The sequence below is a fragment of the Desulfamplus magnetovallimortis genome, from assembly GCF_900170035.1.
Classification (GTDB): domain Bacteria; phylum Desulfobacterota; class Desulfobacteria; order Desulfobacterales; family Desulfobacteraceae; genus Desulfamplus; species Desulfamplus magnetovallimortis.
Genome location: NZ_LT828548.1, coordinates 1 through 54,126, shown reverse-complemented (window position 1 = coordinate 54,126; position 54,126 = coordinate 1). Strand labels below are relative to the sequence as shown.

Below are 54,126 nucleotides of genomic sequence, written 5' to 3'. Positions count from 1 at the left end.
TAAGTAGCATTGATTCCGTAAGATAGCCTCTATAGCAAAAGGTAATATCATTTGTCTGTAAATATTTATTCAGTTTATACAAGTCCCCTGCTGGCATAGGATTCTCCCTTCTGTTTAGCTCATCGGTCACAAGTTTTTCAGTGACCGACACCCATAGTATTTATTTATTTGAAAGTCTCCATAAAGTATTGTTATATAAAGACTTTCATGCATCGTTGTGATATCCTCTCAATCATGAGGGTTTATTAGAATAACTCTGTAATGGACTGTTTTTAAAACGACTTTCATTCTTTAAAGTGTGGCTGTAATACGCTATTTACGTTTTAAGGAAACAGAAAACGTAATATATGGTGGCTGGTTTAAAAAAATTACGACTTTAGAGTTGATTAAAAAATTAATTTGATTAGCGATTTCGTCCCTCCGATTGTGACAGATAAACCAATGGCCAGAACAGCACAAAAAAGTGCTGATTTTATCCCCAAAATCGTATAAGTAATTTAATATATAAAATATTATAACTGATCAACAGAATATTGTTGATTTTTTTTGATTGACTTTGATTGTGTTCGCTTGTTATCTGCATCAGCAAGATAGAAAACGAAGCACCAAAGATGATAAACCTGTAAAAAGACTGAGTTCCAAGTTTTCTTACTAATAAATCAGTGAAAGTATTAACAGCTATGTTGGTGTTGTGGACTTTTGCAAGACCATCAAAGGTCAGATTTTTTGTAATTGATTGTATTCCGTAATTAACTGTGCTCTATACCACCTCTAAAATAATGGGGCAAGGTTTGATTGTCCTGTAGAAAAGGCATTCCTTGTCTCTACGTTGCAGATAACTCTAAAATAAAGTGCTGACAGTTCACTATAAAACTTTTCAATAATCCGCAAGATGGTCAAAAAATGAACAAATTTGAAAAATGAAAGTGGGGTGATTTTTAAAATGAAAAACAGTGATGACAAATACAAAAAATTGTTTGCAAGTGAATATGAAATTCTGGAAAAAAACAGAGCCGCACTGGACGGGGAACCCCTTGAGTACAAAACCCTTTTTGAGAACTACAAGAAGCTCCATAAAAACTATCGCAGCCTGCTTAAGAGTGCCTCAAGAATGACCAAAATGAGTGACATTTCCCAGGAAAAGCTCAACAAGGAATTTAAACGCCTTCTCAGAATAGAAAAAATCAAGGTAAGTGCAGGTCTCTACTGGGTTTCCATCCCCGAAGCTAATGTATATATTCAATGCGGGTGCCCTGCGGACAGTGTCAAACATCTAATTAAAAAAGGGTTGATTGTAAAGCGTGAAAGCCAGGGAGTATCCTTTGAAAGCGGACCGAATGTAATCCTGCTTTCCGATGTTTCCATCCAGAATGGCCATCTTGCCAATTTAGCTGAATTTCCGGTTCTTCAGATGCTCTACAGGCAGGGGATGATTTTACCGGGACATCCCAATAATCTGGGAATCCGCCCTCTGTTGATTGGCTCCGAGGATCAAATCATGGCCCAAAGCGGCTACATTTTTAGAGGCAATTACGGCTTGATTAACAGAGAAGAGATCATGGCCGCCGGTATTTCTTCCGAGATGGCTGATGAGTTAATGCGCCTTAAAATGAAATTTGCATTTGGGCAGATCAAAACAACGGATGCGTTTATTGAAACCAGAATACTCAAGGAAAAACCCGTTGAAATCCGTAATGAGGTTTTCATTGAACGAACCGGACTCAACAATTTTCTAATCACCTGGCGGGGCAAAACTGTTACCATAAATTTGAATCTTGAAGAGAACGAAGAGTATGAATGTCCATATCAGTTGGGAATTCATACCTACCAGAAAAACTATTTCAGCGTCATTCATACGGGTGAAGGCGATGGCTGGGATGTAAACCGTCCTTGCATGTCCAGTATCCTGATCCATCAAGGCAGAATATTTCTTATTGATGCTGGACCAAATATCATGGCGTCCCTTATTTCTCTTGGCATCAGTATTGACGAAATAGAGGGTATTTTTCATACTCACGGGCATGATGATCATTTCAGCGGTTTGACCACCTTGATTCGCTCCGGGCATCGTTTAAAATACTTTGCAACACAATTGGTACGTACATCTGTAATGAAAAAGATGGCCATCTTAATGTCAATTGAAGAGTCCCATTTTGAAGATTTTTTTGACATTATCGATCTGGAACCTGATCAATGGAACAATGTTGGAGGTCTTGAGATCAGACCTGTATTGTCGCCCCATCCCATTGAAACCAATATCTTTTTTTTCCGGGCCATGGGCAATTTGGGGCACAAAATTTATGGCCACTTCGCAGATACCATCTCGTTTGATGCACTGGATGGCATGGTAACCGAAAATCCTTCAAAAAACGGGCTTTCTCCATCTTTTGCCCAATCTGTCAAGGAACGTTATCTTTTGCCGGTGGATTTGAAAAAACTCGACGTTGCCGGTGGCTTGATTCACGGAAAAGCCGTAGATTTCAAAGATGACAGATCTCAAAAAATAGTATTAAGCCATATGGAAAGAGAGTTGACTGATGAAGAAAAAATTATTGGTTCCAGTGCCTATTTCGGCATGCAGAGTATTTTGATTGAGGGGCGCAAGGATTATTTCATGCAGTACCTGAATGACTACCTTAAAAGCTACTTTCCATCAGTTCCCTCCCATTCCATGGAGATGCTTGTAAACTGCCCTATGGTTGCAATAGATGCCGGTGATATTTTTATACACAACGGCACTCCGTCTGATCAGGTATATCTTATTGTGGAGGGGCTGGCTGAATACTTTGATCCCTTAAAGAAGTTAAAAAACAAGCTCGCAGCCGGCTCTTTTATCGGAATGATGGCAGGATTAGCCGGAGAGCCTTACTCCGGGACATATCGTGCAGTGAGCTGTTTAAAAACTCTCCAAATTCCGGCAGCTATCTACCTTGAATTTGTCAGACAAAACCAATTATACGAAGATCTGAAACAGATTTATGAAAAAATCAAATTTTTTCAGGGCACATCCCTTTTAGGAGAAATAGTCTCATTTCCTCTTCAGAACATTGTTGCAAGGTCAATGAGGCAAAAGCAAGTGGAAAAAGATGCTGAAATTATTCCTGAAAATGGTTGTTTAATGATGGTAGCCAAAGGCTCTGCTCACCTGTTCCTCAAAGATATAAAAATAATACGTCTGAATAACGGAGATTACTTTGGAGAAGATTCTGTACTGTTTGGACATAACAGTCGTTACACAGCACAGGCTATAGAAACGACACTGCTCTATATCATTGAGCAGCAATATCTTAAGGATATTCCAATTGTACGCTGGAAAATGCTTGAGGCCTATAACAAAAGAATCTACAAAATACCATCAATTTTTTAAAAAATATAGTCTCGCAAAAAGTCCGCAACGCTAAAATGGCTATTAATCATTTCAGTTAGTTATGGGTGAAAGAATTTCAAAGTCCGACTTTTTACAGGCTCATCAAATTTACAAAAGATTCATCAAATCCGAAAGAATAGCTTCAGCATCAGCAAACTTATATCTCTTGAGACTTTTAGAAATATTATTGATTGATGGTTCAAATTCATCAGACCATGCCATTTCATTTATACTTTCCATTATTGCCTTGCATGGTTTTGCCCTGCTTTTCTTCAAATGGGGTTGGAGTTCAATTAATTTTTCTTTAAGCAACTCCGGTGTGCCAGTTTCTATGCTTGCATTTTCCTTTTGATCTATTTTTTTTATTTTATTCACATAAGGGGAGAGCTCTGTGAGTATCTGATTGAGATTTTCTTCAACATCTTTGATCATAACCGAGAATGTGTCTTGTTTCTGGTTGGCTATTGCAGCCTCCAGCAATGCGGCTTTTTTTTGCAGCTCAACCGCTCCAATATTACCTGCAACTCCCTTGAGAGTGTGAGCCATCCTTTGGGCTGTATTATCGTCGGAATTGTCTAAATGCTCTTTTAACTCCTTGATAAAATGTTGATGGGTATCATAAAATTTTACAATGATATCCTGATAAAGCTTTTTATTCTTATTGGTACGGGATAACCCCATGTCAATGTCAATTCCTGGAAGCTCAGTAAAGGGTAATTCCCAGGCAGAAGGGAATATGTTAGAAGAAGAATTGCCATCATTTATATTTGAATCTGATGACAAAACAGCTCCCATGACATCTCTCTTCTCATTCTCTCTTTTTGCAAGATATTCCCTCGGTAGCTCCCGCTTACCTGGCTTTATCCACGACACAAGTGCCTTAAAGAGTTCAAATGGGACAACAGGTTTGGTTACATAATCGTTCATGCCTTCTTCCAGTACCTTTTCCTGGACACCGCTCATGGCATCGGCTGTCATGGCTATAATGGGGATGTTATAATTAAGGGAACGTACTATCCTGGTGGCTTCATAGCCACTCATGACAGGCATCTGGAGATCCATCAAGGTCACATCAAAGAGATCTTTGGATTCTGTAATCATTTTAACTGCTTCTTTACCATTATTGGCAATGGTAATGAAAAAACCTTCATCCTGCAATATCTCAGTGGCAACCTGCTGATTTATTTCATTATCCTCCACAAGCAAAATTTGTGCACCCCGTATGGCATCAAATCCTTCGGGCACTTTTACAATATCACCTTCTGATAGTGCCCTCTGTTCAACTTCATAACCAAACGCAGACATAATGGAATCAAACAGTAAAGATTGGGTAACAGGTTTTATTAAAAATCCATCCAGACGGATATCTTTTGACTTCTGAATGATATCTTCCCTGCCATGTGACGTAGCCATTATGATTTTGGGAGAGGCGTCCTTGAACTCATTCCGTATTTGTCTTGCAGTTGCAATGCCATCCAGCCCGGGCATCTGCCAGTCCATCAGAATAAGGTCATACATACAATTACCTTGTTTAAATGACTTTTTAATCTCTGCAAGAGCTGCGTCACCTGATGAAACAGAGTTAGTCTGAAAGCCGAATTTAACAAGATAACGCTTGAAAATCTCCCGAACCACCTGATTATCATCTACTATTAATACCCGAATATTCCTAAGTTTCTCGGGCAAAATACTATTTTCCTCAGGCGAATTATCCTGTAAACCAAACCTTGCTGTAAAATAAAAGGTGGAGCCCTGATTCAAGCGGCTTGTGACACCAATCTCTCCACCCATCATTTCCGTCAGTTTTTTACTAATAGCCAACCCAAGACCTGTACCGCCAAACTTTCGGGTAGTGGATGAGTCTGCCTGCTGAAAAGATTTAAAGAGTTTTGCTTGTTGCTCATCTGAGAGGCCAATACCACTGTCCGTAACTGAAAATTTCAATGTAATGGATTTGTTCTCTAAAGGGGCAGATTGTTGGATAGGCTGCTCTATGGTGTCAGAGTCGCTATTAACATGTTCAATTTTGCATAGATGAGGTTTTACCATCTCAATCCTGAAAATAATACTCCCCTTATCGGTGAATTTTATGGCGTTGTTGCACAGATTAAGAATGATCTGACCCAACCTCAAGGGATCACCCACAAGGTTCATGGGGATTTCCGGTGACACTGCAAATACAAATTCCAGATTTTTTTCATGGGCTTTTAAGATAACTGTGTTGGAGAGATTGGTAATGACATCATTCATATTAAAAGGAATGCTCTCAATATCCAGTTTTCCGGCCTCAATTTTTGAAAAATCAAGAATATCATTGATAATGCCCAGCAAATTTCTGGCAGAGAGCAAGATCTTTTCGATGTAATCCTTTTGCCTGGGGTCTAAATCCGTTTTCAGAACAAGGTGTGACAATCCTATGACTGCATTCATGGGGGTTCTGATCTCATGACTCATATTTGCCAGAAAATCACCTTTGGCTTTTGTGGCGGCCTCGGCTTTTTGTTTTGCCTCTTCAAGGTCATTCATGATCTCCATCATGGCACGCCTTGCTTTTCCCAACTCCTCAACCTTTTCTTGCAGGATTCTGTTTCCTTTTTCCTGCTCCAGAAACGAATTTTTCAATTGATCTGTCATCTGGTTAAAGGCATCAGAAAAATCTCCCATAAAATTAACCCGTTGGCTGAAATCACCTTTGGCAATCTGTTGGGTTGTCCAGGTTAAAGTTTTCAGGCTGGCCTGAAGGCTTTTAAGGGACTGGTGGATAAGAAGCTTTCCCCTTCTGTTTTTTTCTATGATAAGTTCACCCCGTGAAAGTGCATAGGCGATCTCCGTTGCATGGTTATACTCACTGATAAAACGGTTGATATAATCAACCGCCTGATGCATTTCATTTTCAGGGTAATCCTGGGGTAGCTCAATGGGAGAGGGGGTCTTGCCTTTTAACAGCAGATAGAAAACCTCAGTGATTTTATCAATATCTTTTTCATTTACTGATAGCATATAAGGAACTTTCGTAAGAATTAACAAACAAGCAACACTATTGCCTGAGACCTGCATTTTCTATTAGAAAGTCTCCATATCATACTGATATATAAAAACTTTCATTCATTCTATTGTAGCGAATATCCGCCAAGTGCGTTGCTTAAAACCAGATCAGCCATTCAGGCTTTGAGAAACAGAACAGAGGCAAATCCCCAATTCACTAAAGTTGCTTAACATCAAACCGGCACACTCGATCACCGGAGCACCAGCAGTCAACCTCCTTCACGTCGAAATTTCTGCCGCTGTATTCACCAAAAAGGCCACTTAAGAAACCTTCATCATAAGTACAGATATTTTCATCACATACCGGTAATCCGGAACAGTCTAAGTCTTCTGCCACAGTAAGGGTAAAATGCATCTTCTCAAGATCAGATTCCTCTATTCTTAAAATACCTATTTTCAGGTGGGATAAGAGTTCTTGCACCTGAGCAACAAATGCACCAAAGTCATTCTCTTTGTCTATCAAATTTTTACATAATTCCCGCCCTGCCACGTGACCTGCCTCAAAAAAAATTTTATCAGCAGTTTTTGTATCATAATTTTTTATAATAACATCCCGTAATGTAAACTGCATCAAACGATACACACTGACATCCATAGTACTTCCAAGATTTGGACGTCCCATATCAATATTTCCGATCATCTCCCAGTTGAATTCATTTTCTTCCCGCTCTTCTTTAAACATTCATTCTCTCCAGCATTGCATTAATAAGTTAGACATGTTTTATTTACCGATTTACAATTTCAAAATTGAATTGCCCCTACAAGTTTGGAGCATTCAATGATCAAGATCAGTTAATTTTATGGTTGCTGTTTTTCGATTTTTATAGTTTGATAAGCAACTTAGGAATGAACACGAAATAAGGTGTCCAATTATAAATCTCAAAAAAACGACTTAAAGTGGTCGCCTGTTTTGAAATGGACAAATTATTTAAGACTCATTCCTTAAAGGCTTCTCACGCCTAATTTTTAGCTATGACAACACATCACAGCCTTTAAATAAACCATAAACAGAACGGATGCAAGTTTTTCCAAATATTATAAAAATGAAACTCATTTTTTAAAGATGCCGGATTTTTAAGGAGATTGTTTCCTTTGCGTATTTTGATTGCAGAAGATGATTTGACTTCCCGTAACATGCTTGCCCTTATTTTGAGAAAAAACGGTTACGAAGTTATTGAGGCCGCAGATGGAAAAGAGGCTCTTGAAAAATTTCAGTCTTTCGATCCTCCGGAAATGGGGATTCTTGACTGGATGATGCCAAATATTGATGGTGTAGAGGTGATACGCCGTGTAAGAGCCCTTAAGTCCCCTTCTGCTCCTTACCTTATAATGCTTACAAGCAAGGACGAGAAGGAAGACATTGTTCTTGGGCTTGATGCCGGAGCCAATGATTACCTGAGCAAACCATTTAACGTCCGTGAATTAAGGGCAAGAGTTGCTGTGGGTCAGAGAATGGTTGAAATGCAATCCGCTCTAATGACAAAAATACGTGAACTTGATAGCGCACTCAAAGAGATAAAAACCCTAAGCGGAATAGTGCCAATCTGTGCCGGCTGCAAAAAAATCAGGGATGACGCAGGATACTGGCAACAGGTAGAAGCCTATATACACAAACACACAACAGCAAGATTCAGCCACGGTATCTGCCCTGATTGCATGTCACAATACTATCCGGAAGTATTCTGTGAACAAGATGAATAACTTTTGGTATTCTCCATTTTCCCCAAAAAATACTGGTATCCTTCATATGAACTCAAAATCGACATCTTATTGCTTTTTCATAAGTTATTGCAGTTGTCTGAACCAGGATAACTAGGATGGATAGGATGCTCAGGATAGATAATCCTTCCTTATCTTTGTTAATCCTGGGAATCCTGATTCAGACAGTGTTGACAAGGCTTACAAGATCATAGGTGTCGATTTTGAGTATGAACCCAAAAGTACTTTACTCTTTTTGGTAAATATTCCCGAAACTCAGAGAGTTCTCTCCGAAAAGTGTAACCTGACAAATGAAGCATGCCTAAAAAAATATTAGGCCGGAATCCTTCATCAATGATTCAAGGGCTCTGTCAAAAAGGTCAACCACCTGATGTTTATCAAACTGCTCCCTGACTGCATCATGAAATCCCTGTGCCATTGCAGATGGAGATGATTTAATCTCGACAGCCTCCCGGCATCTATCCACCTCGCTATGAAAAACGCTCAAAATTCCGGGGGCATCTGACAGAAAACTTTGCAAGCTTAACTGTTCCCACTCCTTGTGATAAAAATGGTGACGTCTGCCGGTAAAACTTATCTTGCAGTTTTCCCCTTCTGCATCCTGCATCATAAACTCAAAATAACCACATCTTCTGACAACCTGATGGTAATGCTGCTCTGGATACTTAAGAGTTACAGAAACTGCATTTGCAAAATATTGTGCAAACAGTTCAACTTTTTCAGGCGAGCTTTTCATGGCACTGCTCCCAATATTTTTTGCAAGACTCTCCTCCATACAATGGCGGCAGATGTATGTTTCATATTTAGCGCCTTTTTTGCAGTTTTCAAGAAAAAGTTTTTTTCTCTCCAACACAATTTCCTTTGTAAATGCCATGAAAAACCTTGCAGCTTCATGATCTTCTTCTATTGGAAATTCCTTTTTAAGATATAGAGGAATGGGGATAAAAATACCGCTTGGACGATGTTTAAGAACAATTTTTGTACCACCAATGCCCTCAAGGGCAGCCATGACAAGCTCAAAATATATATGGTCGAAATGGGGCATGATTCGACCTTCAAATTTTCTGCGCCTGTTATTTTCAAGGATGGAAGGGATATCAAACTCATTGAGGGGCATGTAATCATACTCTGCAAGTATAGCATTTATATCAGTTATGCTGTAATTAAGTGCCAGAAGAAGAGATGCAATCTTATCCTTGCCTGGATGATTGACTTTGCTTCTGACAAGTTTTGTTATGTAAGTATTTGATATTCCAGTTATTTTACTGATCTGATTGACATTTAGTTCACTTTTTTTAAGGATACATGTTAAGGTGTCAGGGTAAATTCGCATAATATAAAAAAATTCCTATAGATTCTGAAGCAATAAGGTAAACGTCCTTGTGGATTTAACTTGAGTGTTGCCGGTAATAATACCAAAATTTAACAGAAGTTAAAAATGAATTCATAGCATGGTTTATTTTTTTATAACACCTTTCAATGGGATTTATGAATTTATTGTGGAGATATATACTTTCAGAAAATGATTTTGGCATATCAACTTTTGAGAGGGAAGCCACACAGGGCAGCCCTACAGTGGTATTGCCAATTTATTAACCCTTAATCAGAAAAAATTTCATCAAAAACCATATCATCCTGAGTACGGCAGCGCTCTTTAAGCGTCCTGAATTTTTCGAGAAGCTCCCTTGCATCTTCTGTTAAATGGGAACCATCTTTTTTATCTGCAATGACAAGTTGCTTTCCATAGTGCGTTTCCGTGGCCTTGATTTTACTCCAAACCGCCTTGTAGGACATTTTCATTTTTTTTGCAGCCTTGTTAATTGAGCCGGTAACCTCAATATTTTCAAAAATTCTCAGCCTGCCATTTCCCATAATGGTCTTACCCTCATCATCAACAATCCACTGGGCTGATCTCAGTTTCATTTCACAATTCTCCCTTGAGTCATAAGCGTTAAAAAAATAGACATAAGTGTTTAGTTTGCTTTAACCATAAAATTTAACCATTCTCTCTTTTCTTTTCATCTGCCTTATGTTAATTTTAACATAAGACTATAGTAACACAGATCTGCTGTATCCTCAAAAACGACACATATGATCTTTTGAGCCTTGTCAATAATATCTGAATCAGAGATAAGGCAGGGCTATTTAATATGAACATCCTTTTCATCCAGGGTATTCTGATTCAGACAAATATAACAAAATGTCGATTGTGATTGTACATCCAAATAAATTAACTTTTTGAAAAGCGAGCAGAAAAAATGCAGGATTTTGAAACCCTTCTGAATGGTTCAGCAGCTCACCACGGCCATCTTTGTGCAGGCCAGGTAATCGGTGTCAGAATGGCAATGCTTGGTTGCAATCTCATAGGTCTGGATGAACCTTCCAACATGCCCCAGATCAAAAAAATAATTGTATATGTTGAAATTGACCGATGCGCAACAGATGCCATTGCCTATGTCACAGGCGTAAAACTTGGCAGGCGATCACTTAAATTTGTGGATAACGGAATCATGGCTGCAACATTTGTAAATCTTGAAACCATGCAAGCCTTCAGAATTGAATCCACAGAAGAATCACGTGAGCTTGCTGACAAATATGCACCTGAAATCAGGGAAAAAAAACTCCGACAGCTTGAAGGATACAAAAGAATGTCGGACAAAGAGCTTTTTACCATACAGAAAGTCACTGTTGATATCCCTGCATCTGATTATCCTGGTCCAACCAGATTCAAGGCACTATGTGCAAAGTGCGGAACAGTTGTGAGAGACAAACGGGAAGTTTTAAAAAAGAACCAGATTCTTTGCAGACCATGTGCCTTTGGAAGCTATTATACTATTACAGAAGGAGAAAATGTCAATGTGCGTTCATGATATGGATAAAACAACCGGAACAGAAGATCAGTGTCCCACAGATTGCTCTTCTGCAAAAAGCTCAAGCCACTTTTCAGGCTTAAAAACAATACCTGTAAGCCAGGCTGTAGGTACAAGAGTTGCCCACGACATAACAGAAATCCGCCCGGGAGAGTTCAAGGGGCCTGCCTTCAAAAGAGGGGATCTGGTCAGGCATGAAGATATATGTCACCTGATGCGTCTTGGAAAAAACAATCTCTATGTTATGGATCTTGAAAAAGATCAGATACATGAAGATGACGCTGTAATGGAACTTGCATCAGCCCTTGCAGGGCCTGGTATAACCTTCAGCGGCAATCCAAGCGAAGGCAAGCTTCAGCTTAAAGCATCATATCCTGGACTTTTAAAAATCAATGTGGATGCTCTTGTTGATTTCAACATGGTTCCGGATGTAATGGCTGCCACAATCCACAATAATACACCTGTAAAAGCCGGTCAGAATGTGGGTGCAACAAGGGCAATTCCCCTTGTAATCAATCGCAGTGAGCTTGACAGGGCAATAATGGTTGCAAAGGACTCTTCCAATTATCCACTGCTCTCGGTGAAAGTTTTCAATCCAATGAAGGTTCGCCTTGTAATAACAGGCAATGAGGTATATGAAGGCTTAATTCAGGATCGTTTTGAAGGTATTGTAAAAGCAAAACTTGTTCAGTACGGTGCATCCCTTGAAGAAAAAATCATCCTGCCCGACAACCCTGAAATGATTGCCTCAAAGGTGCAAGAGTACCTGGATAAAGATACAGAGATGATCATTACAACCGGCGGCATGTCCGTTGACCCCGACGATGTAACCAGGGTTGGAATAAAGAGAGCGGGCTTTGATGAACTCCACTATTCATCGGCAGTTCTTCCCGGGGCAATGTTTCTTCTTGGATACAAAGGCAATATACCGGTAATGGGTCTGCCTGCCTGTGGCCTGTTCCATAGAATAACCATATTTGATCTTATATTGCCTCGCCTGCTTGCAGGTGAAAAACCCGGAGCAAGGGATCTTGCTGCCCTTTCCCATGGCGGGCTTTGTCTTGACTGCTCTCCATGCAGGTTCCCCTCCTGTTCATTTGGGAAATGTTGATAAGTTTTTTTCAGGCAAGAGTGCTTCTTAAAATTTAAACTGTCGGGTGACTTTTAAGGCTTTTCAAAGGTTCAAGGCATTTTCTACCCGACAATCAAACCTTAAAAGAACAAGGGGAATTATGAATTGATACCTCAGCAGAAAAAAAGAGTTACACCAGAAGAATATCTCCTGTTTGAAAAAGATTCAGAAATAAGGCATGAATATTTTGATGGCGAAATCTTTGCAATGGTAGGGGCAAGACATAACCATACAGTTATAAGTTCCAATATTGTCAGAGAGTTGGGAAATCTTCTCAAGGAGACTTCCTGTATGGTATTTGCAGGGGACAAAAGGATAAAGATTGAAGGAATTGAAAAATATACTTATCCAGATGTTGTTGTGGCCTGTGATAAAATGGAACTACTTGAAGATGAACTTGATTCGCTTCTAAATCCAGTGGTTATTATTGAAATTCTGTCTGACTCAACAGAGGCATATGACAGAGGATTAAAATTCACTCACTACCAGCTCATTCCCTCCCTTGAGGAGTATATTCTTGTTTCTCAATACTCTTGCGATATTACAAAATTTAAAAAGATCAACAATAAAAACTGGATTTATACATCTTACACAAGCATTGAGCAGAGTATTAAAATCGAATCAATAGCTTGCGAAATTCCCCTTGCAGAAATATATTATAAAGTTAAATTCAGGTAAACACTCATGACAGTAAAGACAAAGCATGCCTTGTCTTTACCGCCACCCCCGAATATGAAAATTCGTATCCATTTTCACGGTAAAAAACGGCATCTTTCATACACCCCTCAAAGTACTTTACACTTTTCGGAAAAACACATCCGAATAAAGGGAAGCCTTCTCTTAAAAGTGTAAAGCGGCAAACGAAGGATGCCTAAAAAACTATAAAACCCAAAAACCTTGGAAACTATACTTTGCAGAAAACCGGTACAGATAAAAAAAAGCAAACCACCCAGCTTTCGCCTTTTCAGATAAAGATGGCTGAACTCAATGCAAAATTTAAAGTACATAAAGAGAACCCGATGATGGAGAAAATTCTAAAGGCGGCAAAGCAGTATATAGCTGAAAAAGAGGCCAATGAATCGTGAACATCTAAAGAAAAAACTGCTGAAAATAAGGGATCTTGCCACACTTCCGGTTGTTGCCAGCAATGTAATTCAGCTCACCCAGAACCCCACGGTGTCAGCCCTTCAGGTTGCAGACGCAATATCACAGGATCAGGCTCTCACATCAAGGGTGCTGAAGACCGCCAATTCTGCGTTCTATGGATTTCCAAGAAAAATAACCACCATCAATCAGGCAATTATTATCCTTGGCTTCACAAATATCAGAAATATTGTCCTATCCACATCCCTCAACTCTACCCTGAATTCCGGCAAAAAGGATTCACTTTTTGACCTGAAAGCGTTCTGGAAACACTCCCTTGCCTGTGGCATCACCTCTAAACTCCTTGCAAAAAAAGAAGGTATAAAGAATTCTGAAGAGGCTTTTATATGGGGGCTTCTTCACGATCTTGGCAAAATTGTAATGAACACATATATCCATGAAGAGTATAACCAGGCAATTGCCCTGGCCCTTGAAAAAGATATGCTTATCATTGATGCGGAACAGGAGCTTTTCGGATTCACACACACCGCAGTTGGAAGTCTTATTGCTGACAAATGGAATCTTCCACCTGCTCTTATCAAGGTAATCCGCTATCACCACAACCCTGCAAAGGATTATAATTCTCTCAGGATATCTTCCATTGTACACCTTGCAGATATCCTCTGTCGCACCATAAACCTTGGCAACGGAGGAGATACTCAGGTTCCTGTCGTATGCCAGGAGTCATGGAAAATGATGAATCTCAATACTCAAATCCTGAAAAAAATATTTTTTAAAATTGAAGACGAGTACGAAAAAGCAACGGAATTTCTGGAAGTATAGCCCCAAACCCATGGAGATTATAATCATATGAGCATAAAACCTCTTCAGACTGATATTCAGTTCCTGCGTGATACCATCTATGGGCTTACGGAACAGATTGATCTTCTGACTATTCTCCAGGATATAAGCAAAGGCATTGTTTCAGGATTTGATTTTGAAGAGATCATAAGCAAATTTCTTGATATTGTAAAAGAGATAATTAATTACAAATATGCAGCACTCTTTATTTACAACAGAAACTCAAGGGAATACACACTTCTTAAGGCGAGACAAGGTGAAAACGTATTTTTTGAAGAAAAAAACATCAATCGACCTGACAAAGAGATCATAAAATGGGTCTTCAAGGAAAAAAGGTGGATATCAATTCCTCCTTCTGAAACCGGAAGTCCGGAGCATGAACGGCATAGTATTCTGCCGCTTCAGGGCACCCAGGAACAAATAGGCTTTCTTCTCATTATCTCTGATGCAGGAGACAGCATTTTTAATAAAACCAACCAGACAATACTCTCTTTTATTGCAGACCAGACAGCAATTGCCATTGAAAACCAGAACCTGTACTCAAGACTTGACAGGTCAAAAAAACATATTGCAAATATTGTGGAGAGTATAAACAGCGGCATCATCACCATTGACATGTCTGATAATATAACGCTTGTCAACAAAAATGCCACAGCAATGCTTGCCATACAGAGTGCTGATCTTACAGGAAAAAACTACAGGACAGTTCTGAGCAGGGAACTTGTAACTATCATTAATAATCTTAAATCAAGACTGCTGGAAGACGGGTTTGTCCTTGAAAAGAAGTTTGAACACAACCCCTTCAGGGATTTTGCAATAAGGCTTGGCATCACAGCGTCGCTTATAACAGATGAAAAAGATGAGACAACAGGCATTATCTTTATTTTTCGTGACATGATGGCATCAAAGGAGATTCAGCGCCTGACACAGCTTGACGAGCTTAAAAATGAATTTGTCTCCAATGTTTCCCATGAGCTGAGAACCCCCCTGAGCATAATCAAATCCTATGTAGAGGCAATTCTTGATCAGGTTGAACCTGATGACCATGAAACACAGAGGGATTTTCTCTCGGTGATCAATGAAGAGACAGATCGCCTAACGCTTCTTGTCAATGATCTTCTTGACATATCCAGAATTGAATCAGGAAAGTTTGAACTGACTCTCACTTCTGTTTTACTTTCGGATGTTATATATTCAGTTACCGCCACCATGGGAAAACGGGACAGCCGCCACAAGATCATAACAAAGATCCCTTCAAATCTGCCTGTAATATATGCGGACAGGGACAAGGTTACCCAGGTAATTATAAATCTTCTTAATAATGCCATTAAGTTTTCTCCGGAAGGAGGTACAATAGAAATTAATGTTGTTCCGGAAAAAGGAAAGCTCTGGTGTCATGTTTCAGACCAGGGGATAGGCATAGATCAGGAAAATCTTCACCATATATTTGACAAATTCTTCAGAGTTGATAATTCTGATAAATATGAAATTGCAGGGACCGGCCTTGGACTTCCCATTGTAAAACATATCATGGAGTCACATGGCGGAGATATTACTGTAAAAAGTGAATCTGGCAAGGGTTCTGTTTTCAGCATTGGTTTTCCATGCAATGCCGTTGATGATGAAAACGAGACATAAACAAACCCTCCTTACCATAAAAAAAGCATAACCGAAAAAATTAAAAACTCCCCCATAAATCTTCAAAAACCACAGACCGGAGTGAATAAGTAAATGAAAAAAAACAGGACGATTCTCATCGTTGATGACATGCGGCAGATCAGAAATATTCTGAGATTCAGCCTGAAAAAAGAGGGTTTTGATGTGGTAACAGCCGACAGCGGTCAGGCAGCACTTGATTATGCATTCAGCCCAGTGAAACCTCTTGACCTTGTTCTTCTGGATATCATGATGCCCAAAATGGATGGATATGAAGTTATTAAAAGATTAAAAAAAGACGATCGCACAAAAAATATCCCTGTTATATTTCTTACAGCCAAGGCACAAGTCAAGGATGTAGTTAACGGCAAAGCCATGGGTGCTGATGATTACGTGGTCAAACCCTATAAATTCGGAGTACTTCACCAGAAGATTCTTGATCTTCTCAACATTGCCTGAATCCTTTTGGCTGCATTATAAGCCCACCTTCCAACCTATTGCATTGTCAAAGCTAAAAATATCCGTCAGAACCAAGCTCGTATTACACTTTTCACAATTCCCGGTATTGTACCGCCTCTGCAACATGCTGTCTGAGAATCTCATCAGAGCCATCAAGATCAGCAATTGTTCTTGCCACCTTCAACACTCGACTGTATGCCCTTGCCGACAGCCCCAACCTATCAACTGCCATCTCAAGTATAGAGGAGGCAGCTGTTTCCATTTCACAAAATATCTTTATATCCCTTGAACCCATTCCGGAGTTGCAGAAAACAGATTTGCCTTTGAAACGGTGGATCTGAATATCTCTTGCAGCCATGACCCTTTTGCGGATCTGCGAAGATGTTTCAGCACAACTATTGCCTGTAAGCTCGCCATATGAAACAGCAGGTACTTGAATATGGATATCAATACGATCCATAAGAGGCCCTGAAATCCTTGCACGATAGCGCTGAATCTGGGATTCAGTACAGGTACAATCCCTCACGCTGTCTCCAAAATAACCGCAGGGGCAGGGATTCATGGCGGCAACCAGCATGAAAACAGAAGGATACTTAACCTTTGCACCTGCCCTTGAAATTCTTATCACACCATCTTCAAGGGGCTGGCGAAGTACTTCAAGGACATTACGCTTGAATTCCGGAAGCTCATCCAGGAACAAGAGACCGTTATGGGCAAGACTTACCTCTCCGGGTTCAGGTCTGAGGCCTCCGCCAACAAGACCCGGAGATGAAATGGTATGATGGGGAGACCGAAAGGGTCTTTTTGTGACAAGTGGCATATCTTCCTTTAAAAGACCTGCCACAGAATAGACCTGTGTTGTTTCCAGTGCCTCATTAAATGAAAGAGGAGGTAAAATTGTAATAATGCGACGGGCAAGCATTGTCTTGCCTGAACCAGGAGGCCCTGCCATGCAGATATTATGACCACCTGCTGCAGCTATCTCAAGTGCTCTTTTAGCATGGCTCTGTCCTGCAACGTCACAATAGTCAAGAGCAGAACCAACATCACAAGGCTCTTCTTCAGTGCCTTTTTCCCCATTATCTGAAAGATTTGTCTTACTGCCATCAACAGAAACCCCTCCTGATGCCAGAATTGCATTGACATCACTTGCAAAAGGCTCAATCCTGCGAATACCTGTAAAAAACTCAACAACTTCACCGAGATATTTAACAGGCAACACCTCAATCCCTTTTACCATTGAAGCTTCAAGCCTGCTTTCAAAGGGAACGATAACGCCCCTTGCACCATGTTCACGTGCACACAGAACAGATGGAAGCACTCCTGAAACCGATTTTATCCTGCCATCCAAGGATAGTTCTCCCAGAATAAAATAATCCTTGAAATGCTCTCCTGATACAATTTTTGATGCTGCAAGAATAGCCATTGCCACAGGCAGATCAAAAGCTGTTCCCTCTTTTTTGACATCTGCCGGGGCAAGATTGACTGTAATTCTGTCCATGGGAAAAGCATAGCCGGAGTTTTTGATAGCTGTCTTGACACGCTCACGACTCTCCCGAACTGCTATTTCAGGCAATCCCACCATGTTGAATACCGGCAGGCCAAATGAAATATCAACTTCAACCTCTACCTTATAACCTGAAATACCTGCAACTGCACTGCTGTTAACCCTTGAAAGCACTCTATATCCACCCCTATTATTTTTCATTTCTTCGATTATGGCGGTCATCCGCCATGTACATTATACAATAGGCGACCCCTACAGCCGCCACTACCAAAACCACGTCATCCGCCATGTACGTTATACAATAGCTTTGCCCTGTAGGAACAACTACAATGAAAACATCATAGTAGAACTGAATAAAATTCTCAATTATTTTGCTTTCATTTCTGAAATCATATATAAAAAACAGTCAAAGTCATGAAAAAAAAGATAAAAATTATCTATTGAACAATTTATGACTTACAAAAAATTATGATTGTGTCGTAAAAAGTCAGATTTTATAGTTTTTCAAATTGAAACAAATTTTATATTTTTTCAAATTGCAACAAATTAAGTTTTTTGTTGATAACAAAAAGAGGCATCCTTCATATCATCCCAAAAGTAGTTTACACTTTTTTGATGGAAATTCCCGATAAATGGGCATGTATCCCAGAAAGTGTAAACCGGTAAATGAAGGATGCCCAAAAAGACCATTTTTGACTTCTTACAAGACCATCAATTATGGGAGCGTATTTAAAAAAGTGTTAGCATACCATCCTCAACAGACATTGCAAAAGCCTGTTTCATGCTCCGGTATAGGTGTGCATTCGGGAAAAAAAACATCTATTACCATAAAACCTGCACCTGAAAATCATGGTATCCGTTTCAGGCGTACTGACCTTCCCGGCACACCTGATATTCCGGCTCTTTTTAAAATGGTTGTTGATACAAGCCTTGCCACGGTGCTGGGCAGTCAGGGTGCCATTGTCTCCACCATTGAACATCTAATGGCAGCATTTACAGGCATTGCCATAGACAATGCGCTTGTGGAAATAGACGGTTATGAAATGCCGATAATGGATGGAAGCGCCAGGGACTTTACAGCAATGCTTAAGGAGGCCGGATGCAGAAAGCAGGAGAAGCCAAGATGGTTTTTCGTTGCAACTAAACCCATTACCATCAGAGATAACGATAAATACGTAACCGTAGAGCCATATCCAACATTCAGAATCACATGTTCAATATCCTTTACAAATCCTGTTATCGGAACACAAAAACTTGTGTTTGATCTTTCAAAGGATAATTTTCATGAAGATATCTCCCATGCAAGAACCTTTGGATTCATACAGGATCTTAAATATCTGCAAATGTTCAACCTTGGCAGGGGAGGAAGCCTTGACAATGCTGTGGTAATTGATAATGACAGAGTTCTTAACGAATCCGGTTTAAGATATCCTGATGAATTTGTCAGGCATAAATTACTTGACTGCCTCGGAGATTTTGCACTTCTTGGTATGCCGATACTGGGGCATATTCAGACATACAAGTCAGGCCATGATCTCAATCACAAATTCATAAAAACCTTTCTTGAACAGAAAGATGCTTGGGAAACAAGGCCGGTTGAAATAACAAGTCCTTAAAAACCATAAAATACTGGGGACTTTCTTATAACGTACATGGCGGATTACCGCCACAATCGAAAGGTTGAAAGTCTTTATAAAAACAGCCACTTGCGGAGACTTTCATATAAACCAACATGGCTGATGACCGCCACAATCGAAGAGATGAAAGTCGTTTTAAAAACAGGATGTTACCGAGACTTTCATATAAACTCAAATTCGACACCTATGATCTTGTAAGCCTTGTCAACAGTGTCTGTATCAGGATTCCCGAGATTAACAAAGATAAAGCAGGATTATCTATCCTGAACATCCTATCCATCCTGGTTATCCTGGTTATCCTGATTCAGACAAATGCAAGAACTTCTGAAAAAGCAATAAGATGTCGATTTTGAGTATAACCACATAGCGGATAATACCAAAATTAAAGCACGAAAGTCTTTTAAAATCAGTATATTACAGAGAGCTTCCAAATAATAAAACAATACTTTTTCGGAAAGTTATAGTATGGCTGAACATCTAAACTTCAAAATCTTGCCCTCCAAAATCATTAACACCAGACACTCCCCAATGGACAAAACAAACCCAACCAGAATAAATTTAAGATGTAATAAGAGGTTTTTCCTTTTTTTTTTCCTGTTGTTTATCCTTGCAGAAATTTTAATTCCATCCATAACCCTTGCAGCAAGACATGTGACACTTAAAAATATCTTTGTTGCCAACACAAGAGACGATCTTGTGTTGTACTTCACAGTTGATGATGCCTTTACAGAAACAATAAAGGAGGCTCTTCTAAAGGGTGTTCCTGCTTCTTTCTCGTTTTTCATATCCATATACCGAAAAAACGATGCCTGGCTTGATCAGAAGGTTGTGGAGAAAGAGATTTTCAACACCCTGAAATATAATGCACTGAAGCAGGAGTTTACCCTGAACCGACCATGGGAGAGTAGCAGGCCATTTATCACCGATTCCATGGAGCAGGCAACAGCAATGATGTGTGATATATATAACCTTGCCATTCTACCTCTGGAAAGACTGGAAAAAGGAGAACAGTATCAGATCAGAATCAAGGCAGAGATGAACAGAAATACAGAATCCCGCTATCTTCAATATGTTTCGCTATTCATCTCTTTATGGAATTTCAAGACAGACTGGCATAAAGTCAATATCATCTACTAATGTTGACTCATTATATTTCCCGACATACTTCATTTACCGGTTTACACTTATGATTTCTGACCAGATACTGGAGAAAAAAAAGCGCAAAAAGGAAATTTTCCTGATTGTTGCCATCCTTGTTGCTGTGGTTCTTTTGACCATTGCCGAGATGAGAGTAACAGATCTTGGGAATGCCATCCCCATCTCCAATGCAGTTTTGATGTTCATTCTCATCAATACCAATCTGCTTTTGCTTCTTGCACTTATTCTTCTTGTCTTCAGAAACCTTGCCAAACTCTATTACGAAAAAAAGAACAACATCCTTGGTACACGCTTCAAGACAAAGCTTGTGGCAGCTTTTATAACCCTCTCCCTTGTACCCACAAGCGTTCTATTTTTCTTCTCCATCCATTTTATCTCTGCAAGCCTTGCTTTCTGGTTCAATGCGCCGGTGGAGCAGACCCTTGATAACTCTTTGTCAGTGGGACGCCAGCTCTACCGTCATATGGAAGAGAAAAATCTGTTTTTTGGAAAACAGGCAGCAGAACACATTGCATCAATGAAAAACCTGTACATTGAAGACTCCATTGAGCATAACAGCAAAAGCATTGCCTTGACAGACTATCTTTCAGGTTTTCAGGACTTATATGGTCTCCATGCTGTTGAATTTTATACCACGGATGCAAGGCGCTTTGCCCTCTCCATATCTTCTGAACTTGACAAACAGAATTTCGGTACATTGACAAGCGACGAACTTATGCAGATTCCCTTTGAAAAATCTTTTCGCAGTATAACCGAAGAGAGTTCCACCGGAGAATTGATAAGAACCATTATATCTGTTCCCTTTGCATCCAAAACCGACAATGCACTGGGGTTTCTGGTTATGACAACCATGATATCACCGGAACTTTCCACAGCCCTTGCATCCATATCCAGGGGGGTTGAGGAGTACCAGCAGTTGACTCTTCTTAAAAGGCCGGTTGAAGTATCAAACTATATTGCTCTATCCATTGTGGCGCTTTTAGTGGTTTTCTGTGCTGTATGGTTTGGTTTTTATCTTGCAAAATCCATAACCATCCCCATCATGATGTTTGCCGAGGGTACCCAGAGGGTAACCCAGGGTGATTTAAGCTACACCATTGATTTCAAGGCTGATGATGAACTCGCAACATTAATTGAATCTTTTAACTCAATGACACGGGAACTTGCAACCGGACGGGCAAAACTTGCAAGATCAAGGGAGTTGATGCAGCAGCAGAACAGGGCAATAGAAGAGAGCCGCCAATATATGGAGATTGTCCTTAAAAATATCTCGGCAGGTGTCATTTCCGTGGATAAATCAGGGGTTATCACAACCATCAACAAAGCTGCTGAAACCCTTCTTTATATAAGTGCTTCTGAAATTCTGGGGAACCACTACTTAAAGGTTCTCAAGGGAGAACACCTGAAACTTGCAGAAAAGATATCAAAGGAGCTTCCTGCAAAACTTACCAGTGTGGAATTTCCACTGACTGTATCCATTGGAGGTACTCCAAGATATTTTTCAACCCACTTCAATGCCCTTAAAAACGACAGAGGAGAGAATGTGGGAACAGTAATGGTCTTTGATGACATGACTGAGATTGAAAAGGCCCAGAGAATGGTTGCATGGAGGGAGGTTGCAAGACGGATTGCCCATGAGGTTAAAAATCCGCTGACTCCCATAAAGCTGTCTGCCCAAAGGCTGAAGCGTAAATATTCAGGAATAGTTCAAGAAGAGGTCTTTGACCAATGTACCCAGACAATTGTGGAACATGTTGATCTTATTAGAAATCTTGTAAACGAATTTTCAACATTTGCAAAATTTCCGGATACGCGCCTTCTGCCATGCAGAATAGAAAAAATTGCAAAGGAGAGCATCGCCCTTTACCAGGATGGCCTTGAATCAGTTGATATCCGTTTCTCACAAAGGCCTGCTGATCTTCCTGAAATGCAGCTTGACCGCCAACAGATGAAGCAGGCTTTCATAAACCTTCTTGACAATGCTGTGGCTGCTGTAAACAAAAAGGGGATCATCACAATTGATATCTCATACGATACCTTACACCAGCTTATCCGCATTGAAGTTGCTGATAATGGCAAAGGAATTCCCGATTCTGAAAAGACAAAACTTTTTGAACCCTATTTTTCCACAAAAAAATCCGGTATGGGACTGGGACTTGCCATTGTAAACTCCATCATAACCGGTCACAAAGGGATGATACGGGTGCAGGACAATAAACCGGCAGGCGCAAAATTTATCATAGAACTACCTGTGGAAAGCTGAAAGCGGTACCACTCAACTGCGGGCTGTTCTAAAAAGAGGCACATCACTACAACAGATTCATTATTAACGCACATGGCAGATACCCACCATAATCTGAGAATTGAAAGTCATTTTAAAAACAAGCAGTTATGGAGACTTTCTAATAATAAAAAACTTGCCAAACCAATACAAAGAGGTTCATATGTTTCCGGCAATATTGATAGTTGATGATAACGAATCCATAATAGAGTCCCTTGAGGGCATTTTATCAGATGAAGGATTTGAGGTGTTTCATGCATTTAATGGATATGAAGCCCTTAAAATGGTTGAACAGCACTCGCCGGATATAATTCTTCTTGATATCTGGATGCCCGGCATTGATGGTATTGAGACCCTCAAGGAGATCAAGAACAACTTTCCCAATCTTCCGGTGGTGATGATAACAGGTCATGGAACCATTGAAGCGGCTGTTGATGCCACCCGATCCGGAGCGTTCGATTTTCTGGAAAAACCCCTGTCCATTGACAGGGTTATTGTAACCATCAACAATGCCCTGAATTTCCGGAAACTTGAAGAAGAGAACCGTTATCTGAGAAAAAAAGCCATTGAGAAACACTCCATCAACGGCCAGAGTTCTGCGGTTCAGGCGCTCAACCTTAAAATCATGAATGCTGCACCATCTGATGCACCGGTTCTGATCACAGGAGAAAACGGAACCGGAAAGGAGCTTGTGGCCAGGACACTTCATCAACTCAGCAAAAGACCGGAAGAGCCTTTTATTATTGTAAACTGTGCTGCCATTCCTGAAGAACACATTGACAGTGAACTTTTTGGCCATGAACGGGGAGCATTTCCTGAAGCACATGCAAAAAACAGGGGCAAATTCGAGCTTGCATCAGGTGGAACGCTCTTTCTTGACGAAATCGGAGACATGAACCTCAAAACCCAGGCAAAAATTTTAAGGACAATTGAATCAAGCACTTTTCAACGGGTGGGTGGTGGACGTACCATACATGTTGATGTCCGACTCATTACAGCAACCAACAAAAACCTTGTCCATGAAATCAAACATGGGAGATTCAGAGAAGACCTCTATTACAGGCTAAATGTAATACCTGTTGAAGTGCCGCCCTTAAGGGATCGTCTTGAGGATATTCCCATTCTTGTAAAAATTTTTCTTGCAGCATGTGCAAAGGAGAATAAGGAAAATGAAAAGGAAATAACCCATGATGCACTTGAACTTCTAAAAAAACATGACTGGCCAGGTAATGTCAGGGAGCTTAAAAACCTTGTGGAAAGGTTATGTATCATGGTAACTGAAGAGACCATAAGCTGCAAGGATATACCGGAACCCTATAACAAAATTGCTGATGAGCCCAGACAAAGAGAGCTTCCTGAAAGACGGGCGTTATTTGCAATTGAAAAACTTGAAGATGCAAGGAAAGCCTTTGAAAAGGAGTTTCTCAAACAGAAAGTTCATCATGCAGACGGAGATATTGAAGCTGCTGCAAAGATCACCGGAGTCGCACCATTTTACATATCTGCTCTCATAGGCAACAATGACAACAACGGGTAAACATGATGGACTCCTAAACGGACATGACTGATTACGCATCAATCATCCCCAAATATAAAAATGATAGTCATTTTCTCGATAAAATTACAAACCATTAAACTATAAAAGCAACACAAAAGATGAGAATTATAAGCGGAACATGTCGGGGCAGAAAACTTATATCCCCGGGAAACAACTCCATAAGGCCCACATCAGACAGGGTCAGGGAATCTGTTTTTAATATCCTTGGAGAGATGGTTAAAGGGGCTTCTGTTCTGGATCTTTTTGCCGGAACCGGAGCTTTGGGAATTGAGAGCTTAAGCCGGGGAGCACGATCAGCAATTTTTGCAGATGTTTCAAGACAATCTTGCCGCATTATCAGACAAAATACTGAGCTATGCAAAATGACAAGCCAATCCACAATTATAACATGTGATCTGTCAAAAGCCTCCTTGCCATACCAGTTGACTTCAGAAAAGTTTAATCTGCTTTTCATGGATCCCCCCTATAACAAGGGCTTTGTCTCCGCCACCCTTGACAATAATACCCTGCTTGACACCCTTGCTTCAGACGCTGTTATCATTATTGAACATGCACCAGGAGAACCGATTCCAGGGGAGCTTGAAAGGGTTAAGCTTTATGACCAGAGAAAATATGGAAAAACAGTTGTCTCTTTTTTAACGCCTGTGGAACAGTCAGGTATCTGAAGGAAAAATCATTATGGAAAACAATGAAAGAATTGCAATCTATCCCGGGTCATTTGATCCTTTAACCAATGGTCATGTGGATGTCATTGAGCGGGCCATGAAAATCTTTGACAAGGTAATTGTGGCGGTTCTATATAATCCCACCAAAAAAGCCCTTTTTTCAGTAGATGAGCGCCTTGATCTGATAAGACAAACCTTTCCCAATAACAACTCTATCCTTGTCGATTCATTTGAAGGACTTCTTGTGGATTATGCCAGGCAAAAAAACGCCACAGCCATAGTAAGGGGTATGAGAGCTATTTCCGATTTTGAAAATGAGTTCCAGATGACCTTGATGAACCGCAAACTGAGTAGAGATGTCCAGACCATCTTTCTTATGACAGGTCTAAGATGGATATTTACAAGCTCTTCCATAATAAAGGAAGTTGCCACTTTTGGAGGAGATATTACAGGAATGGTTCCACACCCTGTAAAGTGTAAGATGAAGGAAAAATTTCCGCTTCTTAATGGTTGATACCCTCGTAAGAAGTCCGATTTCAGCATTTTTGTATTCATTGGAGGCCAGATGGCAATGGATTTATGGCAACTAAAGGTATTTGTCAATGTTGTTGATCAAAAGAGTTTTTCAAGGGCAGGAGATGCAATTTTCCTCTCACAGCCCACGGTGAGCAGCCATATAAAGGAACTTGAGGAGCACTTTGGATGCCGTCTGGTTGACAGAATGGGACGCGAAGCGCTGCCCACAAAGGCAGGAGAGATTCTTTACTCTTACTCCAGAAAACTTCTCCAGCTTAAAGATGAAACCGAGTCTGCCATGAGTGCCTTTTTAGGACATGCCCGTGGAGAGCTTACATTTGGGGGCAGCAGTATTCCTGCAACATACATTATTCCTGACTTCATAGGGGCATTCAGCCGCGATTATCCGGATATATCACTGTGCGTCATAACAGGAGATACCTCGGAGATAAAAAATGCCATTCTTGAAGGAGAGGTTGAAGCAGGAATTGTGGGTGCAAAGGTTGATAATATCTATTTAAAGCAGGAAAAACTAATTGATGATGAAATGAAACTTGTGGTTCCGGCATCCCACCCATGGGCAAATAATGAAAACAGAGAAATTGAGATTGAGATGCTTTTAAAAGAGCCTTTTATCGGAAGGGAAAAAGGCTCAGGAACATGGGATTCCATCTCAAAGGCAATGGCTGATGCAGGCTTCAATATTGATCAGCTTGTAATAAGGAGTCGTCTTGGCAGTAATGCATCCGTTATCCAGGGAATATTAAAAAATGCCGGTATCTCCATTGTTTCACAAATTGCTGTTCAGGAGTATCTTGAAGCTGGAAAGCTAAAAAGTTTTTCAATAAAGGGTGTGAACCTCAAGCGACATTTCTATCTTACAACACACAGAAAACGAACATTATCACCTCTTGTGAAGCTGTTTATAGATTTCATAAAAAACTGATGAACATATCAAAGAGAGGGTGGTATCCCAAATCCCTTGATTTGATAAAATGATGACTCTGCCGAAAAGTATTTCCAGAGAGTCATCCACTGATCTGGGGCACTACAGACAAATATAGTATTCCAGATAATTAAATCGATAATGGGAAAGCCTAAATATCTGTTATCTGTATCAATTTTATTACCAAAAAAGATAATATTTTTCTTTAAAGCTATAGTTCTTATTTCAGAAATGTAGCACCCTTTTCAACCACTCCTTCTGCAAAACGGGAATAGCGAAGAGGATTATCACTGTTATCCATTTTGCCTGTAGCAATATCTGCCACCCGTTTTCCAGCTCCTGGAGACATCATCACACCACACCAGTAACCACAATTTAGATGCAGACCTTCAACTTCACCGGAAGGGCCGATAACAGGCTTGTCATCCGGAGTGTAAACATACATGCCTGCAGAAACATCAATATCAGATGCCACAATTTTATCTGCAACTGTTTCAAAAAAGGGATTGAGTCTTGATACCCTGTGAATAGATTCTGCTGCAAAATCCCAATCCGTTGGCAGATCTTCACGGGGTTCGCTATCAGGCTCATCAGGATCAACCCAGGCACACAAAAGACCACCGGCTTCAGGTCGCCAGTATGAATGGTTCAATAGATCCACCATAAACGGAGCTTTTTCCGGAAGAAGTGCCGGATCAACCTTGATATAGCACTTCTGGCGTCTAACAGTTCTTAATGGCATCTCAAGACCTGCCATCCTGCCTATATTTCCTGCAAAGGGTCCTGCACAGTTGACCACAAGCCTTGTATGAATATTGCCCATATCCGTTTCAACAAGGGAAACACCTTGTGCATCAACAACGATATCTGTCACCTTTGTTTTTGTGTAGAAATCTGCATTTGCACTCCCCTTTGCAAAACCATAGGTTGCCTCATGTGTTGAAAGCCATCCATCCTTTTGATTGTATGTTGCTGCAAGGGATTCTGGTGAAAGAAAAGGAAACCGCCCATGAAGATCCTGACCAGAAAGAAACTCTGCGTCCTTAACCCCAAGCTCATGGTAACGGGCAACTGCCTTTTCAAGATCAGGAATCATATCTGCACTATCAGTTACAAATAGATATCCTCTCTGGGTAATGCCAATATCAATATCCGGAATTCCGGTAACTTCACCGAAATTTTCAAACATGCCTACACTTTCAAGAGCAAGATCGGCCATTGATTTTTCAGTGAACTGGGTACGAAAACACTCCACACTTGCGGCTGTGGTCAAGGATGAAAGAGCATCACGCATCTCCAGCAAAACAACTTTCATGCCTGCCTTTGAAAGCCAAAAGGCAGTTGAAGTTCCAACAATTCCTCCACCCACAACAACGGCATCTGCTGTAATATTGCCAAATTTTTTAGCTACACAAATATTTCCCACAATGACACTCCTTAGCCTGATAAGTTACTAAATCAACTGTTTTAATATCAAAAAAATAATTTCACCTTACCGCAACTCTAAAAAAGCAAATATCATACCATATTACACTTTTCGAAATATTTTGAATCACAATTTAAGGATTAACACATGATGAAAAATCAGGATAATCCCTTAATCATGAAAATCATGGTTCAAAAAAAGTGTAAACCGATAAATGAAAGATGCCGCAATAGTTTGTTTTTTTTAATGTAAAAACAGATCTTATCAATTTTTTTTTACAAAAAATAAAAATAAATTTGGATTGCCTCCTGTAAAAAAGTGTGGATAACGACGTGATTTGATTTTTAATATTTATTGCAAAACATTCTAATAACAGGTAGAATAATGGATTTTATGTTGTAGGCACAACCATAAGCAAATGCCTTTAAATCCTTTTAAAAAATAAGGCAGGCAAAAGCCATACAGGAGTTGTACATGAATCGTTTTGAGATATTTGAATTGCCGGTAAACAAAATTCAGGAATACCCTCTTGTTTTTGAAGCTGTTATACCGGATGAATGCAGCCTGTTTCAGGATGTAAGAAGATATCAGAGCGTCACAACCAATCTGGATGTCAGAATAATTAATGTGGATGGCAGAATTCAACTGGAGCCGGGAATGCTTCCTGTACCCATGTCAAAACTGTCAGGAAGTGAAAAAAAAGAGTTCATTGAATACCTCAAGCTCAGAATAACACGCGGTGACAATATCGGGTCATCATGGGTATTTTTTAGATCAATAGAAAAGAAAAAACCTTTAGTTGCATTTGGTGCCAATATTGTCTATCGAAATGCCGCCACAGGGCAATCACGGGCAATACACCTTCTTACAGAACTTCAAAAAAGCGGACCTGGGTTGAGCATTCTGCTAAAACTCCTTGTAATTCTGCTCATTGCAGGATTGATAGGGAGCATGGGCTATTACGGCTACAAGCATTTTATAAGTGGTAAATCCCTTAACATGGGTAAGCTGCTTCCCGGCAGAGAGTCTGAAGAGATGAAGTTTTACCATACCATGTTTCCTGAAGTTTATGAATGGCTATCATCAGATGTTGTTGATCGCCAGCTTATTGCAAAGGAGTTGCTAAAACCTGAATATGTAAGTGATACTCTTGCTTGTATTAACAAAGATTTTTACAAAGACAGCAACAGCAGTGAGAATTACAGAGGTACACGACTTGTACTGTTTGTATATTTCAACTACAACGAACAGGTCAAAGCAGCCATTAGCAGCTACAGATCAAAACTTGAAGATACAGAGTTTGGAAGGCTCTCCAGAATATACTCATGTGAAGAGTCTGGTTTTTCAAGCAACATTTTCTATTTTAAAGTAGGGGATCTCAATGTTGATCCTCCTGCTGTAAACCAGTTTCTAACAGACAATATGGTCTCTTATAACGATTATCAGCGTATCAGGGACAACCAGAATTTTTCCGATATGCTAAAAAATGAAAACATAAACGTTCGTCTTAAAAATTTCCTTTCTGATGTTTATACATTTACCCCTCTCAAGGTGGATGAACCTGTTGAAGACATTGACTGGTACATGCTTGTCAGGCGCAACAGCAGCGGAAAGGTCAATTTTGCAGCTTTCTTCAGGCGTGGAGAATCCACACTGATACCAACTGATGTCAGCCGCAGACTTATGGCAATGGAGAAAAGCGACAATGAAACATTTCAGTGGTACCTGATTGATGAATATAACAAAAAAACCTTGAATCTCACCCGTGATGCAATTGGTTATTTTACTGAAAAAATCGGACAGACATTTAAGCTGGAAGTAATTGACCGCAAAATTGATGAGCTTGAACTGGAACCTTTTAAAGGAGATTTTCCGGTTGCAGTGCACAGGGAACTTCTCATGGAAGATTCAAAGGGTAAATATGGAATCCAGTGCTATGATCCTCTTACAGCCCTTGTCCTCTCTAATGTAATAACCAGAACATCCTTTGAAAAGAACAACAGTGTAACTCTGAAGCGTGACCCCATACAGCTCAACACATCTCTTGTCCAGCTCTCAAGGGATGACAGTACATCCACCCAGGCCATCAACATAAGTCCTGGAAAAAGTAGCATTGTCAATATTTTCAGAGAAGCAGACAGATTCCGTGCCACCCTGGCCTCTGGTGAATCAGTCAGATTTGAAAAAGCTGATATCAATCTTTTCACTCCTTTTGCCTTTATGGTTTACAGTGACAGCATAACATTCAGCTACCGCCATGACATCAAGGGGATGGAGTTTGCCATTGGCAAAAGGGTACTTAAAATTGTGGAATCAGGGGATGGTGGATATCAGATTGTTGAAATCCACTGATTATTTTATTAGAAAGTCTCAATAAAAGGCTGTTTTAAAAAGACCTTCATACTTCGTTGTGGCACAAGGGTCTGCCATGGCCGTTATAAATCAACATCGCTGTTTTACAAAAATCTCCCCAAAGTTCAGGCTGCTTTGGGGATAATAATGTCAGGAGTAATACCCCAAAAATGAACCTGAAAGAAAACCGTATTCTTAGGTTAAAAGACAATATTGAACAAATCGTTAACAGGCTTATTAATGTCTCGTCTGACCATGCAGTAAATACAACTCCTATCATCAAGCAGTGCAGACAGTGCCTTGCATCTGTTCCGGCTGTTGATTCGCCAGTCTATGTACATATTACAGGAACTGACAAGTCATTCAAGACAAGCTATCTTTTAGATCTTTTTGACAATGATGATCTGAGAAAACTTTTTGCCGTAAAAGTACACAACACATCAGAAAATACAGCAGTTCCATGCCTTGTGGAACCATCATCAAATGTGGCACGTCTGACAATAAGGCAAATTGCCATAAGCTCCGGAGAAATTCTGCACAATGATCTTTCCGCAGATGATTTTGCAAGGCTTTACGATCTCTCCATGGGAGCGGTTCCGGATGATTACCTGATACAGGTGCTGCTGCCGGAAGATGAGACCCCGATGACACTGCCTATAATAGAATATCCAGGTATCAAGGAGGGAGCAGATGCACAGGAGGCACAGCGTACACTTCACCAGACCTTCCAGAGAAACCTGATACATAATCTTGCAAGATATCCTGGCATTCTTGTGGCATGTTTCCAGCACAAGGTGGCAATTCCGCCAGGTCATCCAATGGATATAATTCTTAAAAAATATGGAGAGATTCTTAAAACAAGCTACTCCGGCAATAAACTTCCGCTTGTACTCTCCCTTCAGGGTGGAAGTGCCATATCGGGCTATTGCGGAAATACACATGTTGAAAAAGATATTGCTGCTGATTTTAAAAGTCATAAGTCTTTTGACACCACAATTCAGCTTATCAATCCATACAACCGAACCTATCCTGTAACCTTCAGTGAACCAGGCCCCCATGTCACTTCCTGGATAAGACACTTAAGCCGTTACAAAGATGTCCATGAGATCCGATATAACATTGAACTTGACGGCGGTATCACTTGGTCTCGCAAACTGCTCGAGGAGATCTGCCAGAACTCCAACATACAGGATGCCCTTGACAACATTTTCCTGAAACCCTGGATGGTTGAAGCAGAATCGTGCCTCACAGCCGCCAATGAGTGCCTAAATGAAATTGAGAGCTATGACGAGGTCAAAGAGGTCAGGGAAAAGATTCGCCTGGCCATTATAAATGGTCGTTACAGGGATATCCGTACCTTTTTTAAAAACGAAATCTCCATCCAGACAGACGGAATTGTGGATAACCATCAAAGATTCTGGGCAGGAATCATTTATCAATACCTTATCCAGTTTTTTGATGAAGATGACAGATGCAGGGCAATGGCAGATGTGATGTGGAAAAATATTGTAAACCGCCTTGATCACGAGGGAAAAAACTTTATAAGCACCCGTGAAGAGGATCTTGTCTATATAATAATGAATATAGCAGCACTTTACGTTCCCAACGCATTGATACGCGGGGATGTTGACATCTTTGGAATATCAATGAAACCATCTGAAAATGGAGACATAAATGATTCAGGGAGAGATAAAAATCATGAAAACAATCCATTTTCTGAATCCCAAGGAGGCCACAATTTTTATAGCGCAACACCTGTGAACTCCACAGAAACCTTCAACGAAAGCAGTTATGAGTTTCAAGGAGATCCGTTATGATTTTTGATTTTTTCAAACGCAAAAAAAAGGAAGAGAACGAGTTTCATCTGGAACTTGAAGATGACAACCGCCTCTATTATGAGACCATTGCGGGCAGAACTCCAAGGGATCTCAATAATCGTGAAGAGTACATTCTTTTTGTTGATTTCGGTTCATATAGAACATCTGTTCTTTGCTGGCCATGCTGCTACGGAAGGGAAAAGATAACAGACACCTGGAAATATGTTGTACATTACAGAGATGGTGATATTGCAGGCGGAGGCTTTCCATCAGCGTTTATAAATCCCCCATCCGGTGATGAGAGGGATTTTGCCTTTATCGAAAATTTTGAGGATGTAACTGTTGCAAGCAGCCAGATCGTAAAAAGCGCCAAAGCTGTATTTGCAGGCAAATTTGCAGCCTACAAAGGAAATGTCCCCCAATTTCGTCTTTACATTAAAAAGGTACTGGAAGAGAGCTTCAAATATATAACAGAACCAAGGGAGGGTCGCCCCTGGAATGGCCCTGCAATTCCTGTAATCACCGAAATCAGAGTCACTGTTCCGGATCTTTTCATCGAAAATTTAAGAGCCGGCTACAGGGAAAACATATACTCTGTCTGTATGGAACTTCTGACACACAAAAAATGGAAACAGATGCTTCCATCAAACTTAAGAAGCCTGAAAAAGACATTTATAAACATTTCAGCAGATGAAAGCGGGGCATGTGAACTATATTTTCTCAATCTGATTAAACAGATGCCTTTCTGGGATCTTTCAAGCGAAAAAGACAGAATTCCGGATCTAAAAGAGGTTGAAACCTTGTTTTCCCAGAAACGACGTGAAGGCGACCGGAAAAAAGCCCTCAATTTTGTGGTATGTCATGTGGACATAGGAGGCCTGACAACCGATGCAAGCATCCTTCTTATGCGTTCCTATGCAGATGCTGACCTTGGCATCACCACAACCCTTAAAAGAAAGGAGTCCTTTTCCGAAAAAAAGGCAGGGGAGTATTTTTCCGATACCTTTAAAGAGAGCCGCCATGAAGATGATGAAGAGAAATGGTGGGACAGCGACCGTTTTCTTGAAAAAGAGTTCGGCAAGTTCCTGGAGCTTCTTTTTGGAAAACAGTACTCTCTTCTCAATGAGTGGAGAAGGGAAAAAAGTCTTGACGGAATATATTTTCTGGTTTCAGGAAGGCCCACCAAAGCTCCCAAGATACGTGAAATCATGTCAAGATACATATTGAAAGCGTTTAACAGGGACGCACTTTTACTACTGCCGGAACACTGCCTTTTTATGGCAGATTATCACCATGTGGGTAAAAATGAGGAAGGCGAAAGATATGCAAGAAAAATCGAAAATTTTGAAAAACTTATAACCATTCTTGGCAATGTATATACTCTGTATGATGGATATGAGATAGATTTTGACGAACACCGTTACTATGTCTCCCTTGATATGGATACAAGGGGTGTGGCCAGAATGGAAATTCTGCCAGGAAAGCAGTACAACATGGAAGATTTTGAAAATTACCAGAAAGCCGCCCAGAGAAACAATGTACTGCATCTTGCGTTTACCAAGATTCCATCAGGCGAAAATGGAACACGTTTTCTGACAGTGAAAAAAATTGCACGTCAGACAGCCTACCCCACAATCAAGATTGCCGACAAAAACGAGTTTGATGACCAGGCATGGATTACTCCATCACTTATCATCACAAACCTCAATGAAAATGATCAGGCGTTTGATCTGGCATGGGCTTCACATGTATAGTCTGGCATAAAAATATTTTACCATACAAACTTCAGGGGCAATCTAAGAAGGTTGTCCCTACATTTCGTCACGAAAACATCAGTAATATAATGTTTTAAATCATCCGATACGATCTTTTCCTGATTGCCAAGAATGAGTTCATGCAAAAATTCAATCTTTTCATCGACAGTTAAGCCATCAATCTTTTCTTCCATAACGGGATTACCCATAATTTTGCCTCCGTATCCTAAAAGTTTAGGAAGGAATTATTAAAAAGAGTTTTCCCATACTCAACAATCTCCACCGTATAATTTGCATTTTCAAAGCATGAAAAAAAAGTTCGGGACTGCTCAAAACTGTGAAAACTTACCTTTACCGAAATATCTTTTCTCATTTTGGACTCCTTAATGCTGTGGATATGTCCGGCATGTGATATTTTGGATAGAAGTTCCATAACAAGACGTAAAGAGATCTTTTTAATCAAAATATGGAATATAAGATCACGCTTCCATGAAGTTTTTAAGTCCCATGTAACATCTACAATTTTATCTTCAGAAAAGCCCCTTCTCTCCTTGTACTTTTCACAGTGGGAACGATGAAGTGAAACTCCATTGATGCTTAACAGCCCCACACACAACCCCATTCCCGGCAGAGGGTTACAGCATTGTGAGAATTTATGGACATCTCTCTCAATTTCAGAAAGGGATAGAAGAAATCTTTTTGTTTCCCCCCCTGAAGAGGTTGATCTGCTTTTTTTCATCCTGGGGTGTATCTCTGCAATTTCCCACAGAACCTCGCCAGGCATAAGCCGGAACTGACCAATACTTGTAAAGAACTGCTCCAGGTTCTCAATTCCCTTGTATGTCAAAAAATCTGAAAGCGCACTGCTTTTAAAAAGCTGATCATCCAGACCATAACGATCCATTGCCTGTGTCATGATATCCCTGCCAATGTTTCGGGAATAGAGATCTCTTTTTTTCTGCAATTTTTTATTAACAGCACTCCTTGCCTTGGGAGTCCTGCATTTTCCCTCAATATCCGCTGTTATTTCGCTTGAACGGTTAGAGGTAAATATCTCCACCTCATCCCCATCATCGAGAATAAATGCCGGAGTTACCTTCTGCTTGTTAACCATGGCATATCGACAGCGATCTCCAAGGGTTGTATGTACCTTGTAGGCAAAATCAAGAACAATGCTGCCTTCCGGCAGGTAATGAATATCTCCCTGGGGGGTATAGACAAATACCTTGTCATCCTCAATCAACTGACCGATCATGTCTTTTCTTGTTACAGGTGAGCCTTCATACTCTGCAATACTTTTGAGAATTTCCATTAGAACCTTACGGTATTCATGGATCTGATCCCTGTCATCCCAATGAAGAAGCAATCCTCTCCTTGCAACCCTCTCCATCTCAGAGGTTCGGATCTTGATAAGATAACGCTTATCCTTGTATGTAATTCTTACATGAAGGCTTCTGTACCCATTTATTTTGGGGTTGGCAATGTAGTCACGGATACTTTTAGGTACAGGAGAAAAAATTGTGTTGATTACTCCCAGAGTACTATAACAGTGCAGCTTATCAGAGCTTTCAATTATAACTGTAAAATCAACAAGGTTTTCAGCAGTATGAATATCAAGGGTCTTTTTTCTTGAAGAGTAGAATGCATAAAGGTTCTTAAGCCGACCTGTTACACTGACATCAAATGGTAATATCTGACAAGCCCTGTATATCTGTGCCCTTATCTCTGCAATTTCACCGGATGCTTCAAAATTCTTCAATATGCTAAGGAGGCGTTTGCTTTTTTTGGGAAATCTGTGACGCAATGCAAGTTCAAACAATCTACGTTTGATAGAAAAAAGCCCCAATTTTTCAGCAAGTGGGGCATACACTTCTATGGTTTCCTGGGCAATTCTCTGCCTTTTGTGCTCTTTCAAAAAACCTATAGTCTGCATGTTGTGGATTCTGTCTGCAATTTTAATAAGCAGTATCTCAGGATTTCGGCTTGCCATGCTGATAAGCTTCTGATAGGTCATATCCTTATTAATACTCTGATCAAGGCTCATCATTTTAAGCTTGGTACAACCATCCACAAAATTGGCAACATTTTTTCCAAAACGCTTTTCAATGCTGCCAGGAGTAAGAGAAATTACATCTTCAACAATGTCATGCAGAAGTGTGGCGGCAATAAGTTCAGGGTCTTTTAGCCCCATATCACCTGCAATAATTTCAGCCACTGCAATGGGATGATTGATATATGGTTCCCCTGATTTTCTGACCTGACCTGCATGGTGTTCATAGGCAAACTTCAATGCCCTGAATATTAAATTATCACTGCCATCACTGCTTTTCCGGCAACACATTTCAATCAGATGGCTGTAATTTTCCAGGGGAAGCTGTTCTCCAATCTCTTTAAGCAACAGTTGTTGATTATCTTTGGCAGATTTGTTTTCATCATCTGCATGTTGCTGCATATCTTTGACAAAAAAATCGTTATCTCTTATATGTTCTTCCACAACTATCATTCCTTCAAAGGAGAATTCCCAATGTTTTTAAATTATTGACCTTTTATTAAGTCATACATGAATGATTAACATTAAAAAATCAAGTGTAAAGTATAAAACCCCCTGCTGATAAAATTAACATTGCAGATAGAAATAAACAGTTGAAAAAAAAGAGTTTATCCCTTATACCCAACTTCAGTATTTAGGCAGAGTTATACTCTCAAATTCGACATCTTATTGCTTTTTTCTAGTTACTGAATTTGTCTGAATCAAGATAACCAGGATAAAAAAGATTTTCAGGATAGATAATCCTGCCTTATCCTGTTAATCTTGGGAATCCTGATTCAGACAGTATTGACAAGGCTCAAGAGGTTGTAGGTGTCGATTTTGAGTATATTATATTTCTCAATTATTTAGGAGCATATATGGAAATCCCCAGTGACAATTATCCTGAAATATCGCAATCAGGCCATATCATAAACAAGGCCCATAACCTTAATCTTGATACCAGAATCCTGTACGAGGCAGTTATTGATCTTGCCTCGGAGGGGCTTATAACGGCAAGCTGCATCAACATGGCCGCCGGTATCCTTTTAGATGATCTTGGGCTTCCAAACTATTTTTTTGAAAACATTAAAAAGGATTCCCTTAAACACATTCTCTCCTCCATTGCCACCAGCATGCGTTTTAAAAATGGCAAGGTAACTCTCTACGGACTTGTGGCTGACATTGATTTCAATCTGGAACACCAAAATGATGTCCAGAGGGTTCGCATAGCAACCGAAGAGACAAAAGACAAGATGGAAGCCATTCTGGCAAACCTTATTTCAGGCCACCGCAGAGAATATTATTACAGTCCTAAAAGCAACTATTACACATACATAATAAGACCGGAGACTGTTCAGGATTATACAAAGCAGGCTTTTGAAAAATCAAGATTTCTCTTTAACCTTGCAGGAGATTACAAAGCAACACCTGAGCCCACAAGACGAAGATATGAAAACTTTCTGAAATCCTGCGAAAAATCGGTTATACCTCTGATTGAATCCTTTAACCTGCCTGCCACAGGCGAAACCCGTCTTCTGTTTAACAGCGACTTTCCAACTCCCCAGTTGCCGGTGTTCAGAAAGCTTTTTGAGGATCACGGCCTGATTCTTAACAGAGCATACTGGGAGCCATACTCTGCAAAATCATCAGTGCCCTCGTCAATATGCTCACTCTATGCTGCAGGGGAGCTCTCCATCAAAAAGGAGGCTCTTCTTGTAAATGATCTTTGTGACTATCTCTCATTCCGTGTAAGTGATATCACAGAGCTGTATGTACAAGGAGCGCTCACTTTCAAGGAGATGCTTTTTGCCGGAAATGCAGTTGATTTTGTACATATGTTTATATACAAGGAAAGTGAAAACGTAACAGACAGAGAAATAATGGAGAGTCTCTCCAATGATGATTACAAGGATGCCTTTGCAGCAAGGGTTCACACCTCAAACAAATCAACCTATGTTGCAGAGATCATAATGGATACTGCAAAAAAACATCCTGATCTTATAAAATATCTGTTTGAAATTTTTGATAACAGATTCAACCCCTCTGTAACCAACAGAATGGATGCGGAACAGCTTGAGGAAAAAGGAAAGGCATTTAACAAACTCATCTCCGGCCGTTTCATGGAAAACAAGCTCAAATATGACATCTTCAAATTCATGTATCGTTTTGTCTCATGCACACTGAAGACAAATTTTTACAAGCCTGAAAAAAGATCATATGCTTTCCGTTTTGACAACTCCATACTTGATCCCCTTGTATTTAGCCAGTCTGTTTACGGTATCTTTTATGTGAACGGCCATTACGCCTGCGGAACACACATGAGGGCAGGAGATATATCAAGGGGCGGTTTGAGACTGATCAGGGTAACCCCATCCAACCATGCCGCAGAGCTTGACAATGCAGTACTTCTCAATTATGCCCTTGGCCCAAAGGCACAAAGACTGAAACACAAAGATATCTGTGAAAGCGGCTCCAAGGGAGTTGTGGTTCCCCATGCCGATTATGCAGGAACATACAGCCTTGAAGCCCTTTACGACTACACAGAAGGTATCATGGATCTTATGCTTGGCCATGAGAGTATCATCGACTACTATGGCCTGCCTGAAAAGATATTTTTTGGCCCTGATGAAGGAACTGCCCCTCTTATGGATTCCATATCCTGGCATGCAAGGGAAAGAGGTTATAAATACTGGAGAACAATTACAACTGGCAAAAGCTTTGGTATTCCCCACGATACATATGGCATGTTTGAAAATGGCGATGTTTTTGGCCTTTTTGACAGAGGAGATGAAGGGACAGATCTCCAGATAAACGGAAAATCAGTGGTTGTCACCACTGACATGGAGAAAATATTTGAAAAAACAGGAAAAAACATTGAAAAAAGCGGCATGACCACAACTTGCGTCATGAGCTCATTCAGAACCATGATTACCCATTACAACTCAAAGGAAGAGAGCCTTAATCTCATGATGACAGGCGGGCCTGATGGAGATCTTGGAGCAAATGAAATTCAGTGCTACAAAGGAAAAATCTGCCTTATTATTGACGGAGGCTCAATTCTGTTTGATCCTGACGGACTTGACAAAAAAGAGCTTATGAAAATCGCCTTCATGCGTCACACATCCCCAAGGGCAAACTCCCTTGCATTTCCTGTTGATAAACTTGGCTCTGATGGATTCATGGTTCCTTTAAGTGCAAAGGAGATAACCCTGCCAGATGGCACCTTTGTTGAAAACGGAGCAATGTTCCATCGTAATTTCCTCACAGATCCTTCAAGCCGCAAGTTTGTAAGCAAGGCCAATATTGAAGCTTTTATTCCATGTGGTGGATTCAAGGACACCATAAACCATTCCAATGTACATGCATTTTTGCAAAATTTTCAGGAATTAAAATTCATTGTTGAAGGTGCCAATGTCTTTTTTGATGATGCATCAAGGCGCCATATTGCAACATCTACAAACATAAAGCAGATAAAAGACTCATCTGCCAACAAAGGTGGTGTATTCAGCAGCTCCATTGCCGAGGTTCTGACTGCATTTCTGCTTGGTGAGGATTATGAGGAAAAACTGCTAAAAGATGTTCCGACAAAATGGGCATTGACAAGGGATATCATGCTTCTTGTTGACAAATATTCGTCCCTTGAAACAGGAATGCTGATAAAAATACATGAAGTCACCTCCATACCTTTGTTTGAACTTTCGGAAAAGACAAGCGAACAGATTTTTGCACTCCAGTCAATCTGTGAGGAGAATCTGACGGATATTCTTATGGATGACGCCCTTGTATGGAAGATTATGGAGAACTATATCCCTAACATTCTGATTACAAAACTTGGAAAAGATGCCATCATGAAAACCCTTAATTCAGAAGAGATAGTGGCATACAGGGATGCCATAATCACCAAAAAGCTCTCATCAATGGCTTTTTACAAATATGGAATGGAGTGGGAAGGATTCATGGAAAAAGTGTCTAACAATTTTTCTTCTGCTGTTGCTGAAGTTGTTGGGTAAATACTCAAAATCAACATCTTATTGCTTTTTCAGAAGTTATTGCAGTTGTCTGAACCAGGATAACCAGGATGGATAGGATGCTCAGGATAGATAATCCTGCCTTATCCTGTTAATCTTGGGAATCCTGATTCAGACAGTGTTGACAAGGCTTACAAAAACATAGGTGTGGACTTTGAGTATTATATTCATGCTATTCAATGATAAATCTCTTTACAATCTGGTTTAACTGCTCTGACATCTCCTTGAGTTCAACTGAGTTGATTCTTATCTGGCTGCTGTTGTTGTTGAGCTCTTCTGATGCCATGCTGACTTCAGCAATGTCATGTGAAATGGTATTGGATACCTGTGAGCTTTGACTGACATTTTCATTCACTTCCTGTATTCCTAAGGAGAGCTGCTCAATATTTATGGATATCTCCTGTGTTGCTGCGGTCTGCTGCGTTATTGCTGCGGCAATGGTTGAGACAAGCTCTTTGACCGTGTTTATGACATCAACAACTTCGTTTATGGATTTTCTGGTGGCAGTTGAGGCATTCTGAACACTGTCAATCTGTTCCTTTATATTAAGTGTTGCACTTGCAGTCTGTTGTGCCAGCGCCTTTATTTCATTGGCAACCACCGCAAACCCCTTGCCTGCCTCTCCAGCTCTTGCGGCTTCAATGGTTGCATTCAGAGCCAACAGATTGGTCTGCTCCGATATTTCAGTTATTGTCTCTGTTATTTTGCCAATTGAAGCGGCTGCCTTTTCAAGCATTTCCATGTTACCACCGGCAGTCATGGTTTTTTGTGATGCTTTTTCCGCGGTTGAACTGGCATTTTCCGCATTAACTGCAATCTCATTTATTGTGGCATTCATCTCTTCAGAAGCAGATGCCACAATATTTGTATTATTGGAAGATTGCTCCATGGCAGATGCCACGCTGCTTAAATTGCTGCTCATCTCTTCTGCGGCTGTGGCAACATTTTCCGCCCTGGAAGATGTGTTTTCCGCCCCCATTGCCATCTCTTCTGCAATGGAAATAAGGGTTTCTGATGCTTTGTCAACATTGCGTGATTCCAATGCAAGCTGCTTTATGATCCCTTGAAGTTTTTCAATAAAAAGGTTAAACCAGTGACTAAGCTCTCCCAGTTCATCCTTTGATTTTATAGGAATTCTTTTTGTAAGATCCCCTGCTCCACTGGCAATGTCCTTGAAACTCTCTGTAATACTTTTTAGTGAACCTGATATCCCGAATACAATGAAAAGGCACAATGCTGTAATGGCAATGAAAATAATCAGACAAATTATAAACATTTTAAGCAATAACCGATTACTGTTGCTGGTTATTTCCCTGGACATTGAACCTGTATATTCATCAATGTTGTCAAGATAAACGCCTGTTCCAATCCAGTATTGTGTTCCTGGTATCATTATGGCATAACTTATTTTAGGAGTATCCCCACTTCCTGGTTTTGGCCATATGTAATTGACATATCCGCCCCCATTTTCGGCCTGTTTCCACAACTCCTTAATAACCTTAACACCATTTTTATCTGTTATATGCCCAAGATCTTTGCCTACATTCTGGGGTGAAACCGGAAAAGCTATATTTGTTGTTTTTTTATAGACAAAAAAATAACCAGACTTATCTTTTTCATATATAATATTTTTTACCTCTTTTCTTATAAGTTCGCCTTTCTCTGTTTCGCTTTCAATATCATTGAGGAGAGTTCCAAGCGCCATTGCCATGGAAAAAGATGCAAGCTTTACTCTCTCCTTCTGATCTTCAAGCATGATATGGGAAGTTTTTGCAATTGCCAGATCCCTTGTTTGCCCGTTTGTATATATACTAAACATGATCATAGTTATAAAAAGAATAAGTGTACATAAGATCATTACATATATACGGCTTTTAATGGAAATTCTATTCAGCATATTATTCTCCTTATTGTTATTTACTATTAAAAAAATATGGAATTTTTGGCATCCTTCATATCATGCAGAAAGTACTTTACACTTTCCGGAATAGACTACCAAAAAAACTGGCATTGTGTTCAGAAAAATGTAACCTGGCAAATGAAAGATGGCAAATTTTTATGCGAAAAATAATACTTTTTTGTTTTTGAGGGGTGGCTGCATCGCAGCTATAAAACCTATAGATTTCCAGAAAATAATTTTGAAATTTCAACTCTGGAGAGGGCAGCCAGACAGGGTTGCCCCCTACAGTGCTTGCCAATTTTGTTATCTGGAAAACAAGAACTTAGCGCCCTGCGGGCGGGCTTCTTTGTTCCCAAAAATGGAAATTCCTATTCTATTAAATTAAAATCTTAACTAACCAAGGGGAGTGTTTTTTTGAGTTTAATAAAACATAGTAATTGAATTGATATTTTGCGTTCTTCCCAAAATTCATGGAAAAGATTAAAAGATATGATATATATTATATATAAATCAATAATTGACAATATGCAATATCTAATATCCTCAAATACAAAAAAAGTAATAAGATGTCGACAGGCTGTTACGGAACTAAAATCCTGTCATGAAGAGGTGGCCGGAGGAGAGTTTTCGAAGAGGGGGCAGCAGATAAAGTTTCGCAACAATTTTCGCCGGATATTTTAAAAAGGATATATTCAGTAAAAGGTCATGGCTGCCATCCAGTCACCCCTTAATATTGAAAATTGTATCCATTTCCACGCTAAAATAGTCAAAGATGCTGTTTTTGAAACTGATAATTTTCTGTCAACTGATGCTGTTAATTCGCACAAGTGATGGCGTTAATAGGAGGTGCCATGGAGTCAAGTATAGATGAACTCAGAAAATTTGTTGTTCCTGAATTTATAATAGGGAGAAAGGCACTGCAAACTGTAGGTGAATATGTTGAAAGTTTTGGCATAAATAAAGTCCTCATAGTAACAGATAATGGTGTGCTCTCTGCAGGCTGGGCAGATAAAGTCAATGCCTCATTGAAATCACGTGGCATTAAAACAGTTGTTTTTAATAATGTCTCTCCAAATCCCAGAGACCATGAAGTGATGGCAGGCAGAGAACTCTTTTTGGATGAAAGATGCGATCTTATTGTTGCTGTAGGAGGTGGAAGTCCCATGGATTGTGCCAAGGGAATTGGAATTGTCTCCTCAAATCAGGGTCATATCCTGGATTTTGAGGGGGTTGATAAGGTTCCGGTTCCAGGTCCTCCTCTGGTATGTATTCCCACAACTGCCGGAACTGCAGCAGATATTTCCCAGTTTGCAATTATCAGTGATTCAAAGTGTCGTGTAAAAAGAGCTATCATAAGTAAAACAATGGTGCCGGATCTTGCACTTATTGACCCTGAAACCACAGTTACCATGTCACCTGAACTTACGGCAGAAACAGGTATGGATGCACTTGTTCATGCATTTGAGGCATATGTCTCCAATGCAGCATCACCTGTTACTGATCTCAATGCACTTAAAGCGGTCTCCCTTATAAACAACAACCTTTAAGGGGCGTTTCTGGAACCAACTAACATGAAATACCGTTACAATATGATGCTTGCAAGCCTTCTTGCAGGACTTGCCTTCTCAAATGCAAGCCTTGGCATTGTCCATGCAATGGCTCACAGTCTCGGTGGCGGATTTGATCTTGCACATGGAGTGTGCAATGCCATCCTGCTGGAGGGAGCTGTGGATTACAACTATCCGCATGCCCAAAAAAAATATGATGAGCTTGCCGCAGCAATGGGGGTTGACATATCCTGTAAAACAGACAATATAAAACAACTTCTGTTGGATAGATTAAAGGATTTAAGGATAAAACTCGGGATTACCACTAAACTCTCCGGTATGGGGATAAAGAGTCATAATGTCCCCGGTCTTTCTCGTTTTGTCCTTGCAGATCCATGTATTCTTACCAATCCGGTTATGCCGACTCAAAATGATATAGAGAGGCTGTATGAAAGACTACTCTGACCAGGAGATTCGTCAAAAAGAGTTGAGAAGCATGATTGTCGGCCTTGGAAAAGGTTCTTTACGAAAGAGTTATTTTCCTCAGCTTCAGGAGCAGATAAAGGCCCTTCGACTTGCAAAGGAGAAAGCTGAGGAGAATGAGAAAAAATTTTCCCTGATTTTTGACAGCACAAGTGACGGCATTCTCCTTGTATCCCCTGACAATGGTGCTGTTTATCTGTGCAACAGAACTGCCTGTCATATGTTTGCCTACAGTTCAGAGGAGATGACATCTTGCATGATAGCAGACCTGTTTACAGAATCTGAAAATGAAAATGACAATTTACTGGAAAAACTGATATCCAATTCAGAAAGCTATAGAAGTGCTCTGCGCCATATTCCCATGAAAACATCAAAAGGGAGTATCATATATTGTGACATTAATACATCTTTTGTGGAGATAGATGCCAACAGATATCTATTGATTCTCTTCAGGGATGTTACAGAACTTGCAAGGATTGAGAAAGAGAACAAAGAAGTCCAGGCAAGACTTTTTCAGGCCCAGAAAATGGAAGCCATAGGCACCCTTGCAGGCGGCATTGCCCACGATTTTAATAATATTCTCTCCGGTATTTTTGGATATTCAAGACTTACAGAAAACTGTATTAAAGAAAACAACCATAAAAAATCTCTCTACTACGTGGAGCAGATTCAAAAAAGTGCCCAAAAGGCAACCGACCTTATTTATCAGATATTGACTTTTACCAGAATGTCAAATCCTGAAAAACATCCACTCAAGCTATCATTGGCCGTAAAAGAGACCTTAAAGCTGCTTCGTCCCATTATTCCTGCAACAATTGAGATCAAAAGTAAAATTGAGTCAAGTGCCAGAATCATGGCAGATCCCACAAAAATTCATCAGCTTCTCATGAACTTCTGCACCAATGCATACCATGCAATGCAGGAAAAAGGAGGAATTCTTTATGTGACATTAAAAGAGATTGACTGTACATTTGAAAACTGCATTAAAGACCTTGACATAAAGCCTGGAAAATATCTGGAACTCAAAGTCCAGGACACAGGCAAAGGGATGGATAAGAGCATTGTGGAGAAGATATTTGACCCCTATTTCACAACAAAGGAAGAGGGAGAAGGAACAGGCCTTGGACTTGCCATTGCTCTTGTTGTAATAGAGGAACACAACGGTTTTATAAAAGTTGATAGCGAGCCAGGCAAAGGAAGTTGTTTTCAGGTATATTTTCCTGTGCTGGATAAAAAAAGCCCTTCAGTTGTCATCAACAGAAAAGAGACGCTTCAGGAGTGCGGCACTGAAACAATAATGCTTGTTGATGATGAAGAAACCATACTTGATGTTACAGGAAGAATTCTTAAAAAATATGGATATACAGTGGTCTCTTTTATTGACAGTAGTGATGCACTTGATGCATTCAAAAGTGATCCTGATAAATTTGATCTGGTAATCACAGACATGACCATGCCGGGAATGGAGGGGAATAAGCTTGCAGCAGCAATACTTAAAATCCGGCCGGAAATGCCCATTATTATATGCACAGGATACAGCGACAGGATTTCCGAGGAGGCAGCTCTTAGCATGGGAATCAGAAAATATGTGGAAAAACCTGTTATCACAAACAATCTTGCCCTTCTTATTAGAGAAGTGCTGAAAAAATGACTCCCCAAAAATTGTTTGCAGTTTATTTTACTATTCGAAGTTTTCGTTTTTCCCGTCGCCACCTGTCAAATGCATCAAGATGGTCAAGCAGGTCAAGGCATTCCACCCTCATCCATTTTACATGCCAGATATTTGATGGGGCAAGAGACTCCGAAAACCTGTGGAATATGCTGCCTTGACCACATGGATCAAGGCAACTTAGCAAGTTCACAATTTTTTCTGCGGTTGTAAAATAGTCTCTTATATCAAGGGGGCATGAAACTGTTCTGTGTATCAGTTTTTTCAATTCACGATAAGCCTCGGGATGTCGATTTACAGCTTTTTCCGTCAAATGCAGTGCATCTTCCCATTGCTTGTTTATGTCATAAAATTTCAACACTGATATTCCCTCTTCATCATCTGTCAGCTATCCCCGCCGATGGTCAGGCTGTGGCCAATCCTTGGGCTCAACGGCACTCTGACCGTGAAAACCACCGGCGGCATTACCCTGTCCAGTTTCCCTTCCTATCTTTTGTTCATGGCCAAGAACAGACATGGCTGTTGCCACAATACCTGCGATATCCCCCATATTGGAAGGTATGATCATTGTGTTGGTGCTTTTTGCAAGCTTGCCAAATTCCGCAATATACTTTTCAGCAACTCTTAGATTTGCTGCTGTTTCTCCTCCGGAAAACGTAAGTGCCTGTGCAATTTTCTCAATACCTTCTGCTGTTGCATGAGCTACAAGTTCAATCTCCTTTGCCTGGCCTTCTGCTTCATTTATCCGTTTCTGTTTTTCTCCTTCAGATACTTCAATGGCCTCCTGTTTCAAACCTTCAGCACGGTTGATACGAGCCTGTCTGTCACCTTCAGATGTTGCAATTGCTGCTCTTTTTTCCCGCTCTGCACGCATCTGCTTCTCCATTGCATCCATGACAGTTCGGGGCGGTGTTATATCTTTTATCTCATATCTGAGAACCTTGACACCCCAGTTTTCTGCTGCTTCATCAATGGCAGCCACCACCTGCTGGTTTAATGTCTCCCTCTCTTCAAAGGTCTTATCAAGAACTATGCGACCAATTACAGATCGAAGAGATGTCTGTGCAAGCTGAGAGGCAGCTTTTTTATAGTTGTCAATACCATATGCAGAGAGCTTGCTGTCAATGACCTGTATATATAATACTCCATCCACTGCCACTGAGACATTGTCTTTGGTAATACACTCCTGAGATGCAATATCAAGAACCTCTTCTTTCAGTGATCGCTTGTATGCAACTTTATCAAAAAAAGGAATGAGGATATGAAACCCTGCTCCAAGGGTTTTGGTATATTTACCAAGACTTTCTATTATAAATTCCGAGCGTTGTGGTACAACAATGGCAGTTTTGAGTAATACAAAAATCACCATCACGGCAATTACGCCACCAATAACCAATGAATTTGTCATAAATGAACCTGTCATTGCACTCTCCCTTAAAAAACTGTTGTTTATTAGACATCCTCCATTTGAACCCAAAAGCACTTTACACTTTTTTGTAAGAGATTCCCGCAACTCAAAATTTTCTCTCCGGAAAGTGTAAAACGGGAAATGAAGCTTGCCGTTTATTCGAGGGGCTTTACCATAAAGGTAAGGCCATCTTCCGAAGCCTTGTTCACAATTACCACAGTTTCTCCTTCATTAATTTCAGTTTCTGAAGATGCTCTCCAGAAACTGCCTGCAAACTTGATTTCCCCTGTTAAAGAAGGAGTGATTTTTTTTGTGACAACTGCATTTTTGCCAACTCTGGAGTCTGCATAGTTGTCATTCATGCTGTTATGGACATCGCCCTTCAACAGTTTTATGCCAAGTTTTCTCAAGGAAAAAAGAAGCAACAGTGATGATATGATAAAAATCCATGTCTGGATTGTTATACTGATATCAAGCAGCCATGCCGCAATGGAAGCAATAAAGCTGCCAAAAGCAAAAAAAATGACAACAAATCCCGGCAATAACATTTCAATAACCATAAAGGCGATACCTGCAAAAAACCAGGCCAGTGGAGATGATATTTCCATTTATTTCCTTTTTTTGTATTCATTAATTAATTTGTTGGCATCCTTCATCTGAAGGATGAAAAAACAGAAGCTTTCCACTGTGGAGGATTTATCTTAGCATTTTTTCCACGACCCGGAAACGGAAAATGAATCCATATGAAGAATCAGTATTTACTCAAAATCTACATCTTATTGCTTTTTCAGAAGTTCTTGCATTTGTCTGAATCAGGATAACCAGGATTTACAGGATGCTCAGGATTTTTATCCTGTAAATCATTATCATCCTGGGCATCCTGATTCAGACAATATTGACAAGGCTCAAGAGGTTATAGGTGTCGATTTTGAGTAGATATAATCCTGCTTTATCTTTGTTAATCTTGGGATTCCTGATTCAGACAGTATTGACAAGGCTTACAAAATCATAGGTGTTGACTTTGAGTATTTATGGTGAATGCCCTATTTATTCTGAGCTCCCTTAGAATGGGAAATCCTCATTACCATCCATCTTTTGTTCCAATATCTTTTCAACAGGTTTTTCTGCAACCCTGTGCACCGGATTTCCGTCAATATATATTGCTCTGTATGGTTTTGTGGGGCATGCGTGTTCGCATCCTCCGCATCCCACGCATATGGATTCATTAATCTTGGGTATTACGAGTTTCCGCCCTTTTGCATTGTGGTATGGTACCATATGAACTGCCTTTGTGGGACAATGCTCTGAGCAAGCGCCACAATTGGTATTATCGGTATATACCACACAGTTCTCCTTGATGAATTTTGCCACACCTATCTGTGTAAGCTTCTTTTTTTCTTTTGAAATGGGCAGGATTGCCCCACTGGGACACACTTCTGTGCAGGCAGTACATTCATAGTTGCAGTGACCGGATTGAAAATTCATGTGGGGTTGCGTCAATCCTGATATACCATAAGTTAAAAATGATGGCACCAATATACCCGATGGACAGATGGAAACACAGAGGTGACATGCCGTGCATGTGGATGTAAAATGGCCTATGCTGACAGAACCAGGAGGAGAGACAGGGCTAGTTCTTTTTTCCGGAATGGTTGTTGGCCGGCTCTGGAGAAGCTGACCGGTTGACTCGGCATACACTTTTCCGACAGTCATTTCCATAAATCCAGTGGGCATACCCATAAGTCCAGTAGGCATACTCATAAATCCAGAAGTCATGGCCATAAGTCCAGAAGTCATGCCCATATGTCCAGTGGGCACACCAATACATCCAAGGGTCATGCCAAGAATGAACTCCCTGCGTCTGGGTTTTGGAATCTCTTGCCGATTATGCTGCTGAAGCTCTTGTCGATTATGCTGCTGAAGCTCTTGTCGATTATGCTGCTGAAGCTCTTGCCGGTTATGATGCTGAAGCTGTCGCCGGTTACGCTGCTGAAGCTCTCGCCGGTTATGCTGCTGCCAGTGATTTTTTATCTGCAATGCATTGGATGGACAGACGGCAAGGCAGTTGTAGCAGGCCACGCAGCGACTTATGTCAATACTTTTTGTTGTAAGATCAATACAGCCAGCCTTACAGACCCACTGACACTGTCTGCAATCAATGCAGGAGCTGCTTTCAATTTGAATCCGTAAAAGTGATATTTTTGCAAAAAGCCCCAAAAGTGTCCCAACAGGACAGATGGAGTTACAGTAAAGGCGTCCATGACGTGCACTCAACCATCCCACAAGCGCAAGTACCGCCAATGAGATAGCCACAGCTATCAAAATTCCCATGGATACAGGTGCAACTCTTTGCCATTGTACCTGATAGAGAATGTTGCTGCCTAAATACTCTGCCAGATGGGCAATAAGGTTATTTGCGGCAAGCAGAAGTGGACGCACTATGTTTGTAAAAATTCTGCCGAAATTGCTGAATGGGTCAAGAAAGTTGAGCAAAAGGCCGCTTCCCGCTATAAAAAATAGAGCTGTCAGAGAAAAAACTCCATAGCGGAGCATGGTTTGCGGCCTGGTAAAAGTGAATCTTTGGCGCTTTTGTTTTTTTCCCTGGCCTGTTATTCTTGTTCGGGTCATACGGCTTATAATATCCTGTAGTGTTCCCAATGGGCAGACAGTGGAGCAGTATATGCGACCGAACAGAAGTGTGAAGCTTAGAACCAAAATGAATCCTGCTGCTCCAATTGCAGCATGGTTCAAAAAATTGAGCATTGATGGCACAAACTGAAGATAAAGCACCTCACCGGCAATGGCTCTTGTCCCCATAGCCCTGAAATCCAGGAATATGAAAGCGGTCAGCATAAAGAAAACAACGGCAATGACCATGCGCAGGGTTTTCAGATAGCGAAGTTTCATTACAGTTTTATCAATATTAAGGTCAAATTTGTTCAAAGTTTGATCCTGTTTATTGACAGCTCTTTCAGATTCATCTGCCCAAGTTTCATTTCAGAAGCGATTTTGATATGGCGGATATCAGCAGGCTCCAAACCAAAAAGTTTTGCAGCAGCCGAATCCGCTGCAAGAAAATCTGTTGAAACAACCTGGGCTTTCATTGCCACCACATCGTTCACAGATACTCCTCTGGGGCCATTTCGTTTCATGACGTTATATGCGTCCACCACTGTGAGGTCAGGTTTTCGAAAGGATGCAAAATCGGCAATACACTGGTGTAGATCGTTCCTGTGCCAGTACCTTCTGTCCCAGACAACACCCATGAGATTTTTCATGCCGATGGTGACCATGGAAGAGCTGTGCTGTTTGAGAACCGGCACATTTATAAAGACATCTGCCTCTAAAAGAGCTTCATGTACCATGGTTTCAGTAAGCCGTTTTCCCATGGGCACTGAAATTTTCTGATAGTAGCCCTCGCTGTCACCAGAGATAATTTTTCCGCCAGCTTCTTTAACAGCCTTTTCAATGCCGCTGTTTTTATAACATTGCCGCCAGTTGTCGCAGGTGTGATCAAACACAGAGACCTCCTTTGCTCCTGCGGTAATGCAATGCTCGACAATGCGCCCCACAAGCTTGGGATGGGTGTTACCAGCCCTTTCCGGCGGTACATCCCAGCCGATATTTGGCTTAACCAGGACACGGCTTCCCTTGGGCACGAAATTCTGCATTCCCCCGAGGGAGGCAATGGCACTGTCAAACATCAGATCCGGCTCTCCACCTTTGACGGCCACAAGATCCCAGGCAGACTTGCTCTCCTTTGAAGCTGCCCAAAGTTTGCCAACTTCTGAAAAATCTGTAAATGCCAGGGTTGAACCTGCTGCAATCCCGCTGCCAATTGCTTTTTTCAGAAAATCTCGACGATCCATAGTATCCTCCTTATATTGAACTTATTCTCGTAACTCATGAATTAAACGGTCATGGCTGCCATCCAGCCACCCCCGAATATGGAAATTTGTATCTATTTCCACGGTAAAAAAACGTGACATTTAAAAACTCAGGAGTTGTAAGATGCTTTAAATATTGTTAAAGTGTTTTTTCAATGATTTCAATAAAAACGAAAAAATTAACCTCTTCACCATTTTTCTGAAGCAGGTCAAGAGATAAAAGAGTGCTTTAAGGGATGAAAAAAAAAACAGCTCAGGAAAGTCTTCATGCTTTATCAGCAGCGCCTTAGCATCAGTTGAAAAATATGGAATGCTCTTCCAAAACGATCATATACTTGTGGCTCTCTCAGGGGGGCCTGACTCCGTGGCTCTGCTCCTTCTCCTGCTTGAACTTCAGAATTTATATGAACTCACCCTGGGAATTGCCCACATAAACCACAAGCTCAGGGGAGAAGAGTCAGACAGGGATGAAGCCTTTGTACGTGAACTTGCCCGCCGGTATAATATCCCCTGCCATGTTTCAATAACAGATGTTCCTGCAATGGCAAAAGCTGAAAAAAGATCATTTGAAGAGACTGCCAGAAATGTTCGTTATGCATTTTACAAAGATCTTGCAAAAACCCACGGTTATCAATGCATAGCACTTGGTCACAACAGTGATGACAATGCTGAGCTTGTATTGATGAATCTTCTAAGGGGAAGTGGTACAAAGGGACTTGCAGGAATACCGCCCACTCGCCCATTAAATCAGCCTTCCAAAACAGATATCTCCTGTTTACCATGCATAAAAAGAGCGTCCAGAGATTATATTACCATTGTTCGCCCAATGATTGAAATATCCAGAAAGGAGATAATGGAGTGGCTTGATTTAAAAAACCAGCCTTTTGTGCTCGACAGTTCAAACAGTGATAAAAGCTACCTCAGAAACAGAATAAGACACTCTCTTATTCCCCATCTTGAACAGGAATATAATCCATCTGTAAAAGATTCCTTAAACCGATTAAGCCAGATATTGATGGATGAGGATTCATGGATGAGTATGGAGACAGAGAAAATTTTCAAATCAGCATCTTTCACAATAAGCAACTCAGATGCACATGTAATTTCAGGGTCAGAATCTTTAAGGATGGACAATAATGAAGAGCATGAAAAAGAGGTCTGCCTGCCACGCAAAATTTTCAGTAAAATTCCCAAAGCACTTGCAAGGCGACTTGCAAGACGATCCATTGAAGAGGTAAAAGGCAATTTAAAAACTATAAGTATGGGGCATATTGAAGATATTATATCCTTAATTTATTCAGGGAATCAGGGTAAATTCCTTGATCTTCCGGGAAGAATCCGTATGATCAGATCCCGTGATGCAATATGCTTCAGGCAGGAATCTCGACCATTGAGGGAGCTTGGAAGGGAAAAATGTAAATTAAGGCAATAAAGATAAAAACTTGTACACATTTCCACGGTAAAAAAATAAAGGAACTATCCATGAATATTCTGGACAGGGTAAAAGAAAAAGGATTGATTTTTGACGGAGCAATGGGCTCCATGCTTATGCAGGCAGGACTAAAAGGGGGCAAAGCCTCCGAAATATGGAACATTGAAAAGCCTGAAGAAATTCAAAAGATTCACAGTGCCTATTTTGATGCAGGTGCTGATGTTGCCACCATAAATACGTTTGGTGCTTCAGCCTTTAAACTCATGAGAATGGGTGTAATAAAAGAGCTGGAACAGGATGAAACCGTAAAAAAGATAAACAGTGCTGCTGTTAAAATTGCCTGTGAAGCAGCATTAGAGTATAATCATAATAATAGCAAATGTGTTAGTGTTAGTAGTAGTAATGGCAGTGGTGGTGGTAACATCAGTGCATCAAGAAAATATGTGGCAGGTGACATAGGCCCCCTTGGTGAAATGCTTCAACCAGCAGGAGTGCTCTCTTTTGAAGAGGCTGTTGCGCATTTTGAAAGACAGGCAAGGTACATAGTACAAAGCGCAGAAGAAAGTGATTCATTTGCTGGCGTAGATTGCTTTATTGCAGAGACCTTTTTTGATTTAAATGAAGTTCTTGCGGCCATCAAGGGCATTAGGAAGATCTCATCTCTGCCCATCTTTGCCACCATGACATTCCAGAAAAAACCCAGCGGATTTTTTACAATAATGGGCAACAAACCTGTTGAGAGCATGAAAAAAATGCTGGACGCAGGTGCATCGGTTGTGGGAGCAAACTGTTCCATTGCAAGTGATACCATGATTGACCTTGCCCATGTAATAAGGGATGGAATTGATGCTCCCATGATCATACAACCCAATGCAGGAGCACCATCCACCATTGGAGAGTCAATTGTCTATCCTGAAACTCCAGAATTTTTCTGCGAAAATATTAAAAAACTTAAAGATATAGGTGTAAATGTAGTTGGAGGGTGCTGTGGTACAACTCCAGATTTTATACGAAAAATATCGCAAATGATTCATTCTTAATTTAATAGTATAGGAATTTCCATTTTTATCATGCAAAAGCAGTTAGTTATGGAAAAGCCCGCCCGAAGGGCGCTCAGTTCAAGCTTCTTATGAATCAGGGTATTTGGGATTAACAGGATAAGGCAGTATTATTTATCCTGATTATCACTTTTATCCTGATTACTCAAAATCGACACCTATGATCTTGTAAGGCTTGTCAACACTGTCTGAATCAGGATTCCCAAGATTAACAAGATAAGGCAGGATTATCTATCCTGAGCATCCTATCCATCCTGGTTATCCTGGTTCAGACAACTGCAATAACTTCTAAAAAAGCAATAAGATGTCGATTTTGAGTGATTAAGTCAAATGCCAGACAAATCCCAAAAGCCTACCAAGGTATCGAACATACATTCCAGCTTTCCCGCAATAGTACCATAATTACACATTCCCCTTAGACATAATAAGCCTAATAACACAAATAATAGATGCCAATGGCGTCACTATAAACAAGAATTTCGTCAATCGTCCATCCTTGCCGATGAGTATCGATGAGAGCTGCATGAAAGCTGTAACGCAAAAAAAGATACCAAAGCTGATATTCACAGCGATTTCAGGCATCTCCGACATTTTACTGGCTGCAAAAAGCACAATGAAGTAACAGAGCCGCTGCCAGAAAAGTCTGCTGCTTGAGTGCAAGAAAAAAACTCGTAAGGCCAATGATGACAGACAGGGATGTCACTAGATTGGGGATGTTGAGATATTCAAGGGGGGGGAAATAATCGTTTCATTTTCATTTTTCCTTATTCATCTATTTTTGAACTGGATGGCGTAAACCAATTTTTTTTGTGTCCTTGTTTGCTCCATGAGTTTTTGGGTTCACTATCCCAATCTGACTTCCGACTTTGGTCTATA

38 protein-coding genes and 1 pseudogene are annotated in these 54,126 nt (G+C 40.4%); 25 read left to right on the top strand and 14 right to left on the bottom strand.

Annotated elements, in window-relative coordinates:
* Positions 1–943 precede the first annotated feature (943 nt).
* A complete protein-coding gene (locus tag MTBBW1_RS15300; protein ID WP_139786783.1) occupies positions 944–3,367 on the top strand; it encodes a cyclic nucleotide-binding domain-containing protein in 2,424 nt (807 codons plus the stop codon).
* Positions 3,368–3,475: 108 nt separating this feature from the next.
* On the opposite strand, the gene MTBBW1_RS15295 is transcribed toward MTBBW1_RS15300, so the two are convergent.
* Positions 3,476–6,367 (bottom strand): response regulator, encoded by a 2,892-nt coding sequence (locus tag MTBBW1_RS15295; RefSeq protein WP_186441353.1) that lies wholly within the window; start codon positions 6,365–6,367, stop codon positions 3,476–3,478.
* A 202-nt stretch (positions 6,368–6,569) separates the two neighbouring features.
* On the bottom strand, positions 6,570–7,094 hold the full coding sequence (locus tag MTBBW1_RS15290; protein WP_080804640.1) for a V4R domain-containing protein: 525 nt from the start codon (positions 7,092–7,094) through the stop codon (positions 6,570–6,572).
* A gap of 410 nt (positions 7,095–7,504) precedes the next feature.
* Between MTBBW1_RS15290 and MTBBW1_RS15285 the strand changes: the two genes are divergently transcribed.
* Complete coding sequence (locus tag MTBBW1_RS15285; protein WP_080804639.1) at positions 7,505–8,113, top strand: response regulator transcription factor; 609 nt, start codon at positions 7,505–7,507, stop codon at positions 8,111–8,113.
* 319 nt (positions 8,114–8,432) lie between these two features.
* Here the strand turns inward: MTBBW1_RS15285 and MTBBW1_RS15280 are convergent, their stop codons facing one another.
* Together MTBBW1_RS15280 and MTBBW1_RS15275 are read right to left on the bottom strand one after the other, a co-directional pair.
* Positions 8,433–9,464 carry a hypothetical protein gene (locus MTBBW1_RS15280; protein WP_080804638.1) on the bottom strand — a complete coding sequence of 344 codons (1,032 nt, stop codon included), beginning with the start codon at positions 9,462–9,464 and terminating at the stop codon, positions 8,433–8,435.
* A gap of 266 nt (positions 9,465–9,730) precedes the next feature.
* Positions 9,731–10,054, bottom strand: coding sequence for a winged helix-turn-helix domain-containing protein (locus tag MTBBW1_RS15275; RefSeq protein ID WP_080804637.1), 324 nt, complete (start codon positions 10,052–10,054; stop codon positions 9,731–9,733).
* Between the two features lie 335 nt (positions 10,055–10,389).
* On the opposite strand from MTBBW1_RS15275, the gene MTBBW1_RS15270 reads away from it, so the two are divergent.
* From MTBBW1_RS15270 to MTBBW1_RS15245, 7 genes are all read left to right on the top strand, one after another.
* Entirely contained in the window at positions 10,390–11,001 is a 612-nt protein-coding gene (locus MTBBW1_RS15270; protein ID WP_080804636.1) for an FmdE family protein, read from the top strand.
* Complete coding sequence (locus MTBBW1_RS15265; protein ID WP_245809416.1) at positions 10,988–12,112, top strand: molybdopterin-binding protein; 1,125 nt, start codon at positions 10,988–10,990, stop codon at positions 12,110–12,112. Before MTBBW1_RS15270 ends, MTBBW1_RS15265 begins: the two co-directional genes overlap by 14 nt.
* Before the next feature lie 126 nt (positions 12,113–12,238).
* Complete coding sequence (locus tag MTBBW1_RS15260) at positions 12,239–12,811, top strand: Uma2 family endonuclease (protein WP_080804635.1); 573 nt, start codon at positions 12,239–12,241, stop codon at positions 12,809–12,811.
* Between the two features lie 233 nt (positions 12,812–13,044).
* Positions 13,045–13,218, top strand: a complete 174-nt coding sequence (locus MTBBW1_RS28430; protein ID WP_186441351.1) for a hypothetical protein — start codon at positions 13,045–13,047, stop codon at positions 13,216–13,218.
* Positions 13,208–14,059: an HDOD domain-containing protein gene (locus tag MTBBW1_RS15255; protein ID WP_080804634.1), complete on the top strand. Its 852-nt coding sequence runs from the start codon at positions 13,208–13,210 to the stop codon at positions 14,057–14,059. Before MTBBW1_RS28430 ends, MTBBW1_RS15255 begins: the two co-directional genes overlap by 11 nt.
* Before the next feature lie 27 nt (positions 14,060–14,086).
* Complete coding sequence (locus tag MTBBW1_RS15250; RefSeq protein WP_080804633.1) at positions 14,087–15,715, top strand: ATP-binding protein; 1,629 nt, start codon at positions 14,087–14,089, stop codon at positions 15,713–15,715.
* 93 nt (positions 15,716–15,808) lie between these two features.
* The gene (locus MTBBW1_RS15245; protein ID WP_080804632.1) at positions 15,809–16,192 is read left to right on the top strand and encodes a response regulator; all 384 of its coding nucleotides are present in this window, start codon (positions 15,809–15,811) and stop codon (positions 16,190–16,192) included.
* A gap of 91 nt (positions 16,193–16,283) precedes the next feature.
* Here the strand turns inward: MTBBW1_RS15245 and MTBBW1_RS15240 are convergent, their stop codons facing one another.
* Entirely contained in the window at positions 16,284–17,900 is a 1,617-nt protein-coding gene (locus MTBBW1_RS15240; protein ID WP_245809415.1) for a YifB family Mg chelatase-like AAA ATPase, read from the bottom strand.
* 536 nt (positions 17,901–18,436) lie between these two features.
* Between MTBBW1_RS15240 and lpxC the strand changes: the two genes are divergently transcribed.
* The 8 genes from lpxC (at position 18,437) to MTBBW1_RS15200 (ending at position 26,460) form a co-directional block, all read left to right on the top strand.
* A complete protein-coding gene (gene lpxC, locus MTBBW1_RS15235; protein ID WP_087881782.1) occupies positions 18,437–19,315 on the top strand; it encodes a UDP-3-O-acyl-N-acetylglucosamine deacetylase in 879 nt (292 codons plus the stop codon).
* 116 nt (positions 19,316–19,431) lie between these two features.
* Positions 19,432–19,689, top strand: coding sequence for a hypothetical protein (locus MTBBW1_RS15230; protein WP_080804631.1), 258 nt, complete (start codon positions 19,432–19,434; stop codon positions 19,687–19,689).
* 112 nt (positions 19,690–19,801) lie between these two features.
* Entirely contained in the window at positions 19,802–20,473 is a 672-nt protein-coding gene (locus tag MTBBW1_RS15225) for a DUF4390 domain-containing protein (protein WP_080804630.1), read from the top strand.
* Between the two features lie 49 nt (positions 20,474–20,522).
* Positions 20,523–22,757, top strand: a complete 2,235-nt coding sequence (locus tag MTBBW1_RS15220; protein ID WP_080804629.1) for an ATP-binding protein — start codon at positions 20,523–20,525, stop codon at positions 22,755–22,757.
* A gap of 181 nt (positions 22,758–22,938) precedes the next feature.
* Positions 22,939–24,312, top strand: a complete 1,374-nt coding sequence (locus MTBBW1_RS15215) for a sigma-54-dependent transcriptional regulator (RefSeq protein ID WP_080804628.1) — start codon at positions 22,939–22,941, stop codon at positions 24,310–24,312.
* Between the two features lie 101 nt (positions 24,313–24,413).
* Positions 24,414–24,998 carry a 16S rRNA (guanine(966)-N(2))-methyltransferase RsmD gene (gene rsmD, locus MTBBW1_RS15210; protein WP_342743921.1) on the top strand — a complete coding sequence of 195 codons (585 nt, stop codon included), beginning with the start codon at positions 24,414–24,416 and terminating at the stop codon, positions 24,996–24,998.
* A 13-nt stretch (positions 24,999–25,011) separates the two neighbouring features.
* Positions 25,012–25,512 carry a pantetheine-phosphate adenylyltransferase gene (gene coaD / locus MTBBW1_RS15205; protein ID WP_080804626.1) on the top strand — a complete coding sequence of 167 codons (501 nt, stop codon included), beginning with the start codon at positions 25,012–25,014 and terminating at the stop codon, positions 25,510–25,512.
* Between the two features lie 51 nt (positions 25,513–25,563).
* Positions 25,564–26,460, top strand: coding sequence for a selenium metabolism-associated LysR family transcriptional regulator (locus tag MTBBW1_RS15200; protein ID WP_342743915.1), 897 nt, complete (start codon positions 25,564–25,566; stop codon positions 26,458–26,460).
* A 220-nt stretch (positions 26,461–26,680) separates the two neighbouring features.
* Here MTBBW1_RS15200 and MTBBW1_RS15195 read toward each other — a convergent pair whose 3' ends face one another.
* Positions 26,681–27,886, bottom strand: coding sequence for an NAD(P)/FAD-dependent oxidoreductase (locus tag MTBBW1_RS15195; RefSeq protein ID WP_186441349.1), 1,206 nt, complete (start codon positions 27,884–27,886; stop codon positions 26,681–26,683).
* 474 nt (positions 27,887–28,360) lie between these two features.
* On the opposite strand from MTBBW1_RS15195, the gene MTBBW1_RS15190 reads away from it, so the two are divergent.
* The 3 genes from MTBBW1_RS15190 to MTBBW1_RS15180 all read left to right on the top strand — a co-directional run bounded on the left by MTBBW1_RS15190 (position 28,361) and on the right by MTBBW1_RS15180 (position 33,809).
* Positions 28,361–30,238, top strand: a complete 1,878-nt coding sequence (locus MTBBW1_RS15190) for a hypothetical protein (RefSeq protein ID WP_080804624.1) — start codon at positions 28,361–28,363, stop codon at positions 30,236–30,238.
* A gap of 170 nt (positions 30,239–30,408) precedes the next feature.
* Positions 30,409–32,055 carry a hypothetical protein gene (locus MTBBW1_RS15185; protein WP_186441347.1) on the top strand — a complete coding sequence of 549 codons (1,647 nt, stop codon included), beginning with the start codon at positions 30,409–30,411 and terminating at the stop codon, positions 32,053–32,055.
* Entirely contained in the window at positions 32,052–33,809 is a 1,758-nt protein-coding gene (locus MTBBW1_RS15180) for a hypothetical protein (RefSeq protein WP_080804623.1), read from the top strand. The genes MTBBW1_RS15185 and MTBBW1_RS15180 overlap by 4 nt, the downstream gene beginning before the upstream one ends.
* Positions 33,810–33,826: 17 nt before the next feature.
* On the opposite strand, the gene MTBBW1_RS15175 is transcribed toward MTBBW1_RS15180, so the two are convergent.
* Positions 33,827–34,018 (bottom strand): hypothetical protein, encoded by a 192-nt coding sequence (locus MTBBW1_RS15175; protein WP_080804622.1) that lies wholly within the window; start codon positions 34,016–34,018, stop codon positions 33,827–33,829.
* 17 nt (positions 34,019–34,035) lie between these two features.
* Positions 34,036–36,303, bottom strand: coding sequence for an HD domain-containing protein (locus MTBBW1_RS15170; protein ID WP_186441345.1), 2,268 nt, complete (start codon positions 36,301–36,303; stop codon positions 34,036–34,038).
* Positions 36,304–36,716: 413 nt separating this feature from the next.
* Between MTBBW1_RS15170 and MTBBW1_RS15165 the strand changes: the two genes are divergently transcribed.
* Positions 36,717–39,848 carry an NAD-glutamate dehydrogenase domain-containing protein gene (locus MTBBW1_RS15165; RefSeq protein WP_080804620.1) on the top strand — a complete coding sequence of 1,044 codons (3,132 nt, stop codon included), beginning with the start codon at positions 36,717–36,719 and terminating at the stop codon, positions 39,846–39,848.
* 190 nt (positions 39,849–40,038) lie between these two features.
* On the opposite strand, the gene MTBBW1_RS15160 is transcribed toward MTBBW1_RS15165, so the two are convergent.
* Complete coding sequence (locus MTBBW1_RS15160) at positions 40,039–41,763, bottom strand: methyl-accepting chemotaxis protein (RefSeq protein ID WP_080804619.1); 1,725 nt, start codon at positions 41,761–41,763, stop codon at positions 40,039–40,041.
* 833 nt (positions 41,764–42,596) lie between these two features.
* Here MTBBW1_RS15160 and ercA point away from each other — a divergent pair.
* Positions 42,597–43,778 (top strand): annotated as a pseudogene (gene ercA, locus MTBBW1_RS30525) (alcohol dehydrogenase-like regulatory protein ErcA).
* Positions 43,762–45,447, top strand: coding sequence for a hybrid sensor histidine kinase/response regulator (locus tag MTBBW1_RS15140; protein ID WP_080804616.1), 1,686 nt, complete (start codon positions 43,762–43,764; stop codon positions 45,445–45,447). The pseudogene ercA and the gene MTBBW1_RS15140 overlap by 17 nt, the downstream one beginning before the upstream one ends.
* Positions 45,448–45,469: 22 nt before the next feature.
* On the opposite strand, the gene MTBBW1_RS15135 is transcribed toward MTBBW1_RS15140, so the two are convergent.
* The 5 genes from MTBBW1_RS15135 to MTBBW1_RS15110 form a co-directional block, all read right to left on the bottom strand.
* On the bottom strand, positions 45,470–45,823 hold the full coding sequence (locus MTBBW1_RS15135) for a hypothetical protein (RefSeq protein WP_080804615.1): 354 nt from the start codon (positions 45,821–45,823) through the stop codon (positions 45,470–45,472).
* Between the two features lie 30 nt (positions 45,824–45,853).
* Positions 45,854–46,888 carry an SPFH domain-containing protein gene (locus MTBBW1_RS15130; RefSeq protein ID WP_245809414.1) on the bottom strand — a complete coding sequence of 345 codons (1,035 nt, stop codon included), beginning with the start codon at positions 46,886–46,888 and terminating at the stop codon, positions 45,854–45,856.
* Between the two features lie 140 nt (positions 46,889–47,028).
* Positions 47,029–47,481 (bottom strand): NfeD family protein, encoded by a 453-nt coding sequence (locus MTBBW1_RS15125; protein WP_080804614.1) that lies wholly within the window; start codon positions 47,479–47,481, stop codon positions 47,029–47,031.
* A gap of 454 nt (positions 47,482–47,935) precedes the next feature.
* Complete coding sequence (locus MTBBW1_RS29610; RefSeq protein ID WP_245809413.1) at positions 47,936–49,816, bottom strand: 4Fe-4S binding protein; 1,881 nt, start codon at positions 49,814–49,816, stop codon at positions 47,936–47,938.
* Positions 49,813–50,742 carry a DUF362 domain-containing protein gene (locus tag MTBBW1_RS15110; protein ID WP_080804613.1) on the bottom strand — a complete coding sequence of 310 codons (930 nt, stop codon included), beginning with the start codon at positions 50,740–50,742 and terminating at the stop codon, positions 49,813–49,815. Before MTBBW1_RS15110 ends, MTBBW1_RS29610 begins: the two co-directional genes overlap by 4 nt.
* A gap of 328 nt (positions 50,743–51,070) precedes the next feature.
* On the opposite strand from MTBBW1_RS15110, the gene tilS reads away from it, so the two are divergent.
* Entirely contained in the window at positions 51,071–52,192 is a 1,122-nt protein-coding gene (tilS, locus tag MTBBW1_RS15105; protein ID WP_080804612.1) for a tRNA lysidine(34) synthetase TilS, read from the top strand.
* A gap of 50 nt (positions 52,193–52,242) precedes the next feature.
* On the top strand, positions 52,243–53,232 hold the full coding sequence (locus MTBBW1_RS15100; RefSeq protein WP_080804611.1) for a homocysteine S-methyltransferase family protein: 990 nt from the start codon (positions 52,243–52,245) through the stop codon (positions 53,230–53,232).
* Positions 53,233–54,126: the final 894 nt, after the last annotated feature.

Excerpts from the sequence above, each read along its gene's own strand:
- MTBBW1_RS15160 (WP_080804619.1), bottom strand. The coding sequence starts at position 41,763 with ATGCTGAATAGAATTTCCATTAAAAGCCGTATATATGTAATGATCTTA.
- MTBBW1_RS15110 (WP_080804613.1), bottom strand. The coding sequence starts at position 50,742 with ATGGATCGTCGAGATTTTCTGAAAAAAGCAATTGGCAGCGGGATTGCA.
- MTBBW1_RS15140 (WP_080804616.1), top strand. The coding sequence starts at position 43,762 with ATGAAAGACTACTCTGACCAGGAGATTCGTCAAAAAGAGTTGAGAAGC.
- MTBBW1_RS15225 (WP_080804630.1), top strand. The coding sequence starts at position 19,802 with ATGGCTGAACATCTAAACTTCAAAATCTTGCCCTCCAAAATCATTAAC.
- tilS (WP_080804612.1), top strand. The coding sequence starts at position 51,071 with ATGCTCTTCCAAAACGATCATATACTTGTGGCTCTCTCAGGGGGGCCT.
- MTBBW1_RS15250 (WP_080804633.1), top strand. The coding sequence starts at position 14,087 with ATGAGCATAAAACCTCTTCAGACTGATATTCAGTTCCTGCGTGATACC.
- MTBBW1_RS15290 (WP_080804640.1), bottom strand. The coding sequence starts at position 7,094 with ATGTTTAAAGAAGAGCGGGAAGAAAATGAATTCAACTGGGAGATGATC.
- MTBBW1_RS15240 (WP_245809415.1), bottom strand. The coding sequence starts at position 17,900 with ATGAAAAATAATAGGGGTGGATATAGAGTGCTTTCAAGGGTTAACAGC.
- MTBBW1_RS15220 (WP_080804629.1), top strand. The coding sequence starts at position 20,523 with ATGATTTCTGACCAGATACTGGAGAAAAAAAAGCGCAAAAAGGAAATT.
- MTBBW1_RS15125 (WP_080804614.1), bottom strand. The coding sequence starts at position 47,481 with ATGGAAATATCATCTCCACTGGCCTGGTTTTTTGCAGGTATCGCCTTT.
- MTBBW1_RS15245 (WP_080804632.1), top strand. The coding sequence starts at position 15,809 with ATGAAAAAAAACAGGACGATTCTCATCGTTGATGACATGCGGCAGATC.
- MTBBW1_RS15100 (WP_080804611.1), top strand. The coding sequence starts at position 52,243 with ATGAATATTCTGGACAGGGTAAAAGAAAAAGGATTGATTTTTGACGGA.
- MTBBW1_RS15270 (WP_080804636.1), top strand. The coding sequence starts at position 10,390 with ATGCAGGATTTTGAAACCCTTCTGAATGGTTCAGCAGCTCACCACGGC.
- MTBBW1_RS15255 (WP_080804634.1), top strand. The coding sequence starts at position 13,208 with ATGAATCGTGAACATCTAAAGAAAAAACTGCTGAAAATAAGGGATCTT.
- MTBBW1_RS15165 (WP_080804620.1), top strand. The coding sequence starts at position 36,717 with ATGGAAATCCCCAGTGACAATTATCCTGAAATATCGCAATCAGGCCAT.
- MTBBW1_RS15215 (WP_080804628.1), top strand. The coding sequence starts at position 22,939 with ATGTTTCCGGCAATATTGATAGTTGATGATAACGAATCCATAATAGAG.
- MTBBW1_RS15265 (WP_245809416.1), top strand. The coding sequence starts at position 10,988 with ATGTGCGTTCATGATATGGATAAAACAACCGGAACAGAAGATCAGTGT.
- coaD (WP_080804626.1), top strand. The coding sequence starts at position 25,012 with ATGGAAAACAATGAAAGAATTGCAATCTATCCCGGGTCATTTGATCCT.
- MTBBW1_RS15180 (WP_080804623.1), top strand. The coding sequence starts at position 32,052 with ATGATTTTTGATTTTTTCAAACGCAAAAAAAAGGAAGAGAACGAGTTT.
- MTBBW1_RS15300 (WP_139786783.1), top strand. The coding sequence starts at position 944 with ATGAAAAACAGTGATGACAAATACAAAAAATTGTTTGCAAGTGAATAT.
- MTBBW1_RS15280 (WP_080804638.1), bottom strand. The coding sequence starts at position 9,464 with ATGCGAATTTACCCTGACACCTTAACATGTATCCTTAAAAAAAGTGAA.
- MTBBW1_RS15200 (WP_342743915.1), top strand. The coding sequence starts at position 25,564 with ATGGCAATGGATTTATGGCAACTAAAGGTATTTGTCAATGTTGTTGAT.
- MTBBW1_RS15130 (WP_245809414.1), bottom strand. The coding sequence starts at position 46,888 with ATGACAGGTTCATTTATGACAAATTCATTGGTTATTGGTGGCGTAATT.
- MTBBW1_RS15190 (WP_080804624.1), top strand. The coding sequence starts at position 28,361 with ATGAATCGTTTTGAGATATTTGAATTGCCGGTAAACAAAATTCAGGAA.
- MTBBW1_RS15185 (WP_186441347.1), top strand. The coding sequence starts at position 30,409 with ATGAACCTGAAAGAAAACCGTATTCTTAGGTTAAAAGACAATATTGAA.
- MTBBW1_RS15275 (WP_080804637.1), bottom strand. The coding sequence starts at position 10,054 with ATGAAACTGAGATCAGCCCAGTGGATTGTTGATGATGAGGGTAAGACC.
- MTBBW1_RS15230 (WP_080804631.1), top strand. The coding sequence starts at position 19,432 with ATGGCTGATGACCGCCACAATCGAAGAGATGAAAGTCGTTTTAAAAAC.
- MTBBW1_RS15295 (WP_186441353.1), bottom strand. The coding sequence starts at position 6,367 with ATGCTATCAGTAAATGAAAAAGATATTGATAAAATCACTGAGGTTTTC.
- MTBBW1_RS15175 (WP_080804622.1), bottom strand. The coding sequence starts at position 34,018 with ATGGGTAATCCCGTTATGGAAGAAAAGATTGATGGCTTAACTGTCGAT.